Source organism: Providencia sp. NPDC089933 (genome assembly GCF_049545585.1).
GTDB lineage: Bacteria > Pseudomonadota > Gammaproteobacteria > Enterobacterales > Enterobacteriaceae > Providencia > Providencia huashanensis.
In genome coordinates, this window is the sequence record NZ_JBMWDT010000005.1 from 227,603 (window position 1) to 277,823 (window position 50,221).

The window sequence follows — 50,221 nt, forward strand, 5'->3', positions numbered from 1 at the left end:
ACCTACGCCGCGCTGAAATAGCCCATGAAACAGAAGGTTTGCCGTTAACCCCCCTTGCTAACTGCGTCGCTGATACTCAAGGTGGCATTGGCTATTTAGTTCAGCAGGCACTCACTAACGTGCTAGCGAAACGTCACAATCGCCAAGCTATTACAGTTGTTACACAAGTTGAAGTCGATAAGAACGACCCTAACTTTAGCGCCCCAACCAAGCCAATTGGTGCATTTTTTACAGAACAACAGGCTAAAGAATTACAACAAGCGAACCCGAGCTGGCATTTTGTCGAAGATTCCGGTCGAGGCTATCGCCGAGTAGTCGCATCTCCAGAACCAAAACGTGTGGTTGAATCAAAAGCGATCCGTACCTTAACGGAACATGACTACATAGTGGTTGCAGCTGGAGGCGGTGGCATTCCTGTTATTCAAAATGGCGATGGTGGCTACCAAAGCGTTGATGCAGTGATAGATAAAGACCTCTCCACGACATTACTGGCGAAAGAATTAAATGCCGATATTTTGATTATTACTACCGGTGTCGAAAAAGTCTGCATTCACTTCGGTAAACCAGAGCAAAAAGCTCTTGGTGAAACGACCACTAGCGACATGCAACGCTATATGGAAGAAGGCCATTTCCCCGCAGGCAGTATGTTACCGAAAATCGAAGCGAGCCTGTCATTTATTGCCAATGGCGGTAAACGTGTGATTATCACCACACCAGAAAAACTACCGGAAGCCTTACGAGGTGAGACGGGAACCCATATCATCCAAGGGTAAGGGTTATTTACAACGTACCATTATTTTGGAACGCTAGAGTTTCTCGTTAATGTCTCAATATCACCCCCAGATCGCAAAATAGCGATCTGGATGGTGAACTGCTGATCAAAAACTGGAAATTCGACTCTATTTCATGATCACAAGGAGTTTCTATGAAAGCAGACCAATCATCCGGCAGAAGAGAGTTCCTTTCCACTAGCGCCAAAGTCGCCGCTGCTTGTACCCTTTTTGGTACCGTATCAGGTATTGCATCCGCGCAAAATCAACCCACAATGTCATCCGATATTACTCGCATTACCGACAGCCATTATTACCTTGACGATGTATTACTCGAAACAGGCTTTAATTTCCGCGATACTACGGTGATTGGCACTAAAACCGCATTGCAAACGGTTGAAATCGATCAAGGTAAAATTGTCGCCATTTTACCGAATAAACAACATGTTAATCACCAGCTAAATGCTTATAACGCTCAAGGCAAATTGATGCTACCGGCGTTTCGCGATATGCATATCCACCTTGATAAAACCTTCTATGGCGGGCCATGGCAAGCGCCACAGTCACGTGAAGGTAAAACAATTATGGATATGATCACCCTAGAGCAGAAACTGTTACCTGAACTGCAACCCTTCACCGAAGAAAGAGCCAATGCGCTGATCACGTTGATCCAATCCCATGGATCAACCATTGCCAGAAGCCATTGTAATATCGAACCCGTTTCTGGATTAAAAAATTTAGAAACCCTACAAAAAGTACTTAATGAACACCAACAAGATTTAACTTGTGAAATTGTCGCTTTCCCACAGCATGGGTTATTGTTGTCAAAATCAGAACCCTTAATGCGCGAAGCCATGCAAGCTGGCGCCCATTATGTGGGAGGCTTAGACCCCACTAACGTTGATGGGGCAATGGAAAAATCTCTCGATACGATGTTCCAAATCGCTCTCGATTATAATAAAGGCGTAGACATTCATTTACATGAAACCAGCCCTGCGGGTTTTGCTGCCATCGAGTATATGATCAAAACAGTGAATGAAAACCCAAGTTTGCGCGGTAAAGTAACGATTAGCCATGCCTTTGCTCTTGCAACACTGAGCCCAGAACAAGCCGAAAAAACCGCAAGACAACTGGCGGAACAACAAATGACTATCGCCTCAACAGTACCGATAGGTACATTACATATGCCATTGAAAATATTAAATAATAATGGCGTATTTGTGATGACCGGAACAGACAGCGTTATCGACCATTGGTCACCGTTTGGGCTGGGTGATATGCTCGAAAAAGCCAACTTGTATGCTCAGTTGTATACTCGCCCAGATGAACTGGCACTGTCTCGCGCTTTAGCAATTGCGACAGGGAATATTTTGCCATTAGATACCAAAGGCCAGCAAATTTGGCCCACCAAAGGCGATGATGCTAGCTTTGTTCTCGTCGACGCATCTTGCTCAGCTGAGGCCGTTGCGCGAATTTCACCAAGGCATGCCTCTTTCCATAAAGGCAAACTCGCCTACGGCACAATGCAAAAATCGATAGCTTAATGTCAGTTCATTGAACTAGCGCCGAATGGCGCTAGCTTCAGGCTGGCTTTGCAGTATATCGGCTAACCGAGGCAAAAATTAAACCCAGTAAACCTTGATTATCTACAGTTTGTAATACTGTAATCGGTTTTGCCATTGGCTCAGGAATACCGACTCGTAAACGTAACGCATCATAATAATAGCTTTTTCCACGTAATGCCCCTTGCAGCTCAATACCCACTTGTTTTTTCTCGTAGGTTACTAGGCTTTTATCTAATAGCCATGCAACGGTTAACACATCGTGAACCCAACACCCCGCCAGCTGACGCGTAGCCCGCGAATAATCAATCCACGGGCGCATAGTATTAACAAGAAATTGGCTCAATGTGGATTGAAGTACAGAAAACTTATCGAGGTCACTCTGTACCATCTGTGTTTGTACCGTAACATCCATTGGCACTAAAGTAATATTGGCACCACTATTCAAAACCGCATGGGCCGCCTCTGGGTCTAGCCCAAAATTGGTATCTTTAATATAACCAGGGACATTAAATACCGCTCCCATAATAACAATTTCAGCCACTTTCTCTGCCATTTCAGGGAACAATTGCATGGCCATGGCGATATTGGTTAAAGGACCAATCGCAATAATAGTGACCTGATGCGGGTTCTGACACACCCGCTCACCAATACGCCACGCAGCTTCTGGTGCTGATTTAGGTAAAGCAGGCACAGGGGGAAGGTTATCCCACAAATAGTTAAGTTGCGCCCGCTGTGCGCCATTATCTAATAATTCGCGCCATGGTCCGCTAGCTTCAATTAATGCCGATGACGCCCCGCGGTAAACAGGAATGTCCTCATTCAGCGAGTTAACTAAATGGCTGGCCACATTAAAACCAACCTCACTAGGCGTATTCCCTGAAACGGTTGTGATCATCTCTAGTTGAATTTCTGGCGCTGCTATCGCAAGTGCAAGAGCAAGCCCATCATCAACATTCGCGCCTGCAACGCCGTTTCCCGGGTCACAATCAATAATTACACGCATAAATTTCCCTGAAATAATACATTATCAGCACCCGCAGGAGTGCCCAATTTGTAGCTCAAAATCCACCTCACAAATGGCTTCTTTATTTGGCCAGTTTTGTAGAATCTGTATCGCTTTTTCTGCTATTTTATCAACAGGTTGTCGAACAGTCGTGAGTGTAGGAACAGTATACTCCGATTGCACAGTACCATTAAAACACACCAGAGCAATGTCCTCTGGTACCCGCAGTTTTAGTTCAGCTAAGGCTTTCAAACAACCAAAAGCTTGTAACTCATTGGTTGCAAAAATGGCCTCAGGGAACCCTATTTTCTGCATTTGATAGATAGCTTGGTAACCCCAATCACGCGTATATTGCCCTGCAATAACCCATTTTTGCTGTATTTCAAGGTTGGCTTCTACCAAAGCGTTTTCCCAACCACTTAACCGGTCTTGGGTATTAAGCATTTCAATGGGCCCACAAATAATGCCAATATCTTTAAAACCATGCTCAATGAGATGGCGAGTGATTTTATAGGCTGCCAACTTTTCATTGACTTGAAGAGCACTGACGCCTTCGGTAGGGTCGACCCTATCTAACATCACACAAGGGGTACCCGAAGATTGGATCAGGTCAATGTACGGATGACGGTCAACACTGGTATAAATCAACCCTTCGACTTGGCGTAAAAGTAGGTTGTTAATCAGTTCTTTTTCACGCACACGGGAATCCCCTGCATCCCCTAATAACAAGACATGACCATGCTTGAAAGCTTCACGTTGCAATGCATGTGCAATAGAAGCCAAAAAAGGGTTAGAGATATCAGGGATCACCAACCCATAGGTTTGTGTACTGCCAGACGCCAGTGCTTTAGCGATACCATTCGGGCGATACCCCGTTTTTTTTATCGCCGCTAACACCCTCTGTTTCGTCGCCTCAGCAACAGGACGGGGACCGTTATTAATCACATAACTGACCACTGCAACAGAAGTTCCGGCTTCGCGGGCAACATCTACCCGCGTCACTTTACGATAGTTCACATCAGGCACGCAGCAATTCCTTTTTCACTTACTATTATCTTACGAAAGAATAGCAGCCACTCTGGTTTTTATATACCACCGGCGTTCACTTATATTGCATCTTCTGGCAAGTTAAGGTCACGGCCTCGCGTTTCTGGTGCAAAAAATGTGGTAACTAGACCAATACATGCCATCCCCATAAAATAAATAGCAATTGGCCACCAATGCCCAGTCCAAGATAATAACGCTGAGGCGACAAGCGGTGCTGTTCCCCCCGACAAAATAGAACCAAGCTCCTTAGCAAAGGCCATTTTTGTATAGCGATTACGTACCCCAAATAGCTCTACACCCCATGCCGCTTGCACGCCAAAAATCCCCAGAGATGCTAACCCCATTCCAACAATAATCGTTGGGATCACAACCAGCGGTTCCCGTGAATCCAGTAGCATAAAGGCGGGGACTGCATACAACATTAACAATAAGCAGAACCAGCGGTAAATAATACGGCGACCAAATCGGTCAGATAACCAGCCGGCAAAAGGGATAATGGCAAAACCGAGGATCGAGGCAATTAAAACCGCAGTTGTCGGTACCGATTTATCCACCAACAATATTTTGGTGACATAACCAATAATAAAACCTTGGGCTAGGTAAGACGGCCCATTTTCGCCAATCCGTAAGCCAACCATGGTCCAAAATGCACGCGTTCTCTGCCAAAAGGTACGGTTATCAACAGGGTGACTTACAGCATCAGACGCCAACGCTTGGCGACGCTCCTCTGCCAGTTGGGCTTTTTGCCGTTCAAATACAGGGGTTTCACGCATATGTTGGCGAATAAATAACGCTGCCAGCGCGATCAAAATACTACCAAGGAACGGAATACGCCATCCCCATGACATGAGGCTTTCTTTATCTAACTGTAAGACTATCAACCAAATCATTGAAGCCAGTAATGTTCCGCTGTTTGAACCTAGGGCAATAATCGAAGAGACTAACCCACGCCGCTTGACCGGAGCGTACTCCCCGAGCATCACAGTTCCACCAGATAGCTCAGCCCCAGCGCCAAGTCCTTGAGCAAACCGTAAAATAACCAAACAAACCGGCGCCCAAACACCAATCTGCGCGTGACTTGGAATTGCGCCAATTAGGGTTGTAGATATCCCCATCAGTGCAATGGTAATCACCATCACCATTTTTCTACCATGTTTATCACCTAGCCAGCCGAAAAATAATGCACCGATTGGGCGAGCGATAAACCCAACAGAATACGCGGCAAAACTGGATAACAGTGCCATAACCGGCGTCGCATCAGGGAAGAAAACATCACCGAAAATAATACCTGCTGCTAAACCATAGAGAGCAAAATCGGCATATTCCATGGTTGTCCCTAACCAACAGGAAAAAATCGCTCGGCGAAAATCTTTTTTCCCTTCAGGCGTATTTAACCGCTCTTGTGCGGCTTGTTGGTTAGCCTCGGTATTTAAATGTGTTGCCATAGTCATAAACCCTTGGTATTGGCGCAAAGCCTATTTGTAAAATAATCTAACTGGTATTTTTATTTACTTAAAGGATAGTCTACGCGCGTAGAATTAAGCAAACGAGGGAATGTTATTTTGTGAGCATTATCACTTGATGATAGAAATATGAAATTTATATGACTGAAAATAAAAGAAGAAATTTTGGGGGAAAACATAAAGAATCAGAAAATGTAAAATACCTCGATGTTAGTTATATTGATTACGGAAATAGAAAAGCCACTATTTATATTAAGTGGCTTTTCATCTTCATTTCACGCTCAATAGGTAATTAACAATATCGCGTAAATAGCGCCATTTCATCCAGATTTCGTCTAGAAGGGGCAAACCAGTGTATCGCTCAATTTCCGTTATCAATTCCAGCATTTCTAATGAGTCAATATGCAGATCTTCGATAATACTTGAATCCATCGTAACCTGTAATTTAATACCTGAATAAGCCCGCAGCGCATAAATAGTATTTTCTAACCATTGTTGGTGAACTTGACTCATTGTGATCCACCTTTAGTCGCCGCGTTCTGATAGCCAATAATACCATTTAGAGGTTTCATCTGTTCTTCCGTTGCAACAGCATAACGCTCTTTTTCCGCTTGGCCTCGCGTCAGTGCACCACGCTCAGTTAATGTCACTAGCGACCCCGCATTAGGGAGATGTGAGCTAGTATCCACAACGACTTTTGTTGCTTCACGTTCACCACGATAAACCTCTTTATCTGACTGATTACGAGTCAGTGCCCCATTCGCCGTTAAAGTCACTGGTTTTTGTGCATCAGGTTTTTTCAGCACCCAATGATTATTTTCATCTTTCTGGTAACGGTTAACCGTAAAATCATTTTTTGGCTGAGTGTTAATGAAAAACTCCGTTGTTTTTGGCTTCGCCTCAATGGATTTTTCCCCTGATGGCAAACGAGACTCTTCCAAAGCTTCAGTCCTAATCAAGTGAGAGCTATCCTGTGGCTCCAAAGAGGTATTATTCAACGGTGATACCTTATTAGATGCCGTAACTGGCTTTTCAATAATAGGCTGTTTTACTTCAGTATTTTCCTGGTCTTTAGCATTGTCCATATCATAATCCACATCGGGCTCTTGTACTGGCTGGCTGAATACAACACGTGTTAGTGGTTTTTTCGATGGTGGTAATGCCGAATCCTTATCATTTGTAGCCTGTGTAGGCTCCTGAAACGATGTGTTACTTACTCCAGGTTCTTGATGACTTATCTGACTAATATTTTCGCTAAATGGAGAGCCTAAGTGATAGTGATATTCTGTATTATAACTATTTGTTATCTTGGATGATGGAGCACCCATTTTTTCTGTTGGATTATACATGCCATCAATAACGTCATCCTCTGTTTTCACTGATGGTGTTGCTGATTTTACAGGCTCACTCAATGCCATTTTTATTTTTAATGGGCTAATAATTTCTATCTTTTGTTCAATATAACGAAATAAATTATTTAAATGCTGATATTTATCACCATATTTTTTCTGTTCAAGGTTACTGTACTCCTTTATAGTATTTTCGATATCCTTTCCTTTTTGTATATTTAAATCACTCACCAAAAAGCTATCCGTTGAACGGCTATTAATCACCTCGTCAGAAAAAAACGCACTAAGTTGGTGTTTAATTGCAGAGTCAACATATTTTTCTTGATAACAAATAGCTAATTTCTCCAGTGTAATATTATCCGATAAGAATTTATCTAACTGTTTATCTAAATTTCCCTGTGTTTTTTTTAGCGTAACCTCAATATTCTCATCCGTATTTAAATCTTGTATTCCATCTATTTCTTTAATTAATTTTGCGGCTGCAGAAACTAATGCTGAGGGGAGTTCTTCAGGAGCAAATAACGTTAATGTCACTAGAGCCGTTTCTGGACGAAGGTTTAACTCTTGCTGAGTTGTACTGCCATGGTTACCTGCTCCTAAAACTTTCGCCACCATATTACGAGTAATGTTACTGTTAGACTTAATAACTAGCTGTGTTATATTGTCTATTTGCTGTTGGTGGTTATTGCTGTGTAAGTCACCAACATTACCAGAAATATTCATTTCGTTCTTAATATTATTTTTAGGTAAAACACTTTCGGCATCTAATGAATGAACATTATTTAAATTAGAAGCGAATACATTACCATCTTTAATAACGGAATTATGATGAAAAGAATTAGAGATATTATGAATCCCAGAGTTATTCTGAGTACTAATCATAGTTAGTCCTTATGATAATTAATATTTTTAATTTATACCAAGAAAGATCACATACTGATAAAACCACTATTATATTGGTTTAAATCTTTTATTAATTGAACTAGCAACTGAGTTAATGTATCAAAGTGGCTATTATCTTGACGGAATGTTTCTAATAAACGTGAAACAGAGTTATTAATCACATTTTTTTGTGCGTCAATCGCTGTTTGCATACTTTGTACGCTCTGTGCAAGCAAATTTACGCCTTTACTTGCCCACCCTGCACTAGAAGAATCAATATCATAGATTGATTTCATAATTTCGCGTAGTGGCTTCAGGTCTGGATAAATTCGAATAACTTTACTATCATCAGAACCTCTTGTTTCGACTTTAAATCCCTGTCCGTCCAGTTTCTTTTTCCAAAATTCAAAAACAGGCTCACTATATTTTATTTCATATATTTTTTCGGCGCTATTTTCTGGCTTAGACCAATTTTCATAGTATGTAATGTTTACCGCATCAGAATTTGTAATTAACGGTTTATTTCCTCTTACTGTTTTATGGTCGGTATAAGGCTCAAAAAGGTCATCTAGCCTATTTAATAAAGCCACTCTTTGCAGTTTTATCTTTCCACTATCTCCTGCTTTAATATATTCGGGTATTTTACCTAATGCCGTATTTACATCCTGCATATATTTTGTGGTTGCTTTTATTATTTCACCAAATTCTTTTTGGTAACCTTTATGAATATTATCAATCATGCCACTAATGGCACCAATGTGCTTTCTACCATCTTCAATCGGAGGTAATATATTCGATGATTTCTTTCGCATCATCGTTGCGCCACTAGGTTCAAGTGCAAACTCTTCGTTTAAGCCTAATAGTACTCTCGACGCCTTATCTCCCGATATTTTTAACTCACGCAATAACGTTTTTGCTTGTTCAATAATTTGATCAAGTTGGTTTGATTCTACTTGAGTGCGTACTGTAGGGCTTGGTACTTCATAACCCAGCTGTTGAAAATAACTGTCCACTTGTTGATAAATATCGTCATTCGGGTCAATAAAAATACCCGCCCCAGTAGGGGGCAGATCTATTCCAGCAGAAGGCTTAACATAGGAAACTTGAGAATTGGCTAATACAGTTGAGAATATTACCTCCATTATTAGCTCCTATTAACCTTTTACCACGGCTTGGAATGTGCGTATATTGCCATCGCGAACATCTCTTAGCGTCTCATTCATTTTCTTCAGTAATTCACCACTTTCACTAATCGCTTTATCCGCGTTTTCAGACACTTTACGCGCAGCGGATGAAATGTCTTGCTCTATCATCGCGTTAGCACTTTGGGCTTTTGCTTCCGCCTGTGATGTTGATGCCGCCATATTCCCCGCACTATCGGATAAACGAGCGCCTTGCTCTGCAACACCACGCTTTATACTCTCTTTAGTAGCAATATTATTGTGTTCGTTAAGCTGATTTTGACCATAAGCTTTCGTACTGTTGGCGGCATCTTGACCATTTTTAGCGACTAATGCTTTTTGCCCCATTGTGGCTTGATCAGTTAGTTCAATAGACAATCCATCCTTGCCTTTTAACACAGCTCCACCATTGGTTTTACCCGTTAATGCATATGCTTGACCATTTAGCTGCGATAACCTGTCACCTGCATTGATATTGTTAATACCTGATTTTAAATTCGTATTAATTGATTTACTCTGGGTATGTAGCGATTTTGCTTGGAATGCTGCCCCTGCGCCACTCACGCCTAAAGAAACACTAAAATTGATAATAGCGCCTTCCATCATTTTTTTGCCTTCTTTAATTGTGGATGCGGCTGCTGCTTCTACCATTTTGCCACTCAACACATTAAAAGCGGTGCTTATTTGACGGTCAGAAATTTTTATCTCAGAGGCAACTTTACGAATAAGTTTTGATATTTCTACAATAATGTCACTACTTATAATTCCAAGAAATTGACGAGGCTTGGCTAAATCAACTTGCCCAATTGCCTTTTGCTCTGCTTGTTCAAAAATACGTTGCAATTCATTCGCAATTTTCGGTTGTAATAGGCTTGAGATCTGCTCAATATTTTCCATTTCTTGCACATCAAGGCTTGAAAGCGCATATATTAATTGCTCTGGCTTCATCTGCTCAATTACAGGTAGATTTAATATTGGCTTTTCAGATAGTTCATTCTCAATAAGTGATGGTAAATTAGACAAGCTGATTTCCTGACTTCCTCCTACCAACGTTGATGTAGGTATCTCTTTAGAGTTAGTTATTCCTCCAGTATTGAAGATAGTTTTATTTGAAATCGCTGGTTGCATAGTAATGGCTGTCATTTTAATTACTCCTTAATTTACGCATAACGCGCTGTTTTCATCATATCGACTTTGTTTTGGCTAGATTGCTGAAGACCGTTAAGCATGGTTGTGAACATTTCATCAAACTGTTCATAATTCTTTGACATGGCTTTAATTAACTGATTTAGCAACTCAGTAATGGCTTCTATCGCCGCATTGTTTAGCATCATCCCTGCAAGCATCTCCTTCATTTTTTCCCCCATAGATGCTGCATGTAAATTGAGTCCTCCTGTTGTTGCTGCACTGGCTACGGTTAGCGCAGCACCCGAGCCTTTTGCTACGACTTCCACTTTTGCCATCGCCACACTTTGATTCTTCACTTTCTCGATTTTTTGGGCTTTATCTATTGTTTTTTCAACAGTTTTTACCGTATCTTTCACATCATCAACTTTGTCAGCTAACTTAGTGAGTTTGCTTAATTTCGCAACGCTACCTGCACCATCCGCAACAGAATCACTCACTTTTACCATTTGCCCACCAATGGAGACTAAGTCTGAGGATTTCTCAGCTTTAGCCACCACTTGGCTAATCGCTTTGGTGACATGTTTTGCCTCATCAAACTTATCCGATAACTTAGCCAACTTAGATAGTTTCACCATACTGTCTGCGCTATCAGCAACTGAATCACTTACTTTGGCAGTATTATTTGCAATATTCCCTAATGCATTCGTTAGGTTTTTAGGCATTGCTTTAATGGTATTTTTTAGCAATGTCCCCACGTTTTTCATTAATAATTTAGCGGCACTTTTCACTGTGTTAACAATGTTTTTTATCATCGACCCCATTGAAATTAATGAGACAGCTAAGAACGCTACCGCAGCAACAATCATGCCTACAATACTGCCGATCTGCTTCGCTTTATCTTTATCAACACCAAACTCAATCAGCATATCGGTTACTACTGAAGAAATTTCAGTTGCCAGCATTTGCATTAAGCTGCCATGCCCCGTTTCTTCTAGAACAATATCCGCAACGGCCATTGCAATCCCAATGGCGGCAATAGCAAGCGTCAACGGTGCAGCAGTCCCAAAAGTTGCCACTGTGGCAATCACTGAAACAGCCAATAAAACATAACTGAAAATTTTACTCGCACAAGAAGCCGCTTTATTTGATTCTGCCGCTTTACGTTCAGCTTCCGCGGCCTCTTTGGCTTTTTTCTCTGAATCTTTCCGAGAGGCTTCACTGATTTTCATCATGACCTCTTCTTGCTCTTTCATGCTACGAATAGAGTCTTCGTTCATCGCTTTTTTAAGCTGGGCCGTTAGCATGGTTAAAAGTGCTAACGTGTTCTCCCATTTATCACCATCAATGTCAGTTCTGCGGGGCGCATTTTCAAAAAACTGATTTAACTTATGGTTATCTTGCTGTGCAACTTCCGCCTGTTTTGTTACCGCCTCGGCTGTTGCCAGTACTTGAGTATTTAATAGGCTAATTTTGTGGCTTAACGTGGCAATTGGTTGGTTTAACTGCTGCTTATCCGCTAATAATGTATTACTTTGGTTGGTTAACCCTTCAATTGTCTGAGTTAAAGATTGCTTTGCCTGTGACAATTTATTCAATGCTTCAATATCTTCTGCATCGGTGGAGTTGACTGGAGGTATGGTAATTAACTCATTGATTTCAGCTAATTGTTCCTGTGCAGTTTGTAGCTTAAGGCCAGCCTGTTCGAACTGTTCTTGTAAAGAATCAGATTGTCTGTTTAAGCTATTTAACTCCGCTCGCAGTGTTTTATCTTCTTTTTGCTGCTCCTCAAATTGGTCATGCAAGCTACTCAATGCATCGGTGTTTTTCTTAAAAGTATCTAAAAGGATATTACCTTGTTCTCTGATTGATTCAGACTCTACATTCAGTAGCTTTATTTTGTTACTCAACTCACTAATATTCCCTTCGTGCAACAATTGGCGTATTGTTGAAAAAGTTTCTATCAGTAACGACTTTGCATTAAAGCTTTTTTCTTGCTGAGGCGAATTTGCCCCTTGCGGGTTTGCTGTTTTAGCCATCGCCCGCATTTTTGGTGCATTTAATTGTGGCGAATTTTCAGCACGAGAACGTTTCATTTGTTCTGTTGAAGCTAATGCCCCGTAGGCTTCTTCTAAGACTAGAACTGATTTCGTGATATCTTCCGTCAAAGCTAACGGGTTCTCACCCTTCAGAAAAGTGTGAATATTTTTTATTCGTTCGCTATTTCCACTATTTGAAATATCAACCATTTTTATATCCTTAAGTATTAGAGCTTGGGTCCTTGGGCTCTACTGTTGCAAGATTTTTCTTTAATGCCGTTAAATAAGCCTGTGATTTGTTTTGTAAATCAACATCAGTACTGCTTTCCAATACACTTTCAAAGCAATGCAGTGCCGCACTACTTTTCTTCATCATTAAATTACACTGCCCCGCATGGAATAACGGCCTGTAGTCGTCTTTGGCAAGAACAAACGCTAAAGCATACAATTCAGTGGCCTTGTCATAACGTTTCGTTAATTGATAAACTGCAGCAAGCCCCATGACATAATCTGTATTATAAAAATCATAAATACTTAAAAAGCGGAAAAAAGTTTCAGCCTCTTTTAATTTTCCTTGCTGATAAAATTCGTAAGCATAGGAATAGATACCGTCCATTGTACTTTGTGGGATACCATGGATATCTTTATAAGTCGCACCATCCATTAGTGCTGTTGTGATATTTCCGAGCAATTCGTCCATATCAATATTTTGTGATTCTTCATATTGGGTATTATTCATTTATTTACCTTTGCATTAATATTGAATATATGATGCATTTTTACTTTTGCATCATAATTAATCAGATTTTTTTTGGCTTTAAAAAAACGATTTATTCTATGAATTATTTAATTTCATTCGAGAAAATTATAAATCAATGTCTTTCCTTCCTCATTAATTCATTCAAAGCTTCATCCACATCTATTCCCATTTGCACTAATTCGACCCTAATTAACCAAGATATAATTTGCATGATTTCCTCTAACCCATTTTCATCTATAAAACTGTCTTTCTTATATAACCGCCAAATGTTCCTTGCTAAAGGAATATCCCTAACAACTGGGACACCTTGTTGCTCAGCATATTTAATAATAGCTTTAGCTTGCATGCCTCGACTTTTTGACAGTAAAAAAGGTAATGGAGCAATATCTGAATCATAATAAATTAACATTGCAATATGAGTGGGGTTGGCCATAACAAATGTCGAATTACGGACATTAGATTTAACTTCTTCTGATAACAACTCTTGATGCAACCCTCTACGTGCACTTTTAATATGAGGGTCCCCTTCGTTATCTTTATACTCTTTTTTAACCTCTTGTTTTTCCATCTTTAAGTTTTTAATAAATAAGAAAAACTCAGTGATCATATCCACTAAAATAATCAACAGTGCAACAGACAAAAATACCACAATAAATGTAGTCGATAAGCTTGCCCATTGATGGATCATCCCATCGATGACAGTACGATAAAGCATAAAAATATCGTGCCGCCAAAGATAAAAAAAGACCACTGCAGATACAATAAATACAATTAAATATAAAAATGCTTTGATCAGTTCTTTTAGTGAGTTCAAAGAAAATATTTTTTTTAAGCCCGCGATAGGATTTAATTTAGTAAAATCAAGCTTTATTGCTTCTGTTGCGAGCCTAAAACGGCTTTGTAATAATGAAATTATTGTTCCCGCTAAAAAACATGCTAGTAAAATAGGTAATAAAACACCAATAAAAATAACAAAAAACTCCCAGAGTAAAGTATCGATATTAATATTCGACGGTGATTGTAGTATTTTCCTCATTAAAAATGCCAAGTCTTCTAAACTTGTCATTCCATCGAATACAAAAGCACTTACGACTAATACAATTGCTGCTACTGAATCTTTACTTTTATAACTTTGCCCTTTTTTAGCGGAGTCTTTAATTTTTTTGTCAGTAGGCTTCTCTGTTTTCTCTGCCATAATTTTTCACCATAGTTCTTAGCCTAATTAAAATTAATCAGCAAGAAAAACACTTTGTAATGGTGACAATGAAATCATATTTACTAATATATCTGGCACTTCATTTTGAAAATAAAGTAAGAATACAATAAATGCAATTATTGATTTTATTGCCAATGATAATGAAAACGCATTTAATTGAGGACAAAAGCGGGAGTATAAACCTAGTGCAACCTCTGTAATAAATAAAGTTACAATAATCGGCGCAGCTAAAATAACACCTTTTAATACCATGTTATTCAACCATTCCCCCAGAGGCAGACTATTAAAAGAGGAAAACCCTTGCCCCAATGGCAGCAAATGATAACTTTGTGCAAAAATTACAGAAAGTTGATACATCCCTCCTTGCGCTAAAAATACCATACAAACAATGTAACTCAAGAAAACAGCAAGTTCAGACGCTTCCGTCCCACTTGCAGGGTCAACAATACTGCTAATGGTTTCACCACGCTGAGTGTCAATTAGCTCACCAATCACACTTGCGATCATAAAAGGTAAACCTAAGATGAAAGCCAATATTAAACCGACTACGATTTCATATAAAAAAATTTCAGCTAAATTTGTTTGATCCCATTGAATATTTGCCCCTGCAAAAAATGGCCATAACCCCAATGCAATATACATAACTACACAGTTTTTGATGCCCCCTCCATTTAATAGCTTATTGCTAAAAAAAGGCAAAAAGAACATCACGGGCGCTATTCGTAACCATGCTAATGCTAGTTTTATGAGTTCTTGCTGAAACAAAAAAAACAAATATGATGCCAGCGAAACTAACTCTTGGCTCATTAGAGTAACCCTACCGCAGGAATCGCAATGGTAATTGCCTCTATTGTATAATTTATCACCTTATCGGCTAACCACCCGGAGATCATAAATAACGAACCAAATACAGCTAATAGCTTAACGCCAAAAGGTAGCGTTTGTTCTTGCAGTTGGGTCACGGTTTGTATTAACCCTACTAATAACCCGACAACCGTCGCAACAATGACAGGGATTGCTGATAAAACAACAATTAATAACATTGCTTTATTGCTGATATATACAATTTCATCCATATCAATATCCCACGTCAATGCTGTGCAAGTTCAAAATATTGCATTACCAACCCTTTGGAAATTAACGTCCATCCGTCAATAGCAACAAACAAAATTAATTTCACAGGAACTGAAATAGTTACAGGGCTCATCATCATCATTCCCAATGCTAATAGAATGCTGGAAATAACTAAGTCGATAACAACAAATGGTAAGTACACATAGAAGCCAATTTCAAATGCAGATTTAATTTCACTTAACGCATAAGCAGGTAATAATGAAAATAATGTTGGTTCGGCTTCTTCTTTACTAATTTCGTCTTCAGTACGCCCCTGTTGAAGGGATTCGAAAAAAGTCACTAATTGTGGGTCAGAATACTTTTGCAAATACGTTTTATAGCGTCCTAGCCCGTCATCAACAAAGTTATCAATCGATTCAACATTACTAAAATCGACGCTTTCTTGGCGCATATAGTTATTCACGTCCTGCAATACTGGCATCATCACAAATAGAGATAATAATAGAGCAATTGCATTCAATACCATGGTCGAAGGAACTTGCTGTACACCCATTGCATTACGAACCATAATTAATACAATCGATATTTTTAAATAGCACGTTCCTGCGGCAATAATAAAGGGTAATAATGTTGAAAATGCAACTAATGCTAATAAAGGGATTTCTTGTGGTACCGTTGGCATATTAAACCCTTGAGTCACCTAGGCTAATTATGCGAGTGATTTCCAAACCTAATTCACTATCATCACCTAAGTAAATAAGCTCACCTTCAGCAACGAGTTGCTTATTTGCATAGACTTTAACTTCGCGTTCTTTATTTTCCCCAATAGAAAAAATAGAACCTGGTTGGATATTATTAAGCTCAGTAACCGCAATATCACTATGACCTAATACAAATGTAAGTTTGACATTCATATCCGCTAAATTAAATGGGCGTTCAATTTCATCTTGATATTCTTCTGTCGGTTGAGTATCTGTACCGTCTTCTTGTAATAATATTTCTTCAATCATAAATAAGCCTTCTTCTTGTTTTTGGAACCGAGCAAATACACGCCCAGCGACCAACATGTGCAACTGTAGTTGCTGAATATAAAGTGCGTCTCCCAGTGCTAATGAACGCAGTAATGAGAGGCTAATATAACTGCCCCCTAACACCCAATCAGCGAGGAGTGAGAGGTTTTCCAAACCACCATTTGCTTGCTCACGTACTGCCAAACCGTCAATTGGAGCACAAAGAAAAGCCTTTCCAAGATGCTTTTCTTTCACAGACAAACTAAACTGGTTAATCGCGTTACCATCAATAACTTCAACCGATTGGTAATTAAACTGGCTATCAAAAAAGCATTTGTCCTTATTTTCGAAAGCAAAAATGTCACAGAGCATTTGGCTACTTAATGAACTCCATGCATAATGCGCCAAGTCAGGCCAGCGATACCGGCACCAATCCTCAACATGCGTCAACACATTCACCTGTTGCATTTCCTTCTGTAAACACACATTGAAATAACGCTGCTGTGAATGTGTACCGTGGGTAACCACCTCGACTTGGTATTGTTGCTGCCAAGTTTTTAACTGCCTTTCTCGCTGACTGACTCGCCGAATTTTCAACATATTTAATCTTCTTCTTGCTGATGCTGTTCCTGCTGACGCTGTTTTTGCTGTTGGTCATGCTGACCGCGTTCTTGTTCTTGGCGGAAATAAATATTTTTTTCACTACTTAATAAATGTTTATTGTCCTGCAACACATGCTGTACCTCGCGGCTATAGGTAGAGGCAATAACATCTGTTTTTGTCGCTAATTCAAACGTTACCGACGGTGCATTCTTCCATTGCTGAAAGGTATAAGTTAAGGTTCGCGGTGAACTCTCATTCACTTGAGCATTCTTAATTGCATTACTATGCTCAATCCATTGTTCCACCTTTTGCGCGGTCGAGGACAGCTCGCTAGCTGGGGTCCCCACGGCAACCTGAGCCTGTGGCACCATCGCAACTTCAACAGGCATCGGGCTATTTCGAGCTATATTAGCGCCATCATTATTTGTGTTCTCTTGCAAAACGGACTGGTTTTTCTCACTTTTCGTCAGAATTTGCATAAAACGCTCTGTGGATATTCCTGCATGCTCATCAACACTCGGTTGGTGACCTTCTAGCATTGTTTCTAAGGCCGCTACCCCATGCTCATTACTGCTTTGCCCCTCACTACTTGTCTGTATTGACTCTGGTGACCCCATCATTTTTTCAGCGGTAATCACCTCTGAGATAAATGGCTTTTCGGGGGACAACAGGGTAGAAAAAACATGCTGCTGACCTTTATTCGCAACTGAAGCTTTCACATCATTTTCATTGTTGAATAAATTTAACACCGGTTGTTCAGTAGCCTCACCTTCCATTGCGCCGGATGAACGCAATAAGCTATTCGGCTTTAACACTGCATCAGAATTGTGTGTATGAAGAATTGGCATACCACTCATATTGATTAACGGAATATCATCATCTAACAGCGTATAATCTTCTAAATCGTCTTGAACATCGCCTAGAATCAATGTGCTATCTTCCTCATTCTCCTCTAATAACAACGGGTTAGACTCACCGTTAAGTAACCATGTGCCATCTATCTCTAATTGGGGAGTAAAATGTTCTACAATCAGCGCTTCCACTTGTAATACATTCTGCGGTTCAGTTTCCAACATCATGTGGTCTGTATTTTGGGGTAAATAGCGTAAAGGCATAGAAACGACCGGCTCCGCAATCCCCATAGAAGCAGTATATTGCCCCCCTAAACATAGGGTATTACTCGCAAAATCGGATTGTGTTTTTGGTTTAAGTAATGTCTTTTGTGCAAAAACATTTGCGACTTTCTTAGCGAGTCGCTGAAAAGAAAGAGCATTTGCGTTTTCTTTACCTTGTTGGTTATAGCCATGTGTTGGTTTTACGATTGCTCCAACTAGCTCAGTGGTATTATTGATTACTTTTTCACTCGAAAGTGATTTAATTGCTGACATGAACAAATAGCTCCTCTATTTCATGTTGCTGCTGACGCTCTGATTTTAAACATTGTTTAGTACGTTGCTGTTTGAGATATTTTTGGAATTTTTCACACTTGTTGTGTAACAAAAGTGCCTGTGCTTTTATTTGTTCTGCTAATTGTTGGTATTTTTCTATTTGTACCGACATGCTGTCGATTTGATATTCAAATTGCGCAATATTTGCCAAAACCGCAGCTTTGAGGCGTTGGCGTTCCCAAAATGCAATCGGTTTTAGTTCTTGAGACTTTTCATATAAAATAACTTGTGCCGCTAAAATTCTGACCCGCTCCTGAACTTCGGAAATATTTTGCTGTAATTCATAGATAGCTAAGTTTATTTTTCCTTGTTCTTGCCGTGTTTTATCTAAGCGGCGCTCAGTGAGAAGTAATAAGTTTTTAACACTCATGACACTAATCGATTGAGTTGCGTCAATATATCTTCAGAACTTTCAGGCTGTTCCATCCCTTGTTTTAAAAACATTTCAATATCCGTTTGCTTTGCTAGTGCCCTATCGTTATCCACATTTTCCCCTTCACGGTATTCACCTAAATCTAAATACAACTGAAGTTGCTCAAGTTTCCCAAGCATTTCACGTACTTCGCCCGCGGCTTTTCTATGCTCTAGTGAAGTGACTTTGGGGAAAACACGGCTGATACTTTGCAAAATATCAATGGCGGGATAATGACCCCGGCCAGCAAGTTTATGACTAAGATAAATATGTCCATCGAGGATTGAGCGAATTTCGTCACCAATAGGATCAGCCTCATCTTCACTCTCAAGCAAAACCGTATAAAAAGCCGTGATGGCACCTTGTTTCAAACGCCCGGGACGTTCGAGTAACATGGGTAATTGCTCAAATACAGAGGCAGGGTATCCACGCCTTGCCGGTAATTCCCCCGTTGCCAATGCAACATCTCGTAACGCCCTTGCGTAGCGCGTCATGGAATCAACATATAGCAACACGTTACGCCCTAAATCACGGTAATACTCCGCAATAGTCGTCGCTAATAATGCGGCATTGCAACGCTCTATTGGCGGGCTATCCGATGTGGCATACACTAAAATAGTTTGTGCAGCATGAGGGGAATGCTTCAATTCCTCTATAAACTCAATAACTTCTCGACCTCGTTCCCCAATTAAAGCCACCACATGAATATCCGCACTAGCATGGTTAATGATCATATTCATCAATGACGTTTTTCCACTTCCCGCCGCAGCGAAAATACCAATTCTCTGCCCTAAACCACAGGTCAATAGCCCATCTATTGCACGGACACCTGTCATTAAAGGCTCATCAATTGGACGCCGTTGTGTAACGTTAGCCGGTGGACTATCAATCCGTTGCAAACGGTTATCAAGATAAGAAACTTCATCAACATTCTCAGTTAATTGTCCAACTTGCTCACCCGCCGCATTAAAAATTTTCCCTGCCAACGATTCATTCACAGAAAAAACAAATGGGTAGCCACTTGGGCGAATAACCACCTCACGCGTTAAACCTTGAATACGCCCAATTAAACTTAATACCGTTAAACCTTCTTTAAAGCCCACAACTTGGGCTTTCGCAATAATCTCTGGATGCGAAATAGACCGTTCGATAAAACAAATTTCACCAATAAACACCCCTTGTAGGGGTGCTTCAATTAGGCATCCATGAATGCGCGCAGGATGCGCGCAGATATCAAAGAGTTTCATTTTTTATCTTGATAATTTAGGCTGAAAGTTGATCACGCAATACATTTGCGCGCTCAAAAAACTCTTCAAAACTATTTGAAAATAATGACATTTCATTCAAAGCTGAATTTTTTAAAACTGCAGATAAAATAAGCGTGTCATCAACCAAATTTAAAGCAGGCTGACCAACTTGGAAATTATTAGGCGGATACTCCATCATAGATTTCAATAATAAACCGCTCACCGAATCTAAACGGCTATAATTACACTCTGATAAAGCACACCAAATAATAATATCGTCCGATGTTAGGTCAATATTAATTGCCGGTGAATCATTCATTTCTAATTGAATATTCGAGTGGCAATCTAATTGGGTATTAATTAAATCATCACGTCCCATTTCACCTAAATATTCATTTAGTACTTCTACAAAACGGTATTTCATATTTTTATTCCTTATGTTTATTTGATAATGTTTTACTATCGGTAATTGCTATTGGTTATATTGTATTAATAACGTTAACTTTTACGGTCTCAGAAACTTCATTGAAAGAGAGCACTTCCAATTCAGGGAATCGAGCCTCTAGGATTTTTTTAACAAAACGGCGAATATCAACTGGCACTAACATGCTGATATCTCTAACAGACAAGTAGCTATTTTCTAACGCTAGCTCAGCTGCTTGAATCAACGCATTACTGGTTTCTGGTTCAAGGTGTAAATACACCCCTCCAGATGATTGGCGAATTCCTTGGCGGATCGTGTCTTCAGTCACTGAATTGACCATTAATACATTTAAACGCCCCTCGACGGCAAAACGCGAAGAGATATAACGCGCCATACCACTGCGAATATGCTCAACTAACATCAAACTATCTTTTTCTTTAGGTACCCATTGCACCAAATTTTCAATAATGAGCTTCATGTTCCGTACTGATATTTTTTCCATCAATAAACGCTGGAAAACCTCTGTAACCTTCTGTACTGTTACATGGCGATAACACTCTTTCAGTAGTTCAGGGTATTTTCTCTCAAGGTCGTCAAGTAGGTTTTTAGTTTCTTGGATACCAAAAAATTCATTAATATGACGCAGCATCAAGGTACTAACACAATCAATCATTTCCGTAATATCATCACGGCTATATAACCCTAGTTGTTCAATGCTTTGTTTCTCTTGGTTCGCAACCCAATGGCTCGTAACACCATATTCATCAGTGTACTTGGTTAATTCGATTCCAAGATGCTCCAACTCATCCGTTTGTGTTAATAGGCGATGACCATGAAAATAAATATCGTATTCACCCGCTTTAACTTCATTAATTAAAACCACAATTTTATTTTCGGGTACAATAGGAGAGTAATTAATCGCAATATCAGGAATACGATACCCATAACGAATAAACACATCTTTTTTCATTCGCGTTAGAAAACGATGTTCTTCTAAATGCGTTTTATAATCCTGATTAACAGAAATAATAATGGGTAGTGTTTCAGGAATATATTCTTCCTCAAATTCTTGATTTGCACGCTGAGTTTCCCCTTCGGTCACTTCAGGATTAACACACTGACTTTCTTGTTGGGTCTCATGAGTTTTCTTCTTACGGTTTTTGTAATGACGAACACCAAACAACCCAAAAAGAAGAGCAGAGAGAAGTAAAAATATACTCGTCGGGAAGCCCGGCAAAAAGCCCATGAAAAATACAATTAAACCAGTAATTAAAATAGTAAAATTGTTGGCAAATAGCTCAGAGACAATGTTTTCCCCTAAGTTTTTATCATTGCCCCCTACACGAGTGACAATAAAGCCCGCACTAATAGAGATCAGCAGCGCTGGAATTTGTGCAACTAAACCATCACCTATCGTTAATAATGAAAAAGTATTTAAGGCCGTTGATACATCCATACCTTGCTGGGCTGTACCAACAGAGATACCACCAATTAAGTTTACAAAAATGATAACAATACCGGCGATAGCATCCCCTTTAATAAACTTCATTGCACCATCGAATGAACCAAATAACTGGCTTTCTTTTTCTAAATCGCCTCGTTTCTCTTTAACGGTTGCCTCATCGATAACACCTGCACGTAAATCTGCATCAATACTCATTTGTTTACCAGGCATCGCATCCAAAGAAAAACGAGCGGCAACTTCAGCAATACGTTCAGAACCTTTGGTAATAACGATAAATTGTACGATAGTCACAATGGCAAAAACCACCATCCCAACGACTAAGTTATCTTGAATAACAAACTCACCAAACGTGGCAATAATATCCCCAGCATCCGCCTCTAATAGAATCAAACGACTAGTACTAATTGATAGCGCCAATCTAAATAATGTACTTATTAATAATATGGATGGAAATGATTGAAAATTCAGTACCCGTGTAATATAGAAAGAGCTCATAAAAATGAGGACTGAAATCATAATATTTAAGCCAATTAATAAATCGACCAATATTGTAGGTAATGGAATAATTAACATCGCAATTACCATCACCATAATAACCAATACCATTAACTCTGGCCGTTGGCGGATTTGTAATAAAAATCCAGTTATGCTTTTCATAGAGTTATTTATTTCCTATTTTTATTTTTTGATAATTTCTTGTGCCACAATGTCATTCATTTGTTTTTTTAAATGTTCCAATATTTCATCCCTTGATTCCAATATAGGAAATACCGAAATCGGAATAGTAGAAAAGGCCAAAAATACTAATTGCAAAAACCTTGCTCGCGTCTCTGTGTGCATGAACCGTAATTCTTTATTCACAAATATGACAATTTGCTCTTCAAAATCAGCTAGCCCACGAATACCGCTAATAAATATTTGGCTGAGGGATTTCTCTAACACCAATTTTTGGTTATCTATTTGATAACGAAAAAAATCCGCTTGAAAAATTTTCTGGCTAAAGATGCAATCAAGAGATTGCAGTTCACGTAAACGACCAACTCGAATAAAAAAATTACCAAATTCACTGATATTCACATCACCAAGCGGCAATGCTTGTAGATCACACGCTAAGGCTCGAGCCAAATAACGCATCATATTTTCCCGCTCTTGGAGTTCCATGACTTCAACCCATTGTTCATATAAATATACGACAGGGCCGTCATAACCAATGAATTCACGGTAAACACTACGCAAGTTCCCTGCGCTTTGTTTCAATTTTTGAGCAAATGCCTTGGCAAGTAATGCCACGTTAGCGCCAGCTTGTGCACTACGCGCATTTTCTTCATTCAATAATTGCTCATAAAGTGTTTCGAGATATGCTATTTGCTCATTTTTAAACTTTTTGCGATGAATTAATGAAGCAAGCGCCATTAATAAATCACTAGGATCTGGAAAAAATTGCAATAATAAAGTGCGTAATTGCCGAGGATTCATTAACTGCTTATTTAGCAGAGCCTCAATTTGGGTAATTTTTCCATCTGCATTGCTATCTAAAATACGCTCAGCAAAGCGCATCCATTCTTCTTCAGGGTCTTTACGAGAACTTCCTCTGCGAATATGGCTTGCCGCTAGCATGGCCATTGAGGCATATTCGCTGCTGCTGTCAATGACCCCTAACCCTCGGGTTACCTCGTCACTGTCGTCAGTATTACTCTTCGCTGACGCCCTGCTTTTATCTTGCGTACCAACCGAAAAACGGTTGCTATAGTTCAGTGGCGTTATTGCCATGACTCGCTCATATACTGTTGGAGAAATTGTACCGTGCCATGCAACTGACTATTGTGCTGTGTAATACGCGTTTTTTCTGAAAACTGACGCCCATCCCAAGCTTCGTTTTCATCTAATAAACGCGGTTGGATCAAAAACAACCTTACCATTTTTTGCTGATTAACTGACGAGCTACTAAATAAGCCGCCAACAAAAGGAATATCGCCTAGTCCAGGAATTTTGCTTTCATTTTCAATATATTGTTCACGCGTATAACCACCGATAAGTAAACTGCTGTCTTTCGCGATACGAGCAACAGTATTAATGGTCGTGCGGTTAATCGATGGCAACCCCTCAACACTTGAAGCTTTACCATCACTTCCATGACTTTGTGCACCGTCTTCAATGTTAACTTCCATTTCGACCTGATGACCCGCAGAAATACGAGGCATCACACTGATCATGGTTCCGTAAGTCACTTGCTCTAATGTCGCAATGCGCTCACCTTGTAACTTAGCGTAAAAACTGGTGTTGTTATCGAATAAAGCAGGAATGTTTTCTTGAGTCAGTAAAACAGGACGTGACACAATATGCCCATTTCCCTTTTTACTTAATGCATCAATCTGTAATAAAAAATCTTGGCTATTTGATAGTGTGCTACGGTTAAATGCGACAGCCCCTCGACCCGCTTTAAAGGTGCCAACTTCCCAATTCACCCCCAAGTTGTCTAACTCTGATCGTGTTATGTCAATAATCCACAAAGATAATTCGACTTGTCGACGACGAGTATCTAAGGTCCTAACCAGTTGCCTAACATAGTTAATTTGTTCTTGGCTACCTTTGACAATCAAACTATTGCTATCAGAGTGCGCCACCAGCGAGAGTACATTTCTCCCTGACGAGCTTTTCACTATCACTTGTTTCTGTGATGGAACACTTTCACCAATAGGAGCATCTAATAATTCATCAATTGAATCTTCTACTGAGTTCAATTTGGCTGGCTGAACATTAATCGTTTCTTCAACGGTGTTTCCGTTATCTTTAAATAAAGCTGAAATGACCGTTAACATGCCAGGTACCGTTGTACTTTGGCCGCGCGATGTATAGCTTCGGTCAGTAACTGAGGCATGTTTTAAAGAGATAACCACAACCTCACTGCCCACTTGTTCTTCTTGTTGAATCTGCTTATCTAAATACAGTGCCGCAGCCTTAATTAGCTCAACATATAAAGGCGGCCCCGAAACAAACAATAAGCTATCACCTCCTTGAGAACGAACAGGAAAGCGTTCATCATAAATGCCATTACGTTGAATATAATTGAGAACCTGCCCACTACTAACACCATGAGTCGGTATAATCGTACTGCGCATTTCACTATTATCGTAAACATAAATACTGGCACCATCGTCATACCACACTAATGCAATACGGCGAGTTAATGCTTTAAACATCTCATCCGCATTGGCTAGATTAAAATTGCCCGTTACTTTTTTCTGTGCCGCTAATTTACTTAAAATAATAGGCTTGTTTAATTGCTCAGCGACCGCCTCAAAAACTTTGCCAACAGCAATATTATTTGCAACAAATGTGTCATGGTTTTTTTCTTGAGCTACAGGTTGTGCAACAAAAACTTCAGACTGAGCTGAATAACCACTCATCGATAATAAAAGGAGTGCCAGTAATACCACTCCTCTTTTGTTACTGCTCATATAAATTGTCTCCAAGATGTCTTATTTCTGAAGGGGTAAGTCCCAACTCTTTTTTAAGATCATTGGTGAAGTGTGAGGCAGAGCAGTAACCCGCTTCTAATCCCACATCCAAAATTGAGCTTTCACTTTCAATTAATTGCAAAATAGCGTTTGCCATGCGAACACTCATAATCTTTCGCTTCGCTGTTTTATTAAAGTTTTCTCGATAAAGCTGTCTAAAATAAGAGGCTGAAACTCCATAACGAGCACAAAGCTGATTAATATTGGCATTTTTATCACTCTGCGCTGCAGAAAGAATAAATCGCATCATTCCGTAGGCTTCATATTTACGCAATATATTGCACCAAAACTCAAATTCAGGTTGCTCTCTAATGACTAAATCGATGACAACATTTTTAACTGATATGGTTGTAAAAAACTCTTCATCCAATGGAATATATTCTTGTACTATTTCATTACTAGAACCACATTTCGCTTTCTTAGAAAGGAAAGATTGCTTTGTTGCAGTATCAATAACAGCAAGAATTTCAACTAACTCTGATAACTCTATTGAGTAAATATCCCAGTTTGGGTTGTTATTAGTACTCAACACTGCATCATTGGCGATAAATATAGCGTTTTTTTCAAATTGAATATTTAAGTTTGAATATGGAGATTTATAACAAAAAGTCGCTGCTCCCTCAGAGGGAACTGCCAAAATCAGTTTATCCTGCAAAGAAAAACAGAGATCCCCATGTTTCAATAATGCAGCAATGTCTTTCTTTAGCATTATATAAGCCCTTTCTATTGATTAATATTTAGAATCAGGGTGCGGGATGCTCGCACAAAACACAAAGGAATAAAGCAGAATACTTCATACTTTGCCTCCTCACCCCTTAGTGTAAATGAATAAGATCTATTCAGCTGACTGAATAATATTTTCACTGTTTAATACGTTTAAATAATTTTATTGAGATTACATGTATGACAGACATAAATAACCGCACTTACATTATGAGGATCGCCAGTGGTGAAATGTGCGATCAGGAAATAATAATAAATTTAGATGCTAACTTGATTATTATTGGTGAGGATAATGATTACAAAACTAATATTTCTGATGAAGGGTTCACGAGTTACTCGATACCCAGCCATCAGGAAGCTTTTACCTTCTCAATCATTTCCTATGAAGACCAGATCGCGATTGACCTTCATACTAAAAATCAAAGTAAAATCATCCCAATCAATCTGCATGAGACTGTTTTAAAAGAGCTATTTCCTTTTGCGATTAAACGTATCGATACACCTTGGGAGCTCCCTCTTATGGAGGAAACTATTCCAGACAGTACTATTAAAACAGAAAAAATGAGGCATAAATTTAAAAAATCGCCATACGCCAGCAAAATAATAATCGGTATATCAATAATCACACTGGCATTTATCGGTTTCATGTCTATTCCCTATAATTCCGAAACAACAAAAACAATAGTAGAGAAAAAAAGACACGCTATTGAAGAGTTGATTAATGGAAACCATTACCCAGTCGTGGTCACTGAAGGCAAAAAAGATGAAATCCTGGTTTTAGTTAAAACTCAAAGGGATTTAGATTGGAGCATGCAACGTCTATTAAAATCTAAGTATCGCAATCAATTTAAAATAAATAAAATCAGTTATGTTGAATATGAAATAGAGAATAAACTAGCAGAATTCATTCCTAACTTGTTAAAAATAAATATTGATAACCCATGCAACCCTACTATAAAACTATTAAAAGAAAAAATATCAAGTAAAGAAATAGAGTTTATCAACCAAACATTCTCAAGTTATTTTCAATGTTATAGTAAAAGTGAATTTAAAACTTCAAACATTGATGAATTAATAAAAAAATCCGAACTAGGATTAACAGAAAGTAATGTTCAATGGCATAAAATAACCGAAAATAACAAAACAATCTTCGTTATTAAAGATAGTTTAAATGACAAACAAACTACTTCATTAATAACTTTCGTAAGTTCGTTTTATCAACAATGGGGAGAAAGACAAATTCAATTTTCTATTTCATTAGCCAATAATGAATTAACAGGCAAGTCTTTTATCACAAAATCCAATGGTTATATTTTATTAGGTAACAACCATTGGTTATTCAATTCAAATAGATTTTAATATTAACAAAAAAGAGGAAGTTATTATGCCAACTACTGGTTCAACTACAGGTTCAACTACAGGTTCAACTACAGGTTCAACTACAGGAGAATGGGACGCATCAACCTTCGAAACCATCGACTCTATACGAAGTAAATATGGGATGATGTACCGTGCTTCCGCTGGTATCAGTACAAGAACAAAAGCGATTGCAGACGAATTACATGCTATGCTTAATAATTCCACACTTGAAGTAGACAATCCATTAGTACTAGGTCAGATTACCGCATTAAGTGGTAACTATAATATGGCACGTCAATTACAAAGCAACGTCATGAAATCGATTAAAGACGCCGCTCAAGCAATCATCCGTAACGTTTAATAAGCCTATAAGGGAGCTGTTATATATAGCACCCTTATTTTCTATAGGATAAATTTATGATTACCCCAATATCACTTTCTACATTACCTAATATTACCGATGATATTAAAACAGCAGTACCGATAGGTTCATTTGAAGACAAAGTAAAACAATTATTTGCAGAATATACTGCAGCAGCTAGTAATGAAAAAGCCAATTTAATTAATCAAGCCAATAATACAGATGTCAGTAACCCAGCTAAATTACTTGAAATTCAAAATCAAGTCGGTAATTACAATTTAGCCATGAGTATGGTGAGTACACTAACACATAAAAGTGTTTCCGCGATTGATACGGTATTAAAAGCACAATAAGCCATGAATATTTTAAAGAAACTACTGTTAATTAGCTTTGTAGGTTTATTACTGGGGTGTGATAACCAATTACTACTCAGTAACTTAAGCCAACGGCAAAGCAACGAGGTGCTAGCGATTTTGCAGGAGCATGGCGTTGAAGCTCACCGTAAACACGATAATAAAACGGGAGACTCCATTCGAGTTTCCCCCGACAACTTCGTGATTGCTGTCGACTTATTGCGCCAGTATAACTTGCCATCAAAAGACCCAGTCGAAATTATCCAAGCCTTTCCTGGTGATTCACTGGTCGCTTCTCCGCAAGCAGAGCGAACACGTTTACTTTCTTTGATTGAACAACGCCTTGAACAATCATTACTGTCTATTCCACAAGTCGTCAATGCCAGAGTACATGTCAGCTACCCATTAAATGGCAATGGTTCGGCTAAACAAGTACAAAAAATATCAAGTCTGGTGACATATTCAGGGAATGAAGACCCCAAGATGATGATGAATAAGATCAAACTGTTTTTAAACAGTAGCTTTGCAGAAACCACTTACGATAATGTTTCTGTGGTGATTGTTAACCGACCACCATTGCAATACCAAATTAAATCAGAACCGACAGGTTTAATTAACCCAATCATTCTGGGTGCCATTATTAGCATTATCGTTTTATTGTTTGGCTTATTAGTTTTTATCTGGAAGCGCCAAGCAAATAAAAAAGCCCCCATAAAAATGGTTGAGAATGCGCCCAATGCAGAGACTAAATAAACTCCTTATTCAACAGCAAGATATTTTTCTTGCACCTGGTAGCTATTTCCACTCGGAATTTAATGGTGATTTTTATCATCAATTACCCGTTTTATTACAGGAGCAGCATAACCACAAACTGATAGAGCAATACGCATTACCCAGCGCAAACCCTCGTACTCCCTTATTGCCTAACGTACTATCCATACACTGGAAGCAATTACCCATTGTGGCAGTGCACATTGGAGGGGTAATGCAAACGGAGTCTCAGCAACAATCAAGGAAATTACCAAATAGTGAAACATTACGCCGATATTTCCGCAGGCCATTAAATGCCCAAGATATATTAAACAATAATGCACCTACCGCATTAATTGCATTAGGTGCTGCAAAGGTTTTATCGAGTTTAGCCCCTTTTGGCAGCGCTTATATCCTACGTGCTAAGTATATGTTTAATCGTGAAATTCAACAAATGATCCCAGCACATAGAGAAACAATGTTGCCTTGGAATATCATTGAAGAAATATGCCATTATATTAATAGAAACAAAAACAATGAAAATACCGCCATCAGTTAAAGAGACTTCACAAGAAAGAGTGTTAATTAAAAAACGAGCTTTAAGTGCCTCTCAATACAAAAAAAATGTAATTCAATATGCTCAATCTAAGGCAAATGATTACTACCAGCAGGCAGTAAGTGAAAAAGAAAGCATATACCAAACCGCTTATCAGCAAGGTTATAATGATGGTGCTAAACAATTACTTGCCGATTTCATTGAAAGCCTTAATAACAGCGAAATCGCATTACAAAAACGACTTAGCCAAAGTGCAGAACAACTTGAAACGTTACTCGTTAAATTGTTTAGTGACCCACGCATAAAGGATATTGTGGCAGATTATTTTCTTCATCAACAGGAAAACCCTTGTAATATAAACCTACACCTTCCCGCTGATATGCAACCCTTTTTGAAAGAGCAGCATTCTGGAATACAAGTTCAAACAAATACAAGTAGCACAACCATTGCATTAGAGGTAGATAATAAAATTTGTTATTTTTCGCCATCAATTGCTGCCAAAAATACGTTACCGCAAATTTTTTCTGTCGCTAACCGCTGCCAAATTATAGAAAAACGGAAAAAAGCGTATCAAGCGCTAATTACATTATTGAACATTCATCGAGGCGAACATGACTCTATTAGTAAATAATCTAAACTCATCACCACTGTTGACGTTAACGCCAGAACTTACTTTGTCATCGAAGCAAGACATTCAACAAAAAATGACAGCGGCGTCCAACCCAACCTCTTCATCTACTTTAAATGATAAAAAAACTACGGCTATCCCCATGTCATCGGAGACAAAAATGAAAATTGATCTTTTCATTAATCAATTAGAACAAAAAGATAGCGAGAAAGAGTTCTTTGCCTACTTTTTTAAGACCATGATCCACTTAAGTAAAAATGAAAAAGAAGAGTTTATTGCTGGAGCTTCTCAAGCCCTTTCATCACGCCCAGATGAAAAAGTCCCGTCACTTAATGACCGATTTAATAAAGCTTTAAAGCGTTATATCTCAATCAGCCTGATGAGTGCACCTATATCAGAACAACTCAACCGTAATATTGGTCAGATAAAATTAGAAACTGATGATGAGGATGATGTTGAGATCATTTAATTTTACCGCCCCCATCAATTTCAATTGTTGGGGGTATTATCAATCATTAATAAATTTCGTCTTAATTTTTAATAAAAAACATACGACCTGAACTCGCCCAACAAAAAAATAAAAAATATCACTATTTTTTTGATATATATCCCCACCATAAATGCCTTAAATTTACCCTGTTGTCATAATATGTCTTAATATAAAAAAACGACCTTATTTTTATGTAATATCATTTTTTTATATTGAAGCATATATTATCGCCAGTTAGGGTAGATATGACTTATTATCAATTTATTAATTATGGAAAAATGTATGAGTAGTGTTGATTACAATGAAATCGAGCCAACGGTCTTATTAGCTGAACAAGTCGTTTATGACCCATTAAAAAGAACCCTTTCACGAGGGAAAATATCCGCTAATCTTACCGAAAACGAGTCTTGTTTATTAAAAATATTATTAACTAAGACAAGCAACAAGAGAGAAGTTATGTATGAAATTTGGGAGAAAAGAGGAACTATTGTGACTGAAAGTAGCTATTACAAGTTAGTTAGGCAGTTACGCCAATCTTTTAAAAAGGTTGATTTAGACGAAAATTTGATTATGACCTTACCTAGAATTGGCATTTTATATACTGGGGAAAAATCAGAGATGCCTATTTTATCAAAATACAATTTAGGAAACACATTATATTCTTATATTAAATGTTTCTTCCAGAAAATCTTTGTCCGTTCATTCCAATAAGTTGAGTTATTATCATGCTAATTATTAAAGCATTAAGAAAAGCATATAAGTCTTTGTTACCTATATTATTTATTAGCACATTGTTAGGCTGTAGCTATTTTCCTAAAAACTTTCTAAGCAACACAGACCACCAATTACAAGGGGAGATTTATTCACAGTCAATCATTCCTGAAAATTCAGAAATTACTCTATCTATCAGCCCAATAGATACATTAGCATCACCAAAAGAGAGTTTATTAAACTATCAACTACACACCAATGAAGCTAGCAAGGTCATTAGTTTCAAACTCGATTTACTTGAGGAGCTTGTTAATAATGCTCCAAATTTAGGCATTAGCATCCGAGTTGAAAAAAATGATGAGTTAATCTTGATGAACAATAAAGTAACAGAATTACCTAGGAATTTGTCAGAAAAAATCACACTTTCAGTATCATCAACAAAATAAGTATATAAATAATAATTCAATTAAAATTCCGTGACGAGTTTATACAAAAAACAATATCATTAATGAAATAACCGCTAAAATAAAACCATAAAATAAATTAATTATCACTCTATGACGTTTATTTTAGCCCCAAGGATGGAGCTAGGTATTTCCATTGAAATACACCATAAACATATTCTTAATTTATTCTATTCGGAGCTATTTGATGAAAACCGGAGCATGGGACCCTATTCCTAAACATTACAAAATAATAACTTGGCTAAATATTATTAGCCAAATTAGTTTTCCTTTGCCCTGTACCTTCACCCCGATCATGGCGAGTAGTTCAAATAACAATAACGTTAAATGGTTGCCAAACACCGCCTCTCTAAACTACCGTCAAACCCAACCCTATGTTTTAAAAGAGGGAGAAAGCACGGCGACCATCGCTAAACACTATAATATGTCCGTGAATTCACTAAGGAAATTGAATCAATTCCGTACCTTCGCCCATTCATTTGAACAATTAAAGCCGGGTGATGAATTAGATATCCCCATGGCTCCCCTCCCAACAATCCAGTGGGATGATATAAAACAGCCCCAACCGGCAGCAACGCCAACCCCCGAAGAAATGAAGTTCGCTCAATTCACCACTCAAGCGGGTAAATTTCTCTCAAATAAACCCAGTGTAGATTCAGCCGAAAAGCTAGCTCGCAATATGGCGATGTCAACAGCAAGTGATTCTATTCAACAATGGCTAAATCGAACTGGCAACGCTCAAGTTCGGCTCGAGGCAGACAAGGATTTTTCACTCAGCAAGATTCACGCATTGGCCTCAACATTAACTATTATTTAGGAAAAACGTGAAAACAACATATTGACTCAGAAGCTGTTAGTAAGCTTCGTTCATTAGTTGGCAGTCGCTACGATTTTGTTAACCGAAATAATAATATCATTCTACAATATCAAAAAAGTGATGTGATCCACCTGTCATTCACTGATGTTATCACTGGTTTTGCGGGAGAGAAAAAACCTTTACCTTTCAATGTGAATAGCAAGAATGGCTTCGATCACGTCAAATCGTTAGCCCCTCAAGTCGTTGCAGCCGTCGGTCAAATTATTGATGAAAAAAATGGCAAATACAGCATCATAAAGCCCGACTATAAATTTGAAGTTAATAAAGATGATAGCAATAATAAATGTAAAGCGAATTTGGATATCTTTAGAAACCCGCGACATTTTATGATCCAGCCAATCACTAAACTGGATATAGGCAGTAAAAAATTACTGACGCCACTGCGTATTAACCATACCGTTGAACACGTCAAAAATAGTGCAGATAATGTTGATTTTCAGAACTATTTTGAATTTACCACGTCAGGACGATATAAATTCAATAGTATCGAGAGAAAGTACTCTGTACTAAGTAATTGTTTACGCAATGAGTATGGAACGGGGAATCTAAAAACTCATTTGAAATTTGGTGATAAATCAGCAACTGTTAACGAAATAGAGTTTTATTGGGAAGGAGGAAACCGATATCCTCATAAACCTAGTATTTAAATAACAACTTGATTTAACCACTAAGCCAGTTGCTAAACTCAACTGGCTTTTTATTGAGTCTCACTGCGTTTTCCCTTCGCATATCAAAGGAAAATCATCTGCTGAACTTTCAACCGCACGCTTAGCTAGGCTCTCCAAGGAAGCAAATAATTGCTGCGCTTCCAGTTCAGATAGATCAGCGGCTAAGTAGTCATTCCACTTATCTAACTTATCATTCAATTCACCTACGATAGTGTGACCAAGTGGCGTCAACGATATATGGTAAGCCCGTTTATCAGTTTGGCTATTGGTTTTCACTATCCAGCCTTTGTCTAAAAACTTACCGATCCCTCGCGTTGTTACCGATTTATCCACCACCATCGCTTTCGAAATTTGTTCTAGTGTAGAGGCATCATATTGATGAACATGTAAAATCATCAAACATTCAATCGCATTGAGCCCATAAGGCTCCCCCATCCATTTCATATAATGGTGAGCCGCTCGACTGATCACCCCAAATACCCGAGCCTGTTCTGTACGCATAAAACCCTCTTTAGTTGATTTTATCAACTAATTAGTCGATAATCACACCGCAATTGGTTGATTTTATCAACTACTAACCCATTTAACACGCCAAATTTATCGATAATCTATGCCACATAATACAAATTTACTGCTTCGCTTAGGGTTTAACCCTATGCGCTTTCGTTTTGCTATCATTACCGCTTGCGCATCGATTGCCGCCCTTTTTATTGCACAATATTTACAACTTGTTCACCCACAATGGGCCGCTATGACCGTCTGGGCCTCAGCACAACCTTGGCGTGAAAACCTACTGGAAAAAAGTTGGTGGCGTTTCGCGGGAACCGTGATAGGCGTATTAGCTGGGGTGGTATTAATTCAACTACATCTCATCAACCCCTTATTGTTTATCGTAGGATTAGCTATGTGGTTAGGTGCATGTAGTGGCATAGGCCAACTACAAAAAGGCTTCGTGGCCTATGGTACCTTTTTGGCAGGTTACTCTGCGGTGATGGTCAGTATGCTCAGTGTTCACAGCACCGATGACTTGTTTATGGTAGCTTGGGATAGATTGTGGACAATCCTTGTCGGAGTGCTTTCAGCGGTGGTATTCAATTTTTTGTTTACCCCAAAACGTGAACAAGAACCTGTGATTACCCTTAAAAACCAAATTGATACGCAGTTTTATCAAGTTATGCACCAAGTGATCGAGAAAAAAAAGCCTATCAAACAACAGGATATTGAACAACTGTGGCAGGCAATGGTGAGCTATGAAGATATTTTAGAAGCTAACCGTATTGGCTGGCATTATCACCGTAAACAGGTCGCCAAAGCACGGCAAAAACTCATTTCCCAAAGCCAGATATTGCTACACTTAGAACAATTTCAATCCATGCCATCTTTCTATTTCCCATCACAGGAGCCCACGGATACCCAATGGAAACATATTTTATCTTTGTGCCCGAATGGTGCGCTCAAAACACTGCTAATCCCCCTTTACTACGCAATGTTAGGTAAATCAATCAAACGCACGAATCAAAATGACCCGCTAAAACTTCATCAAAATAAGATTTCTGCTTGGCATGCTTTTACGCGTTCCTTTGTTACCATAGGTGCCGTGGGGGTTTTGTGGCTATGGACACAATGGCAAGCTTTAGCCTATCTCACACTCGGTCTTTCCGTAATGTTAGCACTGTTTGCTTCTATCGATTACCCAGCAAAGTTTATGAAATACATCTTTACCGGGCAATTTTTTGGCGCGATTGTCGCATTAATTTGCACTTGGTGTTTATGGCCTTTCGCCTCATCATCATGGCAGATGACATTGTTAATCATCCCAGTAATCATCAGTGGCGTTGTGATTTATTCACACAATAAATTAATTCTGATCGCATTTGACTACATCATGGTTTCGCTGATTTTACTACAACCTAGCTACCCATTTCCCCTCACATTTGCGCAAAATGTGGGTAATGCTATCGCAGTGGTATCCGGCCCGCTCGTCGCGATGGCGGCTTTTGCTTGGATTTTCCCAACCAACCCTAAAAAACGTTACCAGCAATTAATTCATCTCTCAGAACAGCAATTTAAGCAAGGGATAAATTTGCTATTAAAAGGCAACAAACCATCAACAACCCAGATAATGCATCGCTTACTTAGCGGGTTATTACTAGCAAGGAAAAATAAACAACCTTTTACCTCTACAATACATTTTTTTGAAATCAACCATGGTATTTGGCTAAATTTATTTATCCTTAACAAAAAATTTGCCCATTCTCCATCCAAGAAACGTGCATTACTTGTCCTTGAAAAACGAATACAGCAAAATCACTTAGAACCTAATAAGCTAAACCAACTTATTAATCGGTTACAAAACCAAAATAAGCCGATTAAAGAACTTGAACAATTGAAAGAATACTTAATCAAGAAAAACTCAATGCATTGTTTTCTCTCCCCCTGAAGGAGGTTAGAGATTAGCGACTAAAAGGGACAATATGATTCTCTGGGCTAGGTTTTAAAAAACAAATCAGTACAAGTACGATGATAGCAATGACGAAAATAAGACTAAATCCATCAATAAACGAGCCAACATATGATTCTCGATTAATTAACGATACTATAGACATAGTATTATTTTCAGTACTTAGCATTTGTTCACCTGTTTGAATAAACGCAGTTTTATGGCCAAAATGCTCATCAAAAGAAATACGTAAATACGTATTCATTAATGCCCCAGCAAGCCCGGGCATTAGTACTCTTGCAATTGAAACATAAGCACCTAAATGCAGCGCAAATTGCGGTTGCATATTCACGACAAATAACGAGATTAACCCGATTAATACTAAACATTCACCAACGGATTGTATGATCATTAACGGAATAAATTCATGTATACGCCATTGGTAATCAATTTGCATACCGAGCAGGCAACTATAACCCATTAATACAACACCAAGCGTCATTAGTAATCGGCCATCAACCCGCTTAGCAAACCAAACGGCAATTGGGCTAAAAATTAAATAAGCGATAAACGCAATATTCGTGACTTCACCAATTTGGAATGGTTTTAACCCCCCCACAGACGATAAAAATGAAGGAATAAATAGGGAATTAGTCAACATTAAGAAACCGTACAAACAAGAAATAATAAAACAAATACACAAATTTCGATTAGCTAACCAATTGGGATGAGCAAAGGTCTGCTCAAAATATAATGCTCTCACGATAAAAATAGTAAACAGTGAAGCACTCCCGATAAGACAAGAAATAATAAAGCCGGAATCCCCCCAACCCAACATCTCACCTTGTACAACACCTATATATAATAAAACCAAACTTAGAATTTTAAGGAGCATTCCTCCCCAATCTGTTTTCTCAAAAAGCCCATAATTTATTTCACTTAGCGGTAATCCTTTCCATGCGAATATGCATATCATTGCAGCAAACAATGCGCATCCCCAATACAGCCACTGCCAGCCAATAACCTCAATAAATGACCCAGAAACACCAACCCCCGCATCCATTCCTAAAGAAACCCTTAAGCTGTAAGCAGCCATGACAATCAACCAGACATTAGGTTGTAAATTTCTTAGTGCTAAAGAAATTGTCATTGGCAAATAAACACCTAAGCTCAAACCAATAATAAAATGAATAACTAGTAATTCTGTAAACCCATAATTTCCTCCAATAATAGGAAAAACAACAAAAACACCCAGTAAAATAGCACTTGTTGCCATCAATATCCTTTCAGCGCCTAAAATAACCATAAACCAAGGGGTTAATGTCATACTGGTTAATTGAGCTGCATTTAAAGCAATGTTTAACCAACTTCCCTCCTGAACACCAAGCGCAAAAACCCCCCGTAAATCACCTAATGAAAGGGAAAACATACGAGTAAATAATGTCGATAAAATAGCGCCAAGAAAAACAGAAACTACAGCTAATAAAGGTTTTGTTTCCTTTGCACCGTGAAATAAGCTTAAGAACATCTTATTTACCTTTTCTAGCCATACTTTGTGTATCAATATCCACAACTACTGACATACCTGGACGCAACCTATCTAAATGATTTTGTTCAGATAAAAAACTAATATAAACCGGTATACGTTGAACAACCTTAGTAAAATTCCCACTACTGTTATCCGCGGGAATTAATGCGGATTCCCCACTGCTTTGCGCTCCAATATCGCGCACAACACCTTTAAAAGTGGAATCTGGAAAAGCATCAACCATGATAGATACCGCTTGCCCCGCATAGACATTTTTCAGTTGTGTCTCTTTTAAGTTTGCAATGATATAAGGCTGCTTATTAGGTGTGACAGTAACAATCTCTGTACCGGGTGTAACAAGGCTACCAATATTCAATTTAACTTTATTTAATTGCCCATCAAATGGAGCGGTAATAGTGGCATAAGAAGTTTGAGTCTCCGCTTGTTTTAAATTCGCAAAGGTAATATCCCGTTCTGCGACCCGTATTGATTCTTGCTGGCTTAATATATATAACGATTGTTTGGCTTGTTCCCATTCCGCTTTCGCTGCTTGTTCTAATTTCATTAAGCGTTGTAGATCTGAATTGGCATCCAAATAATTTTGTTGGGTAATTGCGCCACTTTTAATTAATGCTTTACGTAGCAATGGGCTCCGCTTCATTTGCTGAACTTCAATACTCGCGGCTTGGTAACGGCTAAATAACATTTGAACAGTCAGGTCTTGCTCTTTAATTTCATCCGCTAGATTGCTGAGATTTTGTTGAGCCTTTTGGTAATTAGCTTGCGCTATTTGCTGCTTGAAATGCTCTTCTTGATTATTAATTTCTGCGATAACGTCACCACGCTTAACCAATTGATAATCATCAACTAAAATACGAGAAACATACCCTGTCATACGCGACTTTAAGATAGCTGAATCTGCTTTAATATAAGCATTATTTGATTCTTGGTAACGTTTAGTTCCCTGCCATTGGTCCCAATTCAAGGTTGCAAAAAAGATCAAAAAACCAATGCATAACACACTAAGCCACGGTGTTAAGGAAATGATTCTTTTTGATAATGTTTTAGATTCATTTGTCGTCATTTTATTAACCTCAATGCGGCCTAACAGTATGTTAAGCATTGCCGACTGGATGAATAATATTGATAATCTAACATTGTTAGGTTTATAAAATATGTTAAACTAACATTGTTAGATAATAAAGAACAAAATGAGAATTATTTATGAGAACGCCAAAAATCACACGTTTACAGGTACTTGAAACAGCCTTAACACTGCTTGAAACTGAGGGGATTGAAGGGTTAACCATGCGAAAACTTGCCGATGCCATAGGTATTAAGGCAGCTTCGTTATATTGGCATTTCAGTAATAAACAAGCCTTGCTTGAAGGAATGGCTGATCACATTGTCGCGACAGTGGCGATTAATTTTCAATATAAACAAGATTGGAAAGCGAATCTGATTACGCTCACATCTCAACTAAGAGATGCATTATTACAACATCGAGACGGCGCCCGTGTTTTTGCTGGAACCTATGTTATTTCCGATAACGTATTACGCATTAATAATGCGTTGATTAAAACATTTGTGCAATCAGGGGTTTCTGCCAATCAAGCCGCTAGCAGCACCATGACTGTTTTCTATTTTATTTTAGGTTGCTGTATTGAACAGCAAGCCGCTATTTTTTCTGCTGATAGCGATTTAATTAATAAAGAGTCTGAGTTTAATCAGTTGTCGCAAGACAAATTCCCCTACACATGGGAAGCAAAAGAAATGCTATTTTCTAACAACTACGACCAGCGATTTATTGATGGGCTAAATCTTATTATCAATGGGTTAGAGAAAATAAGCACCAAAGGCTAACAAACTCTCAGTATTCTAGAGCTTATTTAAGGCCTAGTCGTTTTGCTAATCGGTGTAAGTTGGCAATATCTAAAGAGAGCTCCCTTGCACAAGCAGACCAGTTTTGATGGTTTTGCTCTAATACCTGTGTGATCAGTTTGCGCTGAAAATCATCTGTCGCATCGCGTAAATTTTTTATCGTTGGAATTGCTAATGGAGCCGTAGTTGTTAATTCATGGTCATGGTAATCAAATGTGAAATGTTGTGGCTGTAAAATAATATCGCCAGTCTCACTTGATGCACGAGTCAAAACTATCGCACGATGTATCGCATGCTCTAGTTCACGGACATTACCCGGCCATGAATAGTTAAGTAAATACTGCTGCAATGGCGCACTCAATACCACACTAGACAACCCAAATCGCAGCCGATACTGTTCACAAAAATAGCCTGCTAATAACATAATATCTTCGCCGCGCTCTTTTAGAGGCGGCACAAATAATGGGAATACACTTAAACGATGAAATAAATCTGCACGGAACCTTCCTGCCAAAACTTCTTCACGTAAATCTCTGTTCGTTGCAGCTAATACACGCACATTTACCCGTAAACTACTGTCATCCCCCACTCTTTGTATATCACCATATTGTAAAACTCGCAGTAATTTAGCTTGCAATGATGGTGACAATTCGCCAATTTCATCTAAGAATAAAGTGCCATTATCGGCCATTTCAAATTTGCCCCTGCGGTGGGTAATTGCCCCCGTAAAAGCCCCCTTTACATGCCCAAATAATTCACTTTCTGCAACACTTTCTGGTAATGCCGCACAATTTAAATAAATTAATGGATGGTCAGCACGAAGGGATTTTTCATGGATGGATTTTACAACGAGTTCTTTGCCTGTTCCGGTTTCTCCCCCCACTAAAACATTTAATTCAGAGGTCGCAACAATCTCAATTTCTTTCTTCAACTGTTGCATACGGATTGATAAACCAATAATTTCAGTCTGACCTGTCGGTTTAAATAAAGCAGGCTGGCTGGGGAGTATATTTTGCTTTTCAAGCTGTTCAATCAGCAATGCATTATTTAATGCTCCTGCGGTTAGTGCGCTAACCAATCTTAACGCTTCATCACTAAATGCATCGAATTGGTCTGGCTCCATACCATCTAACGTCAACGCACCAATTAAATTTTGCCCTGCATACAAAGGTAAGCCGACACAAGCATGAACTTTAAGGTGTTGATGATGCGGTATTAGCCCATCGTAGGGGTCTGGAAGTTGGCTGTCGGCAGGAAAACGTACGACATCTCCGGCCCTTGCAATGGCTTCAAGGCGTGGGTGAGCGTCTAATAAAAACCGCCGCCCTAAAACATCAGGCATTAACCCATCAATAGCCAACGGAATAAATTGACCCGATTCATAACGCAACAAAGCACAGGCGTCACATTTTAGTGATTGCCTTAATGTGGTGATCAGGCGCTGAAAGCGGTCTGAATGCTCGATGCCACTTTGTAACTCTATTGCGATTTTTGCCAAGGCCTCTACGGAAAACCCCATCATGCATCCTTATAGTCAATTTGACTAAGATTATAGTCATAATGACAACTCTAAGTATAGTCATTATGACCTACATTTAATTCTCAAAATACAAAAAACGCATAAAATCAATAAATTATATTATTGGCATGAATATTGATTATGTATCTCTATATACCGAAAATATAGGGAAAATTAAGATGGCTATTCATGTAAAAAATAATATTCAATGGGTTGGGCAACGTGATTGGGAAGTACGAGACTTTCATGGAACTGAATACAAAACACTAAAGGGAAGCAGCTATAATAGCTATTTGATTTGTGAAGGAAAAAATGTACTCATTGATACCGTCGACCATAAATTTAGCCGTGAATTTGTTCGTAATCTCCGCGCACAAATAGATTTAAACACGATTGATTATATTGTGATTAACCATGCAGAGGAAGACCATGCGGGTGCATTGACTGAACTGATGAGCTATATCCCTCGCACTCCTATCTACTGTACCGCCAATGCCATAGACTCAATCAATGGTCACCATCATCACCCAGAGTGGAATTTCCAAATTGTTAAAACCGGTGACACCCTCGATATTGGCAATAATAAGCAATTAATTTTTATTGAAACGCCAATGCTGCATTGGCCAGATAGCATGATGACTTATCTTACTGAAGATGCAGTACTTTTTAGTAACGATGCTTTCGGACAGCATTATTGTGATGAACGCTTGTTTAATGATGAAGTTGACCAAAATGAACTTTTTGAACAATGTCAGCGTTATTACGCCAATATCCTGACGCCATTTAGCCGTCTTGTCACACCAAAAGTGAACGAAATTTTAGGCTTTAACCTACCCGTCGATATGATTGCAACCTCTCATGGTGTTGTATGGCGCGATAACCCAACACAAATTATTGAATTATATTTAAAATGGGCTGCGGACTACCAAGAAGATCGCATTACTATTTTCTACGATACGATGTCTAATAATACGCGTTTAATGGCAGATGCAATTGCCCAAGGCATCAATGAAGCAGATCCGAACGTTGCAGTTAAAATATTCAATGTCGCTCGCAGTGATAAAAATGACATTATTACTCATGTATTTAGGTCTAAAGGTACACTAGTCGGTACCTCAACGATGAATAATGTCATGATGCCTAAAATTGCAGGAATGCTAGAGGAACTTACGGGTTTACGTTTCTTAAATAAAAAGGCCGCGGCTTTTGGTAGTTTTGGGTGGAATGGCGGCGCTGTTGACCGCGTGCAAACTCGTTTAATGGATGCTGGCTTTAATACCGCCTTGTCTTTAAAAGCCAAATGGAAACCAGATACAAAAACGTTAGATGACTGCCGTGCATATGGACGAGATATTGCTCGTCAATGGGCGCTGCCAGCTTAAAACCGACTCACAATAACAACCTCAAGCCTGTATTATTTTTAAAGGACCCCAACATGCAATTAAGAGATAAAACACTCGGACAATTGGCGTTATCTATTCCAAGAGCCTCATCATTTTTTCGCCAATATAATATGGATTTTTGTTGTGGTGGAAAGCAAACGCTAAGCCGTTCCGCAGAAAAGTTAAATTTAGATATTGAGCTGTTAGAAAACCAATTAGCTGAATTATCTACAGAGACATTAGAAAAAGATTGGCGAGAAGCACCACTTAGTGAAATTATTGATTTCATTGTTGTTCGTTATCATAACAGGCATAGAGAACAGTTACCCGAGCTCATATTACAAGCGCAAAAAGTAGAACGAGTTCATGCCAACAAACCCACGGTACCCAATGGGTTATCCAAATACTTAGAAGCTCTACTTGAAGAGCTTGCAAGTCATATGATGAAAGAAGAACGTATTTTATTTCCAATGATCAAAAATGGATTAGGGCAAAATGCAGCGGGCCCCATTAGTGTTATGGAGCAAGAACATGATGACGCTGGCGATTTATTAGAAGCGATCAAAAGCATTACTCATAATGTAACGCCACCACCAGAAGCCTGTACGACTTGGCGCGTTTTATATAATGGTATTAATGAACTAATCGATGATTTAATGAACCATATTAATTTAGAAAATAATTTATTATTCCCTAGAGCATTAGCTGGAAATTAAAATTATCGTCATAGCATATCGCTACTCAGCAGTGAGTAGCGATGGTTTTACGACGGCCAAAGCCCCTCAGATTCAATCGCTAACGAAACGATATCATAGGTATTTTTATTCCATTTATTTTCTGTACAAGTGAAAACGAGTTCAGTTGGAGGAACAAAGCCCGTTTTGGCATCAACCCCTTTTGAACCAAAAACAAAGGCGAGCAAAGCCGTAAATGGTGCTGAGTTTACGGCCAAATCAGTGAGATCTAATTTGATTTTTTTTATTTCCTCGTCATTATCAAAATAGCCCGTAGCATAAATATAAATAGTACTTTGTTTTTCTGAGGCGTGGTTAATACTCGGTAATAAGAAATCAATTTTTTTCGCAGTAAATCGATATTGTTTTAACATAGATAATATCCATCTTGATGAGATAATAATTACCACCAATTTAAAAAGTATATCTATATATAATGAATAAGTTTCTTATATTCAAACATATCAATTAACACAAACTATAAAATTATATAACAGCACTGTTATATAATTAAAAAGAGTTACCTAATAAAATAGGTAACTCTTTATTTAGAAATGACTAATGATTTTATTTATAGTGTTGCTTGATTTGTTGCGAAATAGCCAATCCACGCCTTGCTTCTTTTTCCGCGATTTCCACCGATAAACCAATATAGGATCTTGGGTCCAACATGGCTTTGATTTCGTCATCACTGAACGCTGCGGTGATCACACTATTTTTAGTCAGGTTGGTATAAAAATCTTCACCATCAGCTGCCGTCTTAATCGCTTCTTCGTATAACAGTGCGTGAGCTTTATCTTTACCTAATTTTTCTGCCATCTTCATCATGACGTACTCAGTATTATCTAATCCTTTATTTCTAAGTACGTTATGTAGCATTCTGTCCTCATGAGGAACGATGGTTCTAGACAGCTCTTCCGTCCTTAAGAGAATTTCTGTCGTCAATTCTAAAGCTTCTTCTATTAGCCCATCGAATAACATATAGGAACTACTGTCCCCTTCATATGGTCTTACTGCAGAATACATTCCTACACTTGGTAAGGAATAAAGTTTCTGCGAATTAGCAATAATTCCCTTGGCTAATTTTGGGTTAATTTTATGGGGCATCGTACTACTGCCAACGGTACCCTTAGTAAACCCTTCAGAAACTTCCGCTATTTCTTCTAAGGTTGTGCTATAAACTTCTTCGCCGATTTTATGACAAATGTTAGCCATCAGTGCCAAATTCGCCATATATTCTAATTTATGGGTACTGAGGTTTCTTGATGGCACTTCCATCGCTTCCATTCCAGTTAATTCAGCGACTCTTTTTTGCACTGCCATGCCAACTTCTGGCATCGAGTTAAATGCACCAACCGCCCCTCCCATCATAATGGTGAATACGCGTTTTTCACATTCTTGCATGCGCTGATAACAATCAATGAAATCACTGATCCAAACTGAAACCTTATAGCCATAGGTAATCGGAATAGCATGACGCCCATGAGTTCTTCCTGGCATGACCATATGTTTGGTTCTTTCGGCTAAATTCGATAAGTTCTCAATAATTTCGCTCAGCAACAACATAAATTTGTTGTGTACTGTTTTCATCATATACAGCTGTGAACTTTGCTGAATATTCTGCGTAGTAATACCGTAGTGAATATATTTACCACTTTCTTCTGAGCAGGCGTTCACGAGTACCTTCAAAAAAGGTACAAAGCCATGGCCAATTTTTTGGTAAATACGGTTCATTTCTTCAAAATCAATATTCTCTATAACCGCTTTTTCTTTTATTTCATCTGCCGCAGACTGGGGAATAAACCCCAACTCTGCTTGCGCTTGAGCTAACATTGATTCAAACATTAACCAAGTTTTATATTTCGCTTCATTAGATAGCAGATCTTTTATACCACGGTCATCAATTGTTTTACTTTTAGAATCGTATAATGCTCTCATTTTGTGTCCCTTCTCTATTTCTTCATTGCTTCATCAACAGCATTGCGAACAAACTCAACCTTCGGTCCATAAACAACGTGGACATGGTTTGCCGATGGAAAGAAGAATGCGGTACATCCTGATTCCAACATTAAATCTTTATTGATTTTATTGACTTCTGCGACATCGATACGCATACGGGTAATACAGTTATCTACGTTACGAATATTTTGTTTACCGCCTAAAGCTTCAACCAGAATTTCCGCAATTTCCCCATAACGCTTTTCTTTAATTAATGTATTTTTCAAGTTACTCGATTCTTCACGTCCTGGCGTTTTAATATCAAATTTGATAATCGCCCAGTAGAAGATGAAATAAGTGACAACCGCTAAACAGCTCCCGATGATGACTAAGAATATCCAGTTAGTGTGCTCGTACAGCAATCCAAAGATAGTAAAATCGAATACTGTTCCTCGAATATAACCAATAGCGACTCCAGCCAAAGACAGTAATACCGCGCCGATACCTACAATGATGGCGTAAATTAAATACAGTAAAGGTGCAATAAATACGAAAGTAAATTCGAGTGGTTCAGTCACGTTTCCGAGCATCGCAGTTAATACCATCGTAACTAACATGGATTTCACTTCTGCACGGTTTTCTTTTTTCGATGTTTTATAAATCGCTAATGCGATCGCTGGGAACAAGAACAAGGTCACTAACATTTGCTGCTGTGCCATAAAGCGAGTCAAGCTTGGCATCATAGCCCAATATTCACTGTCAGGGCCTTGTTTAAATAAGACTTCTGTTAATGCAGGAACAACACCGACAAAGGTTTGTCCATCAATAACATACGTACCACCCGCTTCTGTAAATCTAAATAATACGTTCCAAACGTGGTGTAAACCAAAAGGAATAAATAAACGCTCACCACCCGCAGTAAAGAACGGACCTACTGGGCTTAAAAAGACGGCTGATAGTTTCATTAATCCCATAACTAACACTTCCCAGATGAAAGGAAGTGTCGCACCAACTATGATCATCAAGCCAATCATAATGATGGAAACAGATTTCTTACCTGAGAAAAATGCAAATGCGGTTGGTAGTTCAAGGTTATAGTATTTTTCGGTTGCCCATGATGCAATTAACCCTGTAATGATCCCCCCCGCAGCACTGATATTTAAGGTTTGTATGCCAAGTACTTTTATCTGCCCCACTTGACTCATGATTGCTGCATCAGCAAGTTTACCTGTTAGAACTAACCAGATATTCATGGTAATCAACAAGGTCAAGTAACCGACTACGGAGGCAAAAACCGCAATCCCCTTATCTCTTTGGTTCATACCATAAGCAACCCCCATGGCGAACAAAAGAGGAATATTATCGAAAATTACCCCTGCAATAGAACGAATACTGATGAGTAATGCGTTAACAGTTTCATTTCCAAGGAATGGAAAACGCGCGATCATATAGGTTTGAACTAACGCGCCACTGATGCCCAATATCATACCAATAGGTGCTAAAACACCGATTGGAAGGAGTAATGTTCTCCCAAAGCGTTGAACAGATTCACCAAACTTTCTTCTGGCCATACTTTTTCCTTATGACTTCTATTATTAGAATTAAAGGCATACTAGCTCGGGGGTTTTATAAAAGAAATGATGTCTCGGTTTTAAAGATTATCTTAGGTCATGATTTATGACCTAGGTCATTTTGAAACGACACTTTTTAAAAGCGTGTTAAGTGAAAATTAAAACTAAGTGGAGCAGTAACTAAAGTAAGCTTTCTAGTTCATTAATCAGTAAATCGACGAGAATAAAAAAACCAATTCTCGATTTTGTGTCATCGCGCTTAGTGTCATAACTATCAGCAAAGCAGAAAAGCGAGTTATCAGTATAGGTGGTTAACTCATTCGTGTTAAATGCAGTCATACTAATGATATTCGCCCCTTTTAACTGAACAATTTTAGCCGTTTCAATAATTTTTTTAGTCCCACCAGATAAAGAAATAAATATCACGGTATCATCTTTGCTGACTAACCGAGTGAAGGAATCAGAAAGATTGTAGTCATTGATAAAAAAGCAGTGTAAACCGAGTGCAAAAAGTAAATGCTCAAGGTAGTAGCCAACCGCTTTGCTTGTCCCTCTTGCAACAATAAAAATATTTCTAGAGCCATGCAGAATCTTAGCGCAATCCTTAATTTGTTCTTCATTTATTAAGGTAAAGCTCTTATTAATATTCTTTTCTAACTGTTTTTTATACGATGATATATTTACTTTTTCTATTTTATTTTGCTCTAAAATAGAGTTGTTAATTTGAAACTTAAGCTCTTTGAACCCACTAAACCCTAATTTTTGGGATAAATTAATAATTACCGTTTTTGATACAAAGGTTTTAGCAACTAATTCATTGATATTTAAATAAGGGATATCCGCTATATTATCTGTAAGATATTTTAATACTTTCTTTTCGCTAATGGTTAAATTATCGTAATTTTTCAAAAAATCTAGCATACCCCCTCCTATCAATGTGATGAGTTAACCCATCATATTATTGACCCAAAAATAACTTAGTCAGTCACATTAAATCAATGTAGGTGCTCAATCCGCCGATTATACGATAGATCATAGTGCGATGGGGGAGTTAAAGAGAGTTTTTTGTGAGTTAGCCCGACAATTTAATGAAAGCAAAAAAATTACCTATCTTTTGCTTAGTATCGATGAATGAACATAAGCAAAAAATAGGTAAAAAATAAATAATAATGTGTCTTTTTAGCCCGTCTGACTACTGGCATTCCGCCGTTAAAGTTCTTACTGGCGAATCTGCAGTAACTGCAATCGTGTCTAATGCAGAATAGTTAATGGTACACTGACCCGATTGACCACCCCATTTAACGTTAATACGACCAGTATTTGGTAACCCACTCATGTAAAGTTGGCCATTTGAACCCACAATTCCGGTATTGATATCGTTTTCATCGTCTTCTGATACTAACGTCGCGATCGCCCCAAAAGGTGGGATTTTTCCCGTGGCTTTCAGATTAATAATCGCTTGATAACCAATTTTGGTTTTAAACTTACGCTTAATAACCGCCCCTTCCGTTGGATATACCATCATCGAGGTGTCTTTAAAGGTCGTATCATCCGGTAATGTGTTCACATTAACCGCAATTTGGTTAGCCGTGTTACTGGATAACTGAGGAATAATGGCATTCCCAAAGCGGTCAAATTGCGCGCCAGAGGATAATGACGCCCCTTTTGCCCCCTCTGCGGTGATAATCGCAATCGTATCCCCCACGTTTGGCGACAATGTGATCCCATCTGAATGCGCAACTATACCGCCACTTAGGGTACCGTTCATTGAGCGGCTCATATCTGAATAGCTGTAACCGGCTGATAATGTTGCGTTGTTCGCGGAGTAAGTCCCATTCAGGCTTCCCCCGTAGTTGTTATTGTAACTGTCATAGTTCTGGTAGATACCATAACTAAAGCGACTCTTCATCGCGCTACCAGTTAACCCTGCTTGATGACGAGTTTCACCGTGCTGATCTACACTGACCCCATAACGCGCGCTCATGGTTTGTGCCATTTCACTGTTCGTTAATAAGCTGAGCGGCACAGACACATCAAAGGAAACCACGCGGTTCTCAGGCCAAGTATTGTTATAGCTCTTCACGCGGTCAACCATATAACTGAGACTATAAGAAACCCCTTTATAGTTATTGTTATAAGACACCCCAACCGAGGTATTTGAGTTTTGGCCGCCCCAATAAGTATTTTTTGACGCTCTTAAAGAAAGGGAACCATAAGAGTCAAAAGATTGGTTAATTGAGGTTTGGAAACTATAACGTTGACGCGCTCCCGTCCAAGGCGCTAAGTCATCTTTAATCGCATAACCGGCATTATTGTAATCTGAGAACGAATAGAAGTTCTCAGAGGTATAACGTAATGCCGTTAAGTCAAATGAGGTCCCCGTTGACAACAAACTTTTTGAGTAACGGATACGATAGGATTGCCCTTTGAGGCTTTTCCCTGAAAACCGAGCATCCGAGTGGGTAATATCGGTAGATAACGCCCCTAATACACCCAACGATAAGCCGACCCCACCCACAAAGGAGTTATACCCATTAGAAACTAACACCCCACCATAAGTGGTAATGTTATGTGGTAGCCCGATGCTGAAGGAACCAAGCGTAAAGTTTTTCCGCTCAGAGTCCACGGCAATTCCGCCATTGTAGCGACCCGCGGAAATTTCATAATTATAAGCGCCTTGGCGCTCCATCATTGGCAGCGAGGAATAAGCCTGAGTGAAAACGGTTTGTTTGCCGTTTTCTTCTTCAACCGTGACTTCCATATCCCCGGCTAAGCCGCTGGCAGGGATGTCACGAATAATAAAACGCCCTGGTGCCACAAAAGTTTGGTAGACCACACTGCCGTTCTGGCGCACAGTGACAGTCGCATTGGTGTTCGCCACCCCTTCCACTATAGGTGCAAACCCTTGCATGCTGCTAGGGTCAAGCTGAGGGTTTGATTTTAGCGTGGCGCCTTTCATAGGAATGGCGTCAAAAATATTCCCACCGGTCGAGATTTCCCCGGCTTTTAGCGTTGATTTAATCGCATTAATGGTGCGATAGATATAAGTATTGGAAAAGTTGGAGTCACTTGTGCTGGAAGACCCACTGCTTTTACTGTAGTTATATAAATAACTCGTTCTTAGGCGCCATGGCCCCATGTTGATCCCTGCATTGATATTACTAAACAGAGAATCACTGGTACCTGCTTTTTGGTGATATTTGCCCAGTTGGCGGTTATTACTGTAGTTAAAGACATAGTCCATCACTAACGCGGTAACACCATCATCGCGTAATTCAGGCGGTACATAGCCAGCAAAGTTTGGCACCATGGCAATTTGAGGAACGGATAAATTCACCGTCAACGTTTGTACATCAAAGGTGATGGCAGCATCGGCAATGTAACTGGATAAGTTTTCAATCTTCGTGTCTTCACTCAAATCTCTTAACTTGGGCAGAGATGCCGTATTAACACCCAGTTTTTTCAGTTCGCCGACTGTAAAGACGGGGGCAACATGACCATCTTGCTGTTTTTCAAATGCGAGATTAAATTCCCCTGACGGGATCATGTTAACATTAACGACCACGTCATAGACGCCGGGCGTTAATGTATTGTTATCTGCAAAGTCATTTAAATCGAGTTGAGAAACGTCTATCCCACTGCCGTGCATTAATAGGCCGGGGTCAAAATACGATTCGGCATGCATAA

Annotated in this window: 47 protein-coding genes and 1 pseudogene (1 of these 48 only partly in view); 17 read left to right on the top strand and 31 right to left on the bottom strand. The window is 38.8% G+C overall.

Annotation, left to right across the window (positions count from 1 at the left end; translation table 11 throughout):
• Both ACPEH5_RS09715 and ACPEH5_RS09720 read left to right on the top strand, forming a co-directional pair.
• Positions 1-773: the 3' portion of a carbamate kinase family protein gene (locus tag ACPEH5_RS09715; protein WP_281110827.1), read on the top strand. 178 nt of this gene lie to the left of the window's left edge; the window shows 773 of its 951 coding nt (coding positions 179-951); the start codon falls outside the window, past its left edge; it ends in the stop codon at positions 771-773.
• 152 nt (positions 774-925) lie between these two features.
• Positions 926-2,314 carry an amidohydrolase family protein gene (locus ACPEH5_RS09720; RefSeq protein ID WP_131680905.1) on the top strand — a complete coding sequence of 463 codons (1,389 nt, stop codon included), beginning with the start codon at positions 926-928 and terminating at the stop codon, positions 2,312-2,314.
• Positions 2,315-2,351: 37 nt separating this feature from the next.
• Here ACPEH5_RS09720 and ACPEH5_RS09725 read toward each other — a convergent pair whose 3' ends face one another.
• The 22 genes from ACPEH5_RS09725 to ACPEH5_RS09830 all read right to left on the bottom strand — a co-directional run bounded on the left by ACPEH5_RS09725 (position 2,352) and on the right by ACPEH5_RS09830 (position 26,310).
• Positions 2,352-3,338: a nucleoside hydrolase gene (locus ACPEH5_RS09725; protein WP_042843362.1), complete on the bottom strand. Its 987-nt coding sequence runs from the start codon at positions 3,336-3,338 to the stop codon at positions 2,352-2,354.
• A gap of 24 nt (positions 3,339-3,362) precedes the next feature.
• Positions 3,363-4,364: a LacI family DNA-binding transcriptional regulator gene (locus tag ACPEH5_RS09730; protein WP_187550793.1), complete on the bottom strand. Its 1,002-nt coding sequence runs from the start codon at positions 4,362-4,364 to the stop codon at positions 3,363-3,365.
• Between the two features lie 80 nt (positions 4,365-4,444).
• On the bottom strand, positions 4,445-5,830 hold the full coding sequence (locus ACPEH5_RS09735) for an MFS transporter (RefSeq protein ID WP_042843359.1): 1,386 nt from the start codon (positions 5,828-5,830) through the stop codon (positions 4,445-4,447).
• A gap of 288 nt (positions 5,831-6,118) precedes the next feature.
• Positions 6,119-6,361 carry a phosphopantetheine-binding protein gene (locus ACPEH5_RS09740; protein WP_048605503.1) on the bottom strand — a complete coding sequence of 81 codons (243 nt, stop codon included), beginning with the start codon at positions 6,359-6,361 and terminating at the stop codon, positions 6,119-6,121.
• Positions 6,358-8,079, bottom strand: coding sequence for a hypothetical protein (locus tag ACPEH5_RS09745; protein WP_281110828.1), 1,722 nt, complete (start codon positions 8,077-8,079; stop codon positions 6,358-6,360). The genes ACPEH5_RS09740 and ACPEH5_RS09745 overlap by 4 nt, the downstream gene beginning before the upstream one ends.
• Positions 8,080-8,126: 47 nt before the next feature.
• Positions 8,127-9,221: an IpaD/SipD/SspD family type III secretion system needle tip protein gene (locus ACPEH5_RS09750; protein WP_210814115.1), complete on the bottom strand. Its 1,095-nt coding sequence runs from the start codon at positions 9,219-9,221 to the stop codon at positions 8,127-8,129.
• A gap of 12 nt (positions 9,222-9,233) precedes the next feature.
• On the bottom strand, positions 9,234-10,403 hold the full coding sequence (locus ACPEH5_RS09755) for a hypothetical protein (RefSeq protein WP_129466914.1): 1,170 nt from the start codon (positions 10,401-10,403) through the stop codon (positions 9,234-9,236).
• Positions 10,404-10,420: 17 nt separating this feature from the next.
• The gene (gene sctE / locus ACPEH5_RS09760) at positions 10,421-12,634 is read right to left on the bottom strand and encodes a type III secretion system translocon subunit SctE (protein ID WP_423727031.1); all 2,214 of its coding nucleotides are present in this window, start codon (positions 12,632-12,634) and stop codon (positions 10,421-10,423) included.
• A gap of 10 nt (positions 12,635-12,644) precedes the next feature.
• On the bottom strand, positions 12,645-13,163 hold the full coding sequence (gene sicA, locus ACPEH5_RS09765; protein ID WP_042843355.1) for a type III secretion system translocator chaperone SicA: 519 nt from the start codon (positions 13,161-13,163) through the stop codon (positions 12,645-12,647).
• Positions 13,164-13,296: 133 nt separating this feature from the next.
• Positions 13,297-14,379 carry an EscU/YscU/HrcU family type III secretion system export apparatus switch protein gene (locus tag ACPEH5_RS09770; protein ID WP_131680907.1) on the bottom strand — a complete coding sequence of 361 codons (1,083 nt, stop codon included), beginning with the start codon at positions 14,377-14,379 and terminating at the stop codon, positions 13,297-13,299.
• A gap of 33 nt (positions 14,380-14,412) precedes the next feature.
• Positions 14,413-15,207, bottom strand: coding sequence for a type III secretion system export apparatus subunit SctT (gene sctT, locus ACPEH5_RS09775; protein WP_181468966.1), 795 nt, complete (start codon positions 15,205-15,207; stop codon positions 14,413-14,415).
• The gene (gene sctS / locus ACPEH5_RS09780) at positions 15,207-15,476 is read right to left on the bottom strand and encodes a type III secretion system export apparatus subunit SctS (protein ID WP_042843351.1); all 270 of its coding nucleotides are present in this window, start codon (positions 15,474-15,476) and stop codon (positions 15,207-15,209) included. The genes sctT and sctS overlap by 1 nt, the downstream gene beginning before the upstream one ends.
• A gap of 14 nt (positions 15,477-15,490) precedes the next feature.
• A complete protein-coding gene (locus ACPEH5_RS09785) occupies positions 15,491-16,156 on the bottom strand; it encodes an EscR/YscR/HrcR family type III secretion system export apparatus protein (protein WP_042843350.1) in 666 nt (221 codons plus the stop codon).
• Between the two features lies 1 nt (position 16,157).
• On the bottom strand, positions 16,158-17,084 hold the full coding sequence (locus ACPEH5_RS09790; RefSeq protein WP_042843349.1) for a FliM/FliN family flagellar motor switch protein: 927 nt from the start codon (positions 17,082-17,084) through the stop codon (positions 16,158-16,160).
• Between the two features lie 2 nt (positions 17,085-17,086).
• Positions 17,087-18,475 (bottom strand): hypothetical protein, encoded by a 1,389-nt coding sequence (locus tag ACPEH5_RS09795; protein ID WP_166687012.1) that lies wholly within the window; start codon positions 18,473-18,475, stop codon positions 17,087-17,089.
• On the bottom strand, positions 18,462-18,905 hold the full coding sequence (locus ACPEH5_RS09800) for a hypothetical protein (RefSeq protein WP_042843347.1): 444 nt from the start codon (positions 18,903-18,905) through the stop codon (positions 18,462-18,464). The genes ACPEH5_RS09795 and ACPEH5_RS09800 overlap by 14 nt, the downstream gene beginning before the upstream one ends.
• Entirely contained in the window at positions 18,902-20,194 is a 1,293-nt protein-coding gene (gene sctN, locus ACPEH5_RS09805) for a type III secretion system ATPase SctN (protein ID WP_129466909.1), read from the bottom strand. Before sctN ends, ACPEH5_RS09800 begins: the two co-directional genes overlap by 4 nt.
• Before the next feature lie 16 nt (positions 20,195-20,210).
• Entirely contained in the window at positions 20,211-20,618 is a 408-nt protein-coding gene (locus tag ACPEH5_RS09810; RefSeq protein ID WP_048605518.1) for a type III secretion system protein, read from the bottom strand.
• A 55-nt stretch (positions 20,619-20,673) separates the two neighbouring features.
• Entirely contained in the window at positions 20,674-22,740 is a 2,067-nt protein-coding gene (locus tag ACPEH5_RS09815; protein ID WP_129466908.1) for an EscV/YscV/HrcV family type III secretion system export apparatus protein, read from the bottom strand.
• 21 nt (positions 22,741-22,761) lie between these two features.
• Positions 22,762-23,853, bottom strand: coding sequence for a type III secretion system gatekeeper subunit SctW (gene sctW, locus ACPEH5_RS09820; RefSeq protein WP_048605520.1), 1,092 nt, complete (start codon positions 23,851-23,853; stop codon positions 22,762-22,764).
• Positions 23,844-25,541: a type III secretion system outer membrane ring subunit SctC gene (sctC, locus tag ACPEH5_RS09825; RefSeq protein WP_166687011.1), complete on the bottom strand. Its 1,698-nt coding sequence runs from the start codon at positions 25,539-25,541 to the stop codon at positions 23,844-23,846. The genes sctW and sctC overlap by 10 nt, the downstream gene beginning before the upstream one ends.
• Positions 25,531-26,310: an AraC family transcriptional regulator gene (locus ACPEH5_RS09830; protein ID WP_042843339.1), complete on the bottom strand. Its 780-nt coding sequence runs from the start codon at positions 26,308-26,310 to the stop codon at positions 25,531-25,533. The genes sctC and ACPEH5_RS09830 overlap by 11 nt, the downstream gene beginning before the upstream one ends.
• 194 nt (positions 26,311-26,504) lie before the next feature.
• On the opposite strand from ACPEH5_RS09830, the gene ACPEH5_RS09835 reads away from it, so the two are divergent.
• The 11 genes from ACPEH5_RS09835 (at position 26,505) to ACPEH5_RS09885 (ending at position 33,520) form a co-directional block, all read left to right on the top strand.
• A complete protein-coding gene (locus ACPEH5_RS09835) occupies positions 26,505-27,683 on the top strand; it encodes a PrgH/EprH family type III secretion apparatus protein (protein ID WP_129466906.1) in 1,179 nt (392 codons plus the stop codon).
• Positions 27,684-27,708: 25 nt separating this feature from the next.
• A complete protein-coding gene (locus tag ACPEH5_RS09840) occupies positions 27,709-28,044 on the top strand; it encodes an EscF/YscF/HrpA family type III secretion system needle major subunit (protein ID WP_187550807.1) in 336 nt (111 codons plus the stop codon).
• Between the two features lie 56 nt (positions 28,045-28,100).
• A complete protein-coding gene (gene sctI / locus ACPEH5_RS09845; RefSeq protein WP_164975530.1) occupies positions 28,101-28,397 on the top strand; it encodes a type III secretion system inner rod subunit SctI in 297 nt (98 codons plus the stop codon).
• Positions 28,398-28,400: 3 nt separating this feature from the next.
• Positions 28,401-29,150 carry a type III secretion system inner membrane ring lipoprotein SctJ gene (sctJ, locus tag ACPEH5_RS09850; protein WP_129466904.1) on the top strand — a complete coding sequence of 250 codons (750 nt, stop codon included), beginning with the start codon at positions 28,401-28,403 and terminating at the stop codon, positions 29,148-29,150.
• Positions 29,134-29,706: a hypothetical protein gene (locus ACPEH5_RS09855; RefSeq protein ID WP_071548810.1), complete on the top strand. Its 573-nt coding sequence runs from the start codon at positions 29,134-29,136 to the stop codon at positions 29,704-29,706. Before sctJ ends, ACPEH5_RS09855 begins: the two co-directional genes overlap by 17 nt.
• A complete protein-coding gene (locus tag ACPEH5_RS09860; protein WP_210815586.1) occupies positions 29,684-30,334 on the top strand; it encodes a hypothetical protein in 651 nt (216 codons plus the stop codon). Before ACPEH5_RS09855 ends, ACPEH5_RS09860 begins: the two co-directional genes overlap by 23 nt.
• The gene (locus ACPEH5_RS09865) at positions 30,315-30,800 is read left to right on the top strand and encodes a hypothetical protein (RefSeq protein ID WP_129466902.1); all 486 of its coding nucleotides are present in this window, start codon (positions 30,315-30,317) and stop codon (positions 30,798-30,800) included. Before ACPEH5_RS09860 ends, ACPEH5_RS09865 begins: the two co-directional genes overlap by 20 nt.
• Before the next feature lie 303 nt (positions 30,801-31,103).
• On the top strand, positions 31,104-31,532 hold the full coding sequence (locus tag ACPEH5_RS09870) for a winged helix-turn-helix domain-containing protein (RefSeq protein WP_129466901.1): 429 nt from the start codon (positions 31,104-31,106) through the stop codon (positions 31,530-31,532).
• 14 nt (positions 31,533-31,546) lie between these two features.
• Positions 31,547-31,978 (top strand): hypothetical protein, encoded by a 432-nt coding sequence (locus tag ACPEH5_RS09875; RefSeq protein WP_281110830.1) that lies wholly within the window; start codon positions 31,547-31,549, stop codon positions 31,976-31,978.
• Between the two features lie 205 nt (positions 31,979-32,183).
• On the top strand, positions 32,184-32,813 hold the full coding sequence (locus ACPEH5_RS09880; RefSeq protein WP_210787176.1) for a LysM peptidoglycan-binding domain-containing protein: 630 nt from the start codon (positions 32,184-32,186) through the stop codon (positions 32,811-32,813).
• A 122-nt stretch (positions 32,814-32,935) separates the two neighbouring features.
• Complete coding sequence (locus ACPEH5_RS09885) at positions 32,936-33,520, top strand: hypothetical protein (protein WP_210787175.1); 585 nt, start codon at positions 32,936-32,938, stop codon at positions 33,518-33,520.
• Positions 33,521-33,580: 60 nt separating this feature from the next.
• Here the strand turns inward: ACPEH5_RS09885 and ACPEH5_RS09890 are convergent, their stop codons facing one another.
• A complete protein-coding gene (locus ACPEH5_RS09890) occupies positions 33,581-34,042 on the bottom strand; it encodes a MarR family winged helix-turn-helix transcriptional regulator (protein WP_042843327.1) in 462 nt (153 codons plus the stop codon).
• A 109-nt stretch (positions 34,043-34,151) separates the two neighbouring features.
• Between ACPEH5_RS09890 and ACPEH5_RS09895 the strand changes: the two genes are divergently transcribed.
• A complete protein-coding gene (locus ACPEH5_RS09895; RefSeq protein WP_423727032.1) occupies positions 34,152-35,981 on the top strand; it encodes an FUSC family protein in 1,830 nt (609 codons plus the stop codon).
• Positions 35,982-35,994: 13 nt separating this feature from the next.
• Here the strand turns inward: ACPEH5_RS09895 and ACPEH5_RS09900 are convergent, their stop codons facing one another.
• On the bottom strand, positions 35,995-37,509 hold the full coding sequence (locus tag ACPEH5_RS09900) for an MFS transporter (RefSeq protein WP_042843325.1): 1,515 nt from the start codon (positions 37,507-37,509) through the stop codon (positions 35,995-35,997).
• Position 37,510: 1 nt separating this feature from the next.
• Entirely contained in the window at positions 37,511-38,593 is a 1,083-nt protein-coding gene (locus tag ACPEH5_RS09905; RefSeq protein ID WP_210814574.1) for an HlyD family secretion protein, read from the bottom strand.
• A gap of 140 nt (positions 38,594-38,733) precedes the next feature.
• Between ACPEH5_RS09905 and ACPEH5_RS09910 the strand changes: the two genes are divergently transcribed.
• Complete coding sequence (locus ACPEH5_RS09910; RefSeq protein WP_071547578.1) at positions 38,734-39,372, top strand: TetR/AcrR family transcriptional regulator C-terminal domain-containing protein; 639 nt, start codon at positions 38,734-38,736, stop codon at positions 39,370-39,372.
• 22 nt (positions 39,373-39,394) lie between these two features.
• Here ACPEH5_RS09910 and norR read toward each other — a convergent pair whose 3' ends face one another.
• Positions 39,395-40,909, bottom strand: coding sequence for a nitric oxide reductase transcriptional regulator NorR (norR, locus tag ACPEH5_RS09915; RefSeq protein WP_129466894.1), 1,515 nt, complete (start codon positions 40,907-40,909; stop codon positions 39,395-39,397).
• Positions 40,910-41,088: 179 nt separating this feature from the next.
• Between norR and norV the strand changes: the two are divergent.
• Together norV and ytfE are read left to right on the top strand one after the other, a co-directional pair.
• A pseudogene (gene norV, locus ACPEH5_RS09920) lies at positions 41,089-42,282 on the top strand (anaerobic nitric oxide reductase flavorubredoxin); the annotation flags it as partial.
• Between the two features lie 62 nt (positions 42,283-42,344).
• Complete coding sequence (gene ytfE, locus ACPEH5_RS09925; RefSeq protein ID WP_042843317.1) at positions 42,345-43,007, top strand: iron-sulfur cluster repair protein YtfE; 663 nt, start codon at positions 42,345-42,347, stop codon at positions 43,005-43,007.
• 47 nt (positions 43,008-43,054) lie between these two features.
• Here ytfE and ACPEH5_RS09930 read toward each other — a convergent pair whose 3' ends face one another.
• The 5 genes from ACPEH5_RS09930 to ACPEH5_RS09950 all read right to left on the bottom strand — a co-directional run.
• On the bottom strand, positions 43,055-43,399 hold the full coding sequence (locus ACPEH5_RS09930; protein ID WP_042843316.1) for a hypothetical protein: 345 nt from the start codon (positions 43,397-43,399) through the stop codon (positions 43,055-43,057).
• A 193-nt stretch (positions 43,400-43,592) separates the two neighbouring features.
• A complete protein-coding gene (locus ACPEH5_RS09935; RefSeq protein ID WP_042843315.1) occupies positions 43,593-44,963 on the bottom strand; it encodes a class-II fumarase/aspartase family protein in 1,371 nt (456 codons plus the stop codon).
• Between the two features lie 14 nt (positions 44,964-44,977).
• Entirely contained in the window at positions 44,978-46,534 is a 1,557-nt protein-coding gene (locus tag ACPEH5_RS09940) for a PTS transporter subunit EIIC (protein ID WP_042843314.1), read from the bottom strand.
• Between the two features lie 180 nt (positions 46,535-46,714).
• Positions 46,715-47,455: a MurR/RpiR family transcriptional regulator gene (locus ACPEH5_RS09945; RefSeq protein ID WP_042843313.1), complete on the bottom strand. Its 741-nt coding sequence runs from the start codon at positions 47,453-47,455 to the stop codon at positions 46,715-46,717.
• A 271-nt stretch (positions 47,456-47,726) separates the two neighbouring features.
• Positions 47,727-50,221 (bottom strand): fimbria/pilus outer membrane usher protein (locus tag ACPEH5_RS09950; RefSeq protein WP_423727033.1); only part of this gene is annotated, 2,495 nt, incomplete at its 5' end.

Excerpts from the sequence above, each read along its gene's own strand:
- ACPEH5_RS09720 (WP_131680905.1), top strand. The coding sequence starts at position 926 with ATGAAAGCAGACCAATCATCCGGCAGAAGAGAGTTCCTTTCCACTAGC.
- ACPEH5_RS09725 (WP_042843362.1), bottom strand. The coding sequence starts at position 3,338 with ATGCGTGTAATTATTGATTGTGACCCGGGAAACGGCGTTGCAGGCGCG.
- ACPEH5_RS09735 (WP_042843359.1), bottom strand. The coding sequence starts at position 5,830 with ATGGCAACACATTTAAATACCGAGGCTAACCAACAAGCCGCACAAGAG.
- ACPEH5_RS09740 (WP_048605503.1), bottom strand. The coding sequence starts at position 6,361 with ATGAGTCAAGTTCACCAACAATGGTTAGAAAATACTATTTATGCGCTG.
- ACPEH5_RS09745 (WP_281110828.1), bottom strand. The coding sequence starts at position 8,079 with ATGATTAGTACTCAGAATAACTCTGGGATTCATAATATCTCTAATTCT.
- ACPEH5_RS09750 (WP_210814115.1), bottom strand. The coding sequence starts at position 9,221 with ATGGAGGTAATATTCTCAACTGTATTAGCCAATTCTCAAGTTTCCTAT.
- ACPEH5_RS09755 (WP_129466914.1), bottom strand. The coding sequence starts at position 10,403 with ATGACAGCCATTACTATGCAACCAGCGATTTCAAATAAAACTATCTTC.
- sctE (WP_423727031.1), bottom strand. The coding sequence starts at position 12,634 with ATGGTTGATATTTCAAATAGTGGAAATAGCGAACGAATAAAAAATATT.
- sicA (WP_042843355.1), bottom strand. The coding sequence starts at position 13,163 with ATGAATAATACCCAATATGAAGAATCACAAAATATTGATATGGACGAA.
- ACPEH5_RS09770 (WP_131680907.1), bottom strand. The coding sequence starts at position 14,379 with ATGGCAGAGAAAACAGAGAAGCCTACTGACAAAAAAATTAAAGACTCC.
- sctT (WP_181468966.1), bottom strand. The coding sequence starts at position 15,207 with ATGAGCCAAGAGTTAGTTTCGCTGGCATCATATTTGTTTTTTTTGTTT.
- sctS (WP_042843351.1), bottom strand. The coding sequence starts at position 15,476 with ATGGATGAAATTGTATATATCAGCAATAAAGCAATGTTATTAATTGTT.
- ACPEH5_RS09785 (WP_042843350.1), bottom strand. The coding sequence starts at position 16,156 with ATGCCAACGGTACCACAAGAAATCCCTTTATTAGCATTAGTTGCATTT.
- ACPEH5_RS09790 (WP_042843349.1), bottom strand. The coding sequence starts at position 17,084 with ATGTTGAAAATTCGGCGAGTCAGTCAGCGAGAAAGGCAGTTAAAAACT.
- ACPEH5_RS09795 (WP_166687012.1), bottom strand. The coding sequence starts at position 18,475 with ATGTCAGCAATTAAATCACTTTCGAGTGAAAAAGTAATCAATAATACC.
- ACPEH5_RS09800 (WP_042843347.1), bottom strand. The coding sequence starts at position 18,905 with ATGAGTGTTAAAAACTTATTACTTCTCACTGAGCGCCGCTTAGATAAA.
- sctN (WP_129466909.1), bottom strand. The coding sequence starts at position 20,194 with ATGAAACTCTTTGATATCTGCGCGCATCCTGCGCGCATTCATGGATGC.
- ACPEH5_RS09810 (WP_048605518.1), bottom strand. The coding sequence starts at position 20,618 with ATGAAATACCGTTTTGTAGAAGTACTAAATGAATATTTAGGTGAAATG.
- ACPEH5_RS09815 (WP_129466908.1), bottom strand. The coding sequence starts at position 22,740 with ATGAAAAGCATAACTGGATTTTTATTACAAATCCGCCAACGGCCAGAG.
- sctW (WP_048605520.1), bottom strand. The coding sequence starts at position 23,853 with ATGGCAATAACGCCACTGAACTATAGCAACCGTTTTTCGGTTGGTACG.
- sctC (WP_166687011.1), bottom strand. The coding sequence starts at position 25,541 with ATGAGCAGTAACAAAAGAGGAGTGGTATTACTGGCACTCCTTTTATTA.
- ACPEH5_RS09830 (WP_042843339.1), bottom strand. The coding sequence starts at position 26,310 with ATGCTAAAGAAAGACATTGCTGCATTATTGAAACATGGGGATCTCTGT.
- ACPEH5_RS09835 (WP_129466906.1), top strand. The coding sequence starts at position 26,505 with ATGACAGACATAAATAACCGCACTTACATTATGAGGATCGCCAGTGGT.
- ACPEH5_RS09840 (WP_187550807.1), top strand. The coding sequence starts at position 27,709 with ATGCCAACTACTGGTTCAACTACAGGTTCAACTACAGGTTCAACTACA.
- sctI (WP_164975530.1), top strand. The coding sequence starts at position 28,101 with ATGATTACCCCAATATCACTTTCTACATTACCTAATATTACCGATGAT.
- sctJ (WP_129466904.1), top strand. The coding sequence starts at position 28,401 with ATGAATATTTTAAAGAAACTACTGTTAATTAGCTTTGTAGGTTTATTA.
- ACPEH5_RS09855 (WP_071548810.1), top strand. The coding sequence starts at position 29,134 with ATGCAGAGACTAAATAAACTCCTTATTCAACAGCAAGATATTTTTCTT.
- ACPEH5_RS09860 (WP_210815586.1), top strand. The coding sequence starts at position 29,684 with ATGAAAATACCGCCATCAGTTAAAGAGACTTCACAAGAAAGAGTGTTA.
- ACPEH5_RS09865 (WP_129466902.1), top strand. The coding sequence starts at position 30,315 with ATGACTCTATTAGTAAATAATCTAAACTCATCACCACTGTTGACGTTA.
- ACPEH5_RS09870 (WP_129466901.1), top strand. The coding sequence starts at position 31,104 with ATGAGTAGTGTTGATTACAATGAAATCGAGCCAACGGTCTTATTAGCT.
- ACPEH5_RS09875 (WP_281110830.1), top strand. The coding sequence starts at position 31,547 with ATGCTAATTATTAAAGCATTAAGAAAAGCATATAAGTCTTTGTTACCT.
- ACPEH5_RS09880 (WP_210787176.1), top strand. The coding sequence starts at position 32,184 with ATGAAAACCGGAGCATGGGACCCTATTCCTAAACATTACAAAATAATA.
- ACPEH5_RS09890 (WP_042843327.1), bottom strand. The coding sequence starts at position 34,042 with ATGCGTACAGAACAGGCTCGGGTATTTGGGGTGATCAGTCGAGCGGCT.
- ACPEH5_RS09895 (WP_423727032.1), top strand. The coding sequence starts at position 34,152 with ATGCCACATAATACAAATTTACTGCTTCGCTTAGGGTTTAACCCTATG.
- ACPEH5_RS09900 (WP_042843325.1), bottom strand. The coding sequence starts at position 37,509 with ATGTTCTTAAGCTTATTTCACGGTGCAAAGGAAACAAAACCTTTATTA.
- ACPEH5_RS09905 (WP_210814574.1), bottom strand. The coding sequence starts at position 38,593 with ATGACGACAAATGAATCTAAAACATTATCAAAAAGAATCATTTCCTTA.
- ACPEH5_RS09910 (WP_071547578.1), top strand. The coding sequence starts at position 38,734 with ATGAGAACGCCAAAAATCACACGTTTACAGGTACTTGAAACAGCCTTA.
- norR (WP_129466894.1), bottom strand. The coding sequence starts at position 40,909 with ATGGGGTTTTCCGTAGAGGCCTTGGCAAAAATCGCAATAGAGTTACAA.
- ytfE (WP_042843317.1), top strand. The coding sequence starts at position 42,345 with ATGCAATTAAGAGATAAAACACTCGGACAATTGGCGTTATCTATTCCA.
- ACPEH5_RS09930 (WP_042843316.1), bottom strand. The coding sequence starts at position 43,399 with ATGTTAAAACAATATCGATTTACTGCGAAAAAAATTGATTTCTTATTA.
- ACPEH5_RS09935 (WP_042843315.1), bottom strand. The coding sequence starts at position 44,963 with ATGAGAGCATTATACGATTCTAAAAGTAAAACAATTGATGACCGTGGT.
- ACPEH5_RS09940 (WP_042843314.1), bottom strand. The coding sequence starts at position 46,534 with ATGGCCAGAAGAAAGTTTGGTGAATCTGTTCAACGCTTTGGGAGAACA.
- ACPEH5_RS09945 (WP_042843313.1), bottom strand. The coding sequence starts at position 47,455 with ATGCTAGATTTTTTGAAAAATTACGATAATTTAACCATTAGCGAAAAG.